General features: G+C 74.0%; 49 protein-coding genes. 19 read left to right on the top strand and 30 right to left on the bottom strand.

What is annotated here, in order from left to right; all coding sequences use genetic code 11:
• The coding region (locus IE330_RS17590; protein ID WP_190136979.1) for an AAA family ATPase at positions 1-1,188 on the bottom strand (1,188 nt) is incomplete at its 3' end.
• A 247-nt stretch (positions 1,189-1,435) separates the two neighbouring features.
• Here IE330_RS17590 and IE330_RS17585 point away from each other — a divergent pair.
• Both IE330_RS17585 and IE330_RS17580 read left to right on the top strand, forming a co-directional pair.
• Positions 1,436-2,344: an MBL fold metallo-hydrolase gene (locus IE330_RS17585; protein ID WP_190136978.1), complete on the top strand. Its 909-nt coding sequence runs from the start codon at positions 1,436-1,438 to the stop codon at positions 2,342-2,344.
• A 30-nt stretch (positions 2,345-2,374) separates the two neighbouring features.
• Complete coding sequence (locus IE330_RS17580) at positions 2,375-3,868, top strand: carboxylesterase/lipase family protein (protein WP_190136977.1); 1,494 nt, start codon at positions 2,375-2,377, stop codon at positions 3,866-3,868.
• A gap of 84 nt (positions 3,869-3,952) precedes the next feature.
• On the opposite strand, the gene IE330_RS17575 is transcribed toward IE330_RS17580, so the two are convergent.
• Positions 3,953-4,630, bottom strand: coding sequence for a 2OG-Fe(II) oxygenase (locus IE330_RS17575; RefSeq protein ID WP_190136984.1), 678 nt, complete (start codon positions 4,628-4,630; stop codon positions 3,953-3,955).
• A gap of 107 nt (positions 4,631-4,737) precedes the next feature.
• Entirely contained in the window at positions 4,738-5,235 is a 498-nt protein-coding gene (locus IE330_RS17570) for a methylated-DNA--[protein]-cysteine S-methyltransferase (RefSeq protein WP_190136976.1), read from the bottom strand.
• A gap of 354 nt (positions 5,236-5,589) precedes the next feature.
• Between IE330_RS17570 and IE330_RS17565 the strand changes: the two genes are divergently transcribed.
• The 3 genes from IE330_RS17565 to IE330_RS17555 all read left to right on the top strand — a co-directional run bounded on the left by IE330_RS17565 (position 5,590) and on the right by IE330_RS17555 (position 8,995).
• The gene (locus tag IE330_RS17565) at positions 5,590-6,123 is read left to right on the top strand and encodes a hypothetical protein (protein ID WP_229925718.1); all 534 of its coding nucleotides are present in this window, start codon (positions 5,590-5,592) and stop codon (positions 6,121-6,123) included.
• 210 nt (positions 6,124-6,333) lie between these two features.
• Positions 6,334-8,364 carry an NADPH-dependent 2,4-dienoyl-CoA reductase gene (locus IE330_RS17560; RefSeq protein WP_190136974.1) on the top strand — a complete coding sequence of 677 codons (2,031 nt, stop codon included), beginning with the start codon at positions 6,334-6,336 and terminating at the stop codon, positions 8,362-8,364.
• Positions 8,365-8,416: 52 nt separating this feature from the next.
• Positions 8,417-8,995 (top strand): PadR family transcriptional regulator, encoded by a 579-nt coding sequence (locus IE330_RS17555; protein WP_190136973.1) that lies wholly within the window; start codon positions 8,417-8,419, stop codon positions 8,993-8,995.
• 28 nt (positions 8,996-9,023) lie between these two features.
• On the opposite strand, the gene IE330_RS17550 is transcribed toward IE330_RS17555, so the two are convergent.
• The 4 genes from IE330_RS17550 to IE330_RS17535 all read right to left on the bottom strand — a co-directional run bounded on the left by IE330_RS17550 (position 9,024) and on the right by IE330_RS17535 (position 12,868).
• Positions 9,024-10,154 carry a Gfo/Idh/MocA family protein gene (locus tag IE330_RS17550; protein ID WP_190136972.1) on the bottom strand — a complete coding sequence of 377 codons (1,131 nt, stop codon included), beginning with the start codon at positions 10,152-10,154 and terminating at the stop codon, positions 9,024-9,026.
• Positions 10,151-10,894 carry a sugar phosphate isomerase/epimerase family protein gene (locus tag IE330_RS17545; RefSeq protein WP_190136971.1) on the bottom strand — a complete coding sequence of 248 codons (744 nt, stop codon included), beginning with the start codon at positions 10,892-10,894 and terminating at the stop codon, positions 10,151-10,153. The genes IE330_RS17550 and IE330_RS17545 overlap by 4 nt, the downstream gene beginning before the upstream one ends.
• Before the next feature lie 245 nt (positions 10,895-11,139).
• Positions 11,140-11,682 (bottom strand): hypothetical protein, encoded by a 543-nt coding sequence (locus tag IE330_RS17540; protein ID WP_190136970.1) that lies wholly within the window; start codon positions 11,680-11,682, stop codon positions 11,140-11,142.
• 196 nt (positions 11,683-11,878) lie between these two features.
• On the bottom strand, positions 11,879-12,868 hold the full coding sequence (locus tag IE330_RS17535; protein WP_190136969.1) for a LysR family transcriptional regulator: 990 nt from the start codon (positions 12,866-12,868) through the stop codon (positions 11,879-11,881).
• A gap of 166 nt (positions 12,869-13,034) precedes the next feature.
• Here IE330_RS17535 and IE330_RS38995 point away from each other — a divergent pair, with 166 nt between their 5' ends.
• A complete protein-coding gene (locus IE330_RS38995) occupies positions 13,035-13,865 on the top strand; it encodes a TetR/AcrR family transcriptional regulator (protein WP_229925717.1) in 831 nt (276 codons plus the stop codon).
• An 8-nt stretch (positions 13,866-13,873) separates the two neighbouring features.
• Positions 13,874-15,226 (top strand): aldehyde dehydrogenase family protein, encoded by a 1,353-nt coding sequence (locus tag IE330_RS17525; RefSeq protein WP_190136968.1) that lies wholly within the window; start codon positions 13,874-13,876, stop codon positions 15,224-15,226.
• 34 nt (positions 15,227-15,260) lie between these two features.
• Here IE330_RS17525 and IE330_RS17520 read toward each other — a convergent pair whose 3' ends face one another.
• The gene (locus IE330_RS17520) at positions 15,261-15,713 is read right to left on the bottom strand and encodes a nuclear transport factor 2 family protein (protein ID WP_190136967.1); all 453 of its coding nucleotides are present in this window, start codon (positions 15,711-15,713) and stop codon (positions 15,261-15,263) included.
• Positions 15,714-15,945: 232 nt separating this feature from the next.
• Between IE330_RS17520 and IE330_RS17515 the strand changes: the two genes are divergently transcribed.
• Complete coding sequence (locus IE330_RS17515) at positions 15,946-16,527, top strand: PadR family transcriptional regulator (protein WP_190136966.1); 582 nt, start codon at positions 15,946-15,948, stop codon at positions 16,525-16,527.
• Positions 16,528-16,572: 45 nt separating this feature from the next.
• Here the strand turns inward: IE330_RS17515 and IE330_RS17510 are convergent, their stop codons facing one another.
• The 5 genes from IE330_RS17510 to IE330_RS17490 all read right to left on the bottom strand — a co-directional run bounded on the left by IE330_RS17510 (position 16,573) and on the right by IE330_RS17490 (position 21,861).
• Complete coding sequence (locus IE330_RS17510) at positions 16,573-17,559, bottom strand: fibronectin type III domain-containing protein (protein WP_190136965.1); 987 nt, start codon at positions 17,557-17,559, stop codon at positions 16,573-16,575.
• 143 nt (positions 17,560-17,702) lie between these two features.
• The gene (locus tag IE330_RS17505) at positions 17,703-18,134 is read right to left on the bottom strand and encodes a PTS-dependent dihydroxyacetone kinase phosphotransferase subunit DhaM (RefSeq protein ID WP_190136964.1); all 432 of its coding nucleotides are present in this window, start codon (positions 18,132-18,134) and stop codon (positions 17,703-17,705) included.
• The gene (gene dhaL / locus IE330_RS17500; protein ID WP_190136963.1) at positions 18,131-18,748 is read right to left on the bottom strand and encodes a dihydroxyacetone kinase subunit DhaL; all 618 of its coding nucleotides are present in this window, start codon (positions 18,746-18,748) and stop codon (positions 18,131-18,133) included. Before dhaL ends, IE330_RS17505 begins: the two co-directional genes overlap by 4 nt.
• A gap of 90 nt (positions 18,749-18,838) precedes the next feature.
• Positions 18,839-19,831 (bottom strand): dihydroxyacetone kinase subunit DhaK, encoded by a 993-nt coding sequence (gene dhaK / locus IE330_RS17495; RefSeq protein ID WP_190136962.1) that lies wholly within the window; start codon positions 19,829-19,831, stop codon positions 18,839-18,841.
• A 1,172-nt stretch (positions 19,832-21,003) separates the two neighbouring features.
• Positions 21,004-21,861 (bottom strand): class I SAM-dependent methyltransferase, encoded by an 858-nt coding sequence (locus IE330_RS17490; protein WP_190136961.1) that lies wholly within the window; start codon positions 21,859-21,861, stop codon positions 21,004-21,006.
• 116 nt (positions 21,862-21,977) lie between these two features.
• On the opposite strand from IE330_RS17490, the gene IE330_RS17485 reads away from it, so the two are divergent.
• Positions 21,978-22,565, top strand: a complete 588-nt coding sequence (locus tag IE330_RS17485; protein ID WP_190136960.1) for a TetR family transcriptional regulator — start codon at positions 21,978-21,980, stop codon at positions 22,563-22,565.
• Positions 22,566-23,081: 516 nt separating this feature from the next.
• Here the strand turns inward: IE330_RS17485 and IE330_RS17480 are convergent.
• The 10 genes from IE330_RS17480 to IE330_RS17435 all read right to left on the bottom strand — a co-directional run bounded on the left by IE330_RS17480 (position 23,082) and on the right by IE330_RS17435 (position 31,963).
• A complete protein-coding gene (locus IE330_RS17480; protein WP_373314673.1) occupies positions 23,082-23,678 on the bottom strand; it encodes a terpene synthase family protein in 597 nt (198 codons plus the stop codon).
• 124 nt (positions 23,679-23,802) lie between these two features.
• The gene (locus tag IE330_RS17475; RefSeq protein ID WP_190136958.1) at positions 23,803-24,684 is read right to left on the bottom strand and encodes an alpha/beta fold hydrolase; all 882 of its coding nucleotides are present in this window, start codon (positions 24,682-24,684) and stop codon (positions 23,803-23,805) included.
• Between the two features lie 92 nt (positions 24,685-24,776).
• Positions 24,777-25,355, bottom strand: a complete 579-nt coding sequence (locus IE330_RS17470; protein ID WP_190136957.1) for a TetR/AcrR family transcriptional regulator — start codon at positions 25,353-25,355, stop codon at positions 24,777-24,779.
• Positions 25,356-25,528: 173 nt separating this feature from the next.
• Complete coding sequence (locus IE330_RS17465; RefSeq protein ID WP_190136956.1) at positions 25,529-25,687, bottom strand: hypothetical protein; 159 nt, start codon at positions 25,685-25,687, stop codon at positions 25,529-25,531.
• Positions 25,688-25,745: 58 nt separating this feature from the next.
• Entirely contained in the window at positions 25,746-26,384 is a 639-nt protein-coding gene (locus IE330_RS17460; protein ID WP_190136955.1) for a rhodanese-like domain-containing protein, read from the bottom strand.
• Positions 26,385-27,221: 837 nt separating this feature from the next.
• Positions 27,222-28,058 carry a hypothetical protein gene (locus tag IE330_RS17455; protein WP_229925716.1) on the bottom strand — a complete coding sequence of 279 codons (837 nt, stop codon included), beginning with the start codon at positions 28,056-28,058 and terminating at the stop codon, positions 27,222-27,224.
• 40 nt (positions 28,059-28,098) lie between these two features.
• Positions 28,099-28,662, bottom strand: coding sequence for a papain-like cysteine protease family protein (locus IE330_RS17450; RefSeq protein ID WP_190136953.1), 564 nt, complete (start codon positions 28,660-28,662; stop codon positions 28,099-28,101).
• Positions 28,663-29,259: 597 nt separating this feature from the next.
• The gene (locus IE330_RS17445) at positions 29,260-30,060 is read right to left on the bottom strand and encodes an aminoglycoside phosphotransferase family protein (RefSeq protein WP_373314670.1); all 801 of its coding nucleotides are present in this window, start codon (positions 30,058-30,060) and stop codon (positions 29,260-29,262) included.
• Between the two features lie 218 nt (positions 30,061-30,278).
• Positions 30,279-31,523: a TolB family protein gene (locus IE330_RS17440; protein ID WP_190136952.1), complete on the bottom strand. Its 1,245-nt coding sequence runs from the start codon at positions 31,521-31,523 to the stop codon at positions 30,279-30,281.
• 230 nt (positions 31,524-31,753) lie between these two features.
• Entirely contained in the window at positions 31,754-31,963 is a 210-nt protein-coding gene (locus IE330_RS17435; protein WP_190136951.1) for a hypothetical protein, read from the bottom strand.
• Positions 31,964-32,298: 335 nt separating this feature from the next.
• Here IE330_RS17435 and bdeA point away from each other — a divergent pair, with 335 nt between their 5' ends.
• Positions 32,299-33,186, top strand: a complete 888-nt coding sequence (gene bdeA, locus IE330_RS17430) for a bis(hydroxyethyl) terephthalate hydrolase (protein WP_190136982.1) — start codon at positions 32,299-32,301, stop codon at positions 33,184-33,186.
• Between the two features lie 357 nt (positions 33,187-33,543).
• The gene (locus IE330_RS17425; RefSeq protein WP_229925714.1) at positions 33,544-36,120 is read left to right on the top strand and encodes a helix-turn-helix domain-containing protein; all 2,577 of its coding nucleotides are present in this window, start codon (positions 33,544-33,546) and stop codon (positions 36,118-36,120) included.
• Between the two features lie 33 nt (positions 36,121-36,153).
• Here the strand turns inward: IE330_RS17425 and IE330_RS17420 are convergent, their stop codons facing one another.
• The 4 genes from IE330_RS17420 to IE330_RS17405 all read right to left on the bottom strand — a co-directional run bounded on the left by IE330_RS17420 (position 36,154) and on the right by IE330_RS17405 (position 39,498).
• Positions 36,154-37,029 (bottom strand): poly(ethylene terephthalate) hydrolase family protein, encoded by an 876-nt coding sequence (locus IE330_RS17420; protein ID WP_190136950.1) that lies wholly within the window; start codon positions 37,027-37,029, stop codon positions 36,154-36,156.
• A gap of 122 nt (positions 37,030-37,151) precedes the next feature.
• Positions 37,152-37,802 (bottom strand): CoA transferase subunit B, encoded by a 651-nt coding sequence (locus IE330_RS17415; protein ID WP_190136949.1) that lies wholly within the window; start codon positions 37,800-37,802, stop codon positions 37,152-37,154.
• The gene (locus tag IE330_RS17410) at positions 37,799-38,584 is read right to left on the bottom strand and encodes a CoA transferase subunit A (RefSeq protein ID WP_190136948.1); all 786 of its coding nucleotides are present in this window, start codon (positions 38,582-38,584) and stop codon (positions 37,799-37,801) included. The genes IE330_RS17415 and IE330_RS17410 overlap by 4 nt, the downstream gene beginning before the upstream one ends.
• 113 nt (positions 38,585-38,697) lie before the next feature.
• Complete coding sequence (locus tag IE330_RS17405; RefSeq protein WP_190136947.1) at positions 38,698-39,498, bottom strand: esterase/lipase family protein; 801 nt, start codon at positions 39,496-39,498, stop codon at positions 38,698-38,700.
• A gap of 831 nt (positions 39,499-40,329) precedes the next feature.
• Between IE330_RS17405 and IE330_RS17400 the strand changes: the two genes are divergently transcribed.
• From IE330_RS17400 to IE330_RS17385, 4 genes are all read left to right on the top strand, one after another.
• Positions 40,330-41,238 (top strand): 3-hydroxyacyl-CoA dehydrogenase family protein, encoded by a 909-nt coding sequence (locus IE330_RS17400; protein WP_190136946.1) that lies wholly within the window; start codon positions 40,330-40,332, stop codon positions 41,236-41,238.
• A gap of 275 nt (positions 41,239-41,513) precedes the next feature.
• Entirely contained in the window at positions 41,514-43,373 is a 1,860-nt protein-coding gene (locus IE330_RS17395; RefSeq protein WP_190136945.1) for a helix-turn-helix domain-containing protein, read from the top strand.
• Between the two features lie 126 nt (positions 43,374-43,499).
• The gene (locus tag IE330_RS17390) at positions 43,500-45,206 is read left to right on the top strand and encodes a tannase/feruloyl esterase family alpha/beta hydrolase (RefSeq protein WP_190136944.1); all 1,707 of its coding nucleotides are present in this window, start codon (positions 43,500-43,502) and stop codon (positions 45,204-45,206) included.
• Between the two features lie 227 nt (positions 45,207-45,433).
• Positions 45,434-46,816 carry an MFS transporter gene (locus tag IE330_RS17385; RefSeq protein ID WP_190136943.1) on the top strand — a complete coding sequence of 461 codons (1,383 nt, stop codon included), beginning with the start codon at positions 45,434-45,436 and terminating at the stop codon, positions 46,814-46,816.
• Between the two features lie 9 nt (positions 46,817-46,825).
• Here the strand turns inward: IE330_RS17385 and IE330_RS17380 are convergent, their stop codons facing one another.
• Complete coding sequence (locus tag IE330_RS17380) at positions 46,826-47,857, bottom strand: saccharopine dehydrogenase family protein (protein WP_190136942.1); 1,032 nt, start codon at positions 47,855-47,857, stop codon at positions 46,826-46,828.
• A gap of 148 nt (positions 47,858-48,005) precedes the next feature.
• Here IE330_RS17380 and IE330_RS17375 point away from each other — a divergent pair, with 148 nt between their 5' ends.
• Positions 48,006-48,971, top strand: coding sequence for a GlxA family transcriptional regulator (locus IE330_RS17375; protein ID WP_190136941.1), 966 nt, complete (start codon positions 48,006-48,008; stop codon positions 48,969-48,971).
• Between the two features lie 49 nt (positions 48,972-49,020).
• On the opposite strand, the gene IE330_RS17370 is transcribed toward IE330_RS17375, so the two are convergent.
• Positions 49,021-49,638: a TetR/AcrR family transcriptional regulator C-terminal domain-containing protein gene (locus tag IE330_RS17370; protein ID WP_190136940.1), complete on the bottom strand. Its 618-nt coding sequence runs from the start codon at positions 49,636-49,638 to the stop codon at positions 49,021-49,023.
• 67 nt (positions 49,639-49,705) lie between these two features.
• On the opposite strand from IE330_RS17370, the gene IE330_RS17365 reads away from it, so the two are divergent.
• Entirely contained in the window at positions 49,706-50,986 is a 1,281-nt protein-coding gene (locus IE330_RS17365) for a beta-ketoacyl-[acyl-carrier-protein] synthase family protein (RefSeq protein ID WP_190136939.1), read from the top strand.
• A 33-nt stretch (positions 50,987-51,019) separates the two neighbouring features.
• Here the strand turns inward: IE330_RS17365 and IE330_RS17360 are convergent, their stop codons facing one another.
• Positions 51,020-52,120 (bottom strand): GlxA family transcriptional regulator, encoded by a 1,101-nt coding sequence (locus IE330_RS17360; protein WP_229925713.1) that lies wholly within the window; start codon positions 52,118-52,120, stop codon positions 51,020-51,022.
• A gap of 139 nt (positions 52,121-52,259) precedes the next feature.
• On the opposite strand from IE330_RS17360, the gene IE330_RS17355 reads away from it, so the two are divergent.
• Both IE330_RS17355 and IE330_RS17350 read left to right on the top strand, forming a co-directional pair.
• Positions 52,260-53,126 (top strand): S1 family peptidase, encoded by an 867-nt coding sequence (locus tag IE330_RS17355; protein ID WP_190136938.1) that lies wholly within the window; start codon positions 52,260-52,262, stop codon positions 53,124-53,126.
• Positions 53,127-53,231: 105 nt separating this feature from the next.
• Positions 53,232-54,224 (top strand): GlxA family transcriptional regulator, encoded by a 993-nt coding sequence (locus tag IE330_RS17350; protein ID WP_229925712.1) that lies wholly within the window; start codon positions 53,232-53,234, stop codon positions 54,222-54,224.
• Positions 54,225-54,304: the final 80 nt, after the last annotated feature.

Here is a 54,304-nt window from a genome sequence, read left to right as displayed (position 1 = left end):
GGCGCGGCCCGCGGTCCGCTCCAGCTCGGCCGACACGGCCGCGTCCGGGCCCGTACAGGCGGCGGCCAGGTGCCAGGCGCGCCGGTCCGGCTCGTCCCGCAGCAGCTCGGCGAGCGCGAGGTGGGCCTCGCGCCGGGCGCCGGAGGGCGCGGCGTGGTACACGGCGGACCGCGCCAGCGGGTGCCGGAACCGGAGGTTCCGGCCGGTCCGCCGGACGAGCCCGGCCCGCTCGGCGGGCAGCCAGACGTCGTCCTCGGCGTCCGGCAGCCCGGACCGTACGCCGACCGCGGAGTCGGCGCCGTCCCTGGCGGCCAGGAGCAGCAGGGCGTGCGTCGTGGCGGCGGGCAGGCCGCCCAGCCGGTCCGCGAAGATCCGCTCCAGGTGGTCCGTGAGGGGCAGCGGGCCCGCGGGCGGCAGCGGGACGGCGTCGTGGGCGGTGACCGCCCTCGTCAGCTCGACCAGCGCCAAGGGGTTGCCGCCCGCCTGGTCGAGGATGCGCGTCCTGGCACGGCCCCTGGGGCTCCGCGGCTGCAGGTCGAGGAGCTTGTCGGCCGCGGCCTCGTCGAGCGGTCCCAGGGTGAGCGTCGGCGTACGACCGTCGAAACCCGGCAGGCGCTCGCCGTCCCGGACCGCGAACAGCATCGTGACCGGTTCGCCGTCCAGCCGCCGGGCGGCGAAGGCCAGTGCGTCCAGCGAAGCGCGGTCGCACCACTGCGCGTCGTCCACCACCACGAGGACGGGACCCCGGTCGCCCAGGCCCGACAGCAGGCCCAGCACGGCGACCCCGAGCAGCAAGGGGTCGGGCGGCGCCGCGTGCCGGGGTGCGGGCGGACCCGCGCCGAAGGCCTCCTGGAGCGCCGCACGCTGCCTGTGCGGCAACCGGTTTACCTCGGCCGACACCGGCCGCAGCACCTGGTGCAGCGCGGCGAACGCCAGCCTCGACTCCGAGGCACTGCCCTCGGCCCGCAGGACGCGGGCGCCACCGGCCTCCGCCCGGCGCGCCACACGGTCCAGCAGCGCGCTCTTCCCCGTGCCCGCGCCGCCGACCAGCGTCAGCACCCGGTCGGCCGACGCCGGGTCCACCGTACGCAAGAGCCGTCGCAGCTCGGCATCCCGGCCGACGAACGGCTCGCTCGCCTCCGGCCCGGGTTCCGTGGCCGTACCGAGGTCGCCTGCGTGCTCGTCCACGGGGTCTCCACGGGCTTCGGGAAGGGCGGCTCTTCGAACGGGAGCCACCTTGCCACGCGGCGCCCGGGCCGCGAGCGGCCGTACCCCCGCCCTTGCCGCGTGCGGCCGCCCCACGGCCCGGGCCGCGCGCGGCCGCGTCCCCGGCCCGGGCCGGGGGCGCGGGTGCAGTCACATGACGGATACCCGGCCCGCAGAGCCCGCTCGTACGGTTCAGGACATCCCCCAACTCCCCAGCACAGGACGCCTCATGGACCACATCACGCTCGGCGACGTCGACATCACCCGGGTATGGGAGTACTTCGGGCCCGTCGACATGACGCCCGGCGCCTTCTTCCCGGACAGCCCGAAGGAGGCGTGGGACGCCTCCTGGCTGAGCCCGCACTTCCTGGACCCCGGCACCGGCATCGTGCACTCCGCGATCCAGACCTGGCTGCTGCGCAGCGAGGGCAGGACCATCCTCGTCGACACCGGGGTCGGCAACCACAAGGAGCGCCCGTACGCGCCGGTCTGGAGCCACCGCGAAACGGACTTCCTGGCGAACCTCGCCCGGGCCGGAGTCCGGCCGGAGGACGTGGACCTCGTGATCAACACGCATCTCCACGTCGACCACGTCGGCTGGAACACCTACCTCGACGGACGGCAGTGGGTGCCCACGTTCCCCAACGCCACCTATCTGATGCCGAAGCACGACTTCGACTTCTGGAACCCCGAGAACGGCCACGAGCCGCTGCTCGGCCGCGGCAACCAGAACGTCTTCGAGGACAGCGTCGCCCCGGTGCACCGGGCCGGCCGGACGCTGCTGTGGGAGGACAGCCACCGGATCGACGCCGGCCTGCGCCTGGACGCGGCCCCCGGGCACACCCCCGGCTCCTCCGTCCTGACCCTCACCTCCGGGACGGACCGCGCGGTGTTCGTCGGCGACCTGCTGCACAGCCCGGTGCAGATCCTCGAACCCGACGTCAATAGCTGCTTCTGCGAGGACCCCGCGGGCGCCCGCGCCACCCGCCGCAAGGTGCTCGGCTGGGCGGCCGACCACAACGCCCTCGTGATCCCCGCGCACCTCGGCGGCCACGGTGCCGCCGAAGTGGCGCGCGCGGGCGGCGGGTTCGCCATCAAGGGCTGGGCCCCCTTCGCCCCGTACGCCGAGCGGTCCTGAACTCCACGAAAGGCACGGAAAGGCATCCCTGTGCAGCACCACCCCGAACCCGTCGTCATACGTACGGCGCAGGGCGCGGTCCGCGGCCTGCGCCGAGGCGGCACCGCCGCCTTCCTGAACATCCCCTACGCCGCCCCGCCACGGGGCGCCGGGCGGTTCGCACCGCCGCGGCCGCACGCGCCGTGGGACGGCGTACGCGACGCCACCGTGCCGGGGCCCAGCGCCCCGCAGTCCGCGCGCGGGCTCGGCAGCGTGGACCTGTCCCCCTACTTCGGACCCGGCTGGAGCCGCGGCGAGGACTACCTGACCGTCAACGTGTGGGCGCCCGCCGCCGGTGGCGGTGGCCTGCCCGTGATGGTGTTCGTCCACGGCGGCGGATTCGTCGCCGGGTCGGCACGGTCCGCGCTCCTCGACGGCTCCGCCTTCGCCCGCGACGGCGTCGTCCTCGTCACCGTCCAGTACCGGCTCGGCATCGCCGGTTTCCTCGACCTGCCCGGCGCCCCCGCCAACCGCGGCCTGCTCGACGTCGTCGCCGCGCTGCGCTGGGTGCGGGAGAACGTCCCCGCCTTCGGTGGCGACCCGGGCAACGTCACCCTCTTCGGCCAGTCGGCCGGGGCGACCGTCGTCGGCGGCGTCCTCGCCACCCCCGGGGCCGCGGGCCTCTTCCGCCGGGCCGTCGTGCAGAGCGGCAGCGGCCTTGGCGCGTTCACCCCCGAGCAGGCCGCCCGCGTCACCGCGGCCGCGGCCGCGGCCCTGGGCGTCAAGGCCCACGCCGACGCCTTCGCGGACATCCCCGACGACCGCCTGGTCGAGGCCGCCTCCGGGCTCGCCGGCATCGACCTGCGGACCCGGACCCGGCACGACCCGCTGCTCGGACTGACCCCCTTCAGCCTCGTCCTCGACACGCAACCCGCCGCGTCCGTCGCGCGGGGCGCGGGCGCCGACGTCGACCTGCTCCTCGGGACCAACGCCGAGGAGGGGAACCTCTACCTGGTCCCCGTGGGCACGTACACCACCTCGACGGCCGCGGACGTGGACGACGTGGCGGCCCGCTCCCACCCGGAGCCGAGGCGCCTCGTCGAGGCGTACCGGACGTCACGCCCCGAGGCGTCCTTCGCGGAGCTGCGTGCGGCCGTCATGGGCGACGCCCTGTTCGGCGCGGGCACCCGCGCCCTGGCCGACGCCCATGCCACCCACCCGCGGTCCGCCACCTACGCCTACGAGTTCGCCTGGCGCTCACCGGCCCTGGGCGGGGACCTCGGTGCCGCCCACGCGGTCGAGCTGCCCTTCGTCTTCGACCTCGCGCACCTGCCCGCGCTGCGCGGCCCCGCCGCCCTGCTCGGCCCCGAGGAGCCGCCCGCGGACCTCGCCGGCCGTATGCACGGGGCCTGGATCCGGTTCGCCGCGACCGGCGCCCCCGGCTGGGACCCGTACGACACCCGGCGCCGGGCCACCATGCGCATCGACACCACGTGGACCCAGGTCGACGACCCCCGGGGCCGGGAACGACGGGCGTGGGACTGACCCGGCGGGGCCGCGACCCCGTCGGGCGCGGCGGCGTGGCTGGTGGTGTCGTTCCAGCCGACGACCGGCCGGTGCGCGGACGCGCTACGCGTCGTGGAACACCAGCCCGAGCGCCCGGCGCAGGCCCGAGTGGACCGTGCTCACGCCGTGCCGGACCGGGGCCGCCGACCAGCCGCGGGCGGAGCGCACCGGGCGGTCGCGGGTGGTGAACACCAGGCCGTGGCCCTGCGGCAGCACGGTGACGGTGCCCCGGGACTGGGCCCGCGGCCGCTGCTCGACGAGCAGGAACTCGCCGCCGGTGTAGTCGGCGCCGTGGACGTCGAGGCCGATGACGACCTGGAGGGGGAAGACGAGGTCGCCGAAGACGTCGCGGTGCAGCGCGTTCCAGTCGCCGCTCTCGTAGCGCAGCAGGATCTGCGCGGACTTGGCCTGGCCCGCGGCGTGGCACTGCTCGATCCAGGTGCCGAGGTCGTCCGGCCAGGGCGCGGGGCGGCCGAGCCGGGCGGCCCACTCCCGGGCGACGGGCAGCAGCCGGGGGTAGAGCGCGGCCCGCAGCTCGGCGACCGGCGCCGGCAGGTCATGGCCGAAGTAGCGGTACCGGCCCGAGCCGAAGCGGTGCCGGGCCATGTCGACGGTGGTGCGGAAGAGGCCTTCGTCCTCGTACAGCGCGGCGATCCGCCCGCACTCCGCGGGTGTGAGCAGCGCGGACGTCAGGGCGCAGCCGTCGGCGTCGAGCCCGGCGGCGACACCGTGCCAGTCCACGGCGTCGACCCGGGCGGCGGGACCGGCCGCCGCACGCGCTCCGCCACCGGGCCCGGCCGCGGCCTCCGTACTCGCACGGGCCCCGGACCGGGCGGCCGCGGCGCGGGTCACGCCGCCTCCAGGTCCAGGAGGCGGCGCTTGCGGTCCAGGCCGCCCGCGTACCCGGTCAGGGAACCGTCCGCGCCGATCACCCGGTGGCACGGGCGCACCACGAGGACCGGGTTGCGGCCGATGGCGGTGCCGAGGGCCCGTACGGCGGCGCGGGACAGGCCGAGCCGGGCGGCAAGGGCCCCGTACGTGGTCGTGGTGCCGTACGGCACGGAGTCGAGGGCGCCCCAGACCCGGCGCTGGAAGTCCGTACCGGCGCCGGGGGCGTACTCGACGTCGAACCGCGTCAGGGTGCCCGCGAAGTACGCGCGCAACTGCCCGGCGATCTCGGCGAACGCGGCGTCGTCGCGGATCCAGCCGTCCTGGACGACCGCGCCGCCCTTCTGCCCGGGCACGGACAGGGACACGAGCGCCGTGCCGCCCTTGGCGGTGGCCGAGGCCTCGCCGACGAGCAGCAGCTCGCCCAGCGGGCTGTCGAGGGTGGTGTGGACGGTCATCCTTCGCCTCTTTCGCTTCCTCTGCTTCCTTCGTGATCAGTCTGCGCCGTGCGACGGCGCGCGGCTGGCGGTTTTCGGACAGGGCGCTGACGCCGTCCCGGCGCCCGGACAGGCCCCGTGTGCGGTGCGTGACCGGCCGGGCGCGCGCGGGCCGCGGTCCCGGCGGGCGCAGGGGCCGCTCCGGTTCACGCGGGACCCGTGCGTGCGCGCCACGGGCGCCGGGCCGGCGGCGAGAAGTCGTCGGACACGCGTGCGCCCGTGGATAACCGGCCCCTCCGGCCGGTAATGATCACGTGGGGAATGGTCAGAGGGGCAGCTCGTTTCTAGCCTTGTGCCGACCGAAGGGTGGGGATGATGGACGTACCGAACGTCGTCGGGGACTGGCAGGACTACCGGTCCGCGGAGTTGTCGGGGCTGCGCGTGCGCGTGCACGGCCTCAAGCGGGCCGTGCCCAGGCGGGGGCGGGACGAGGACGCCAAGGGCCTGACCTACGTCGCCTTCGACGTCACCTTCGAGAACCGCGGCCGCGCGTTCGTCACCATCGACCTGCACGACCATCCGTGGCACTACGACGTGCGCGTGGGCCGGGACGGGCACGGCGCGTTCGTCGACGAGTACGGATCGGTCGTCATCCGGGACTTCAACCTGTATCCGCAGCGGCGGGTCACGGCCACGCTGTACGCGGCGGCGCCGGTCGCCAAGCTCAAGCAGGTGGACGTCCAGATCAGCCCGCGGATCGACGGCGAGCCGTCGTTCGGCTACGTCTGGGTCGGCGGCCTCGGCGTGCACGAGGCGTCGACGCGGGTGGGGGCCCGGGCGTCGACGGCGAAGGCGGGGGTGGCCAGCGAGGTGGAGCGGTTCCTGCAGGACAACGCGCCGGGGGAGTGAGGCGACGGCCGGGGCCCCGCGAGGGCCCCGGGGGGATCTCCACCCTCCGCCCGGGTCCTCCGGGCGGGCATTCCGGCCGGGCCCCGCGGGCCGGGTGTGAGGTGCGTCCCGGTTCTTGTGCAACTAGTTGCACAAAGAGGAGGGCTGTCCTACAACTGACCTGACGCCGCGCGGTCGCGCGCCCGCGCACCCGCCTACGAAAGAGGCCGCATGGACTCCCCGAGCCGCTACCCGCACCTGCTGAGCCCGCTCGACCTGGGCTTCACCACGCTGCCCAACCGGGTCCTGATGGGCTCCATGCACGTGGGCCTCGAAGAGGCGCCCGGCGGGTTCGCGCGCATGGCCGAGTTCTACGCGACCCGGGCCCGCGGCGGCGTCGGCCTCATCGTCACCGGCGGCATCGCGCCGAACGAGGAGGGCCGCCCCTGGGAGGGCGGCGCGAAGCTCACCACGGAGGCGGAGGCCGAGCGGCACGCGCCCGTCACCGCCGCCGTGCACCGCGAGGGCGGGAGGATCGCGATGCAGATCCTGCACTTCGGGCGGTACGCCTACCACCCGGACCTGGTCGCGCCGAGCGCGATCCAGGCGCCGATCAGCCCGCACCTGCCGCGCGCCCTGGAGGACGACGAGGTCGAGCGGACCGTCGAGGACTTCGTCCGCGCCGCCGTCCTCGCCCGGTCCGCGGGCTACGACGGCGTCGAGATCATGGGCTCCGAGGGCTATCTGATCAACGAGTTCATCGCGGCCCCGACCAACCGCCGCACCGACCGCTGGGGCGGCTCCTACGAGAACCGCATCCGCTTCCCCGTCGAGATCGTGCGCCGCACCCGCGAGCGCCTCGGGGACGACTTCATCATCGTCTACCGCCTGTCCATGCTGGACCTCGTGCCCGGCGGCTCCACGCTCGACGAGGTCGTCCACCTGGCCCGGGAGATCGAGGCCGCGGGCGCCAGCATCATCAACACCGGCATCGGCTGGCACGAGGCCCGCGTGCCCACCATCGCCACACCCGTGCCGCGCGGCGCCTTCGCCTTCGTCACCAAGAAGCTCATGGGACAGGTCTCCGTACCGCTGGTGACCACCAACCGCATCAACACCCCCGAGCTCGCCGAGCAGTTGCTCGCCGAGGGCGCCGCCGACATGGTCTCCCTGGCCCGCCCGCTCCTCGCCGACCCGGACTTCGTCGCCAAGGCCGCCCAGGGGCAGCCGGACGCCATCAACACCTGCATCGGCTGCAACCAGGCCTGCCTCGACCACACCTTCAACCTCCAGATCACCTCCTGCCTGGTCAACCCGCGCGCCTGCCACGAGACCGAGCTGGTCCTCGGCCCCACCCGCCACGCCAAGCGCGTCGCCGTCGTCGGCGCGGGCCCCGCCGGACTCGCCTGCGCGGTCTCGGCCGCCGAGCGCGGCCACCACGTCACCCTGTACGACGCCGCGCCCGAGATCGGCGGCCAGCTCGACGTCGCCCGCAGGGTGCCCGGCAAGCAGGAGTTCGACGAGACGCTGCGCTACTACCGCACCCAGCTCGACCTGCGCGGCGTCGACGTACGGCTGAACACGTACGTGACCGCGGACGCGCTCGTCGCCGCCGGGTACGACGACATCGTCCTGGCCACCGGCGTCACGCCCCGCGTCCCCGACATCCCGGGCGTCGACCACCCGAGCGTCGTCGGCTACCTGGACGTCCTGCGCGACGGCGCGCCCGTCGGCGACCGGGTCGCGATCATCGGCGCGGGCGGCATCGGCGTCGACGTCGCGGAGTACCTCACCGACACCGGCGACAAGGCCAACCTCGACCCCGCGACGTACTTCCGGCACTGGGGCGTCGACCTCGACTACCGCGAGCGCGGCGGCCTCACCGAGCCCGAGCGGCCGCTGCCGCCGCGCACCGTCCACCTCGTCCAGCGCAAGCGGACCAAGGTCGGCGCGGGCCTCGGCAAGACCACGGGCTGGATCCACCGCGCCGAGCTGCGCCACCGCGGTGTCAGGACGGTCGCGGGCGCGCAGTACGACCGCATCGACGACGAGGGCCTGCACCTCACCGTCGACGGCACCCCGCGGACCCTGCCCGTCGACACGGTCGTGCTCTGCGCGGGCCAGGAACCCCGGCGCGAGCTGTACGAGGACCTGCTCGCCGCGGGCGTGACCGCGCACCTCATCGGGGGCGCCGACGTCGCGGCCGAACTCGACGCCAAGCGCGCCGTCAAGCAGGGAACGGAACTGGCCGCCGCGCTGTGACCCCACCGGCGGCGCCGGGCGCCACCGCGCCCGGCGTCCCTAGGATGCCCGCATGTCACTCCCGCACGCCATCCTCACCGCCCTGCTCGAGAAGCCGTCCTCGGGTCTGGAGCTGACCCGCCGCTTCGACCTGTCGATCGGCTACTTCTGGTCGGCCACGCACCAGCAGATCTACCGGGAGCTGGGAAAGCTGGAGCGTGCCGGGCTGATCCGGGCCCTGCCGTCCGAGCAGACGACCCGCGGCCAGAAGAAGCGGTACGAGGTACTGCCCGGGGGCCGCGCCGAGCTGTCCCGCTGGACCGCCGAGGGCCAGGACCCCAAGCCGATGCGCGACGCCCTGCTGCTGCGGCTGCGCGCGGCCGCCGTGGTCGGCACCGACGGCATCGGGGCGGACCTGCGCCGCCACCTGGAACTCCACCGCGACCGGCTCGCGGAGTACGAGGAGATCGAGCGCCGCGACTTCCCGCCCGGCCTCGACGCGGTCGAGGACCGGCTGCGGCACGCGGTCCTGCGGGCCGGGATCGACCTGGAGACGTTCTGGACGCGGTGGCTGGCACGGACGCTGGAGGACCTCTCCGGGGACCTCGCCGAGGACACCGCGGACCTCGCCGAGGGCCGCGCCGAATCCTGAGACCGGGTGCTGCCCGGACCCCGCGCGCTCACCCCAGGGTCGCCGCCGTCGGGTCCCAGTCCTCGGGGAGCGGCGCCGGAGGGACGACCTGCGCGGCGAGCGGGACGAACTGCGACCGGGCGGCGGACTCCGTGACGGCCGTCATGGTCTGCAGGACGTGGAAGGCCAGGGCCCCCGAGGCGCGGTGGGTGCTCCGGGTGCCGGGCACGATCCGGCCGTCGCCGGCGCGGATCGCGCGGGCCATGTCCAGGACGCCGAGGCCGCGCCCCTCCGTCCGCCCCCGGACGGCGAGTTCGCGCCAGTCGGCGGAGCCGTTCGGGCGCAGCCGCAGCGGGCCGCGGAAGGTGTTCGGGTCCGGCACCGCGAGCGTGCCCTCCGTGCCGACGACCTCGAAGCGGACGCGCGGCACGGCGCTGTCGAAGCTGAACGTCGAGACGGCGCTCGCCCCCGAGGCGAACTCCAGGAGCGCGGTCACGTGCGTCGGTACGTCCACGGGGAACGACTGTCCGGCCTTCGGACCCGACCCGACCGTGCGCCGCGCCCGCGCCCGGGCCCCCGTCGCCGCCACCCGCGACACGCTGCCGAAGAGCGCCACCAGGGCCGTCAGGTAGTACGGGCCGAGGTCGAAAAGCGGCCCCGCGCCCGCCTGGTAGAGGAAGGCCGGGTCCGGGTGCCAGGACTCGGGGCCGAGGCTCTGCACCGTCGTCGTCGCCGCGACCGGGGTGCCGATGTGCCCCGCCCGGATCGCCCGCAGCGCCGACTGCAGGCCCGCGCCCAGGAACGTGTCCGGTGCCCCGCCGAGCATCAGACCGCGCTCGGAGGCGTCGGCGATGAGCTTCTCCGCCTCGGCGGGCGTGGGCGTCAGCGGCTTCTCGCCGTACACGTGCTTGCCCGCGCGCAGGGCCGCGGCGGCGACCGGCGCGTGGGCCGCGGGCACGGTGAGGTTGACGACGAGCTCGACGTCCGGCTCGGCCAGGACGGTGGGCACGTCCCCGTGCAGCGGTATGCCGTGGGCGCGGGCCGCGGCGGCCGCCCGCCCGCCGTCGAGGTCGGCGACGGCCAGCAGCCGTACGTCGGGGAAGCCGCTCAGGGTCCGCAGGTACTCGGCGCTGATGACGCCGGCCCCGACGACGGCGACGCCGACCGGGCCGGTGCTCACACCGCCGCCAGCGCGTCGAGGTAGGCGCGGCTGGCCGCCAGCTCGCCGAACACATCGCCCGCGCACGCGTCGAACTCCACCACCCGCCAGGCGTCCGGGGCCGCCGCGAGCAGCTCGGGCACCGGCATCGTGCCGCCGCCCACCGCGACGTTCGGGTCGTCCTTCGTGCCCGGGCCGTCCTTGAGGTGCAAGGCCTGCACACGGTCGCCGAGGCGGCCGAGCAGGGCGGGCACGTCCGCGCCGCCGACCGCCGCCCAGTAGGTGTCGACCTCCAGGAACACCTCCGGGGCGAGGAACTCGGCGAGCACGTCGAGGGCGTGCCGTCCTGCGACGCGCGGCTCCAGCTCCCACCAGTGGTTGTGGTAGCCGAGCCGGAGGCCGTGCCGGGCGGCCGTACCGGCGAGGGAGTTGAGGCGCTCCGCGGTCCGGGCGAGCCCGTCGCGGGTGGTGAACTCCTCCCGCGGGAAGCCCGCGGGGATCACGGCGAGGGTGGTGCCGAGACCCGCGACCGCGTCGAGGGCGGCGTCCGGGTCCGCCCCGAGCGCCTGCCCGACGTGCGCGCCCGACACGACGAGGCCCAGGCCGTCGGCGAGCCGCCGGAGCCCCGCCGGGTCGTCGTCCACGTCGAACGCCTCCACCGCGCCGTACCCCATCGCCGCGAGGCGCTCCAGGGTCCCGGCGCGGTCGGCCGCGAGCGGGGCGCGCACGGAGTACAACTGGACGCTGAGCGGTCGTGACATGGCGGTCCTCCCGGTCGGCTGGGAGGACGGTATGGCGCGCGGGCGGGGCGGACAAGAGGGCCGTCACGGGTCCGGGCCCGCGAGGGTCCCGTACGCGCCGCCGCCGTCCCGCGGGCGGCGGGACGGCGGCAGCCGGAGGGCCCGGGGCGCGCCCCGGGCCGGTGCGACGGGGGCCGGTCCCCGAGAACCGGCCGGGTGGAGGGGAGGGGGAGCCGGACTGGCTGTCCGGTCCGGGGACGACGGGGTCAGAAGTGACTGCGGACGGTCCGGCGGCGCACGTACCACACGCCGCCGCCCACGGCCGCCGCCACCAGGACGCCGCCCGCGGCGAGCGTCACCGTGCCGTAGCTCTCGACCGCGCCGCCGAGGCCGCCGCGCACACCGCGCGCGGGGGCCGTGGTCGACGAGGTCGTCGGCGCGACCGTCGGTGTCGTCGGTGCCGTCGGCGTGGGTGGCGCGCCGCCGACCGTCACGGCCTGCGAGCCCGCCGTCGTACCGTCGTCGCAGAGGACCACGACCGTATGGGTGCCCGGCGCCACGTTCTGCCAGGAGGCGCTGCCCCCCGCCAGGGTCGCCTGCCGCCCCTGGGAGAAGTTGGCCACGCCGTCGCTGAGCAGCGAGGCCTTGCCCCCGGTGGAGCAGGCGGTCGTGGTGGCCCGGACGGTGCTGCCGTCCACGGACACGCTGATCCCCTGGGCGGCGAGCGCCGCGGGGGCGCCCAGGGCCAGCGGCAGCGCCATGGCGGCGACGGTCAGGCCGGAGCGAAGGGATATCTGGGTCGTACGCATGAATCCGCCCTCCGGTGGCACGGGGGGCGGTACGTCCCATGCGCCGCCGCGATCGGGAAACACCCGTGCTACCTGACGACGAGCCAACGCGCCGCTGGACCGCACCGCATGCGGACCGCCTCCGGGCAGGTGACGGCGTCCTTCGTCCGGCCGACAGCGACCCGACGCCGCGCCGGGCCGCCGCCCCGGCCCGGTGTCACCACGACGGGCCCGCCTGGAGCAGCCGGTCACGGACGAGCCGCACGTGCGGGTTGTCCGGCGTGCCCGGGCGCTGCGCCAGGTAGCCGGTGTTGATCGGCGGGTCCTCGGGCAGCAGCAGCGGCACCAGCGCCCCGGACGCCAGCTCGTCCAGGCACAGGTAGCGCGGCAGGACGGTGACGCCCGCCCCGGCCACCACCGCGGCGCGCACACCGCGCAGGTCCGGCACCGTCAGCGCGGGCCGCGCGGTGAGGCGCTCGCCGAAGACGTGCCACCAGTAGCGGCGGGCGATCGGCAGGTCCTCGGCGTACGCGACGAGCGGCACCCCACGCAGCGCGGCGGCACCCTCCGCCGCGACCCGGTCCGGCCCGATGCGCTGTGCCCACGCGGGCGAGGCGACCAGCACGAACTCCTCGTCGGCCAGCGGCACCGCGCTGAGGGTGCGGCCGCGCAGCCGCATCGTGGAGATCACCAGGTCGAAGCGGCCGCCGCGGAGCCCGTCGAGGAGCTCGTCGGTCAGGCCCAGGGTGACCCGCAGCCGCACCCCCCGCTCGGTCAGCGGGGCCAGCGCGGGCAGCACCCGCGTGCACAGCAGCTCCGCCGGGCCCGCCAGGTGCACCGGGTCGGGCGCCTTGGCCGGGGCGAGCGGACCCCGGTCGGCCACCGCGGCGAGCGCGTCCAGCGGGCCCGCGACCTGGGACGCCAGCTCGTCGGCGACCGACGTGGGCACGGCGCCGCGCGGCCGCCGCTCGAACAGCTCCCGGCCGAGCTGCTGCTCCAGGGAGCGGACCTGCGTCGTGACCGTCGGCTGCGACAGGCCGAGCAGCCGCGCCGCCGCCGTGAACGAGCCGGACCGGTGCACCGCCAGGAAGGTGCGCAGCAGGGACAGGTCGAGGGGCGGGCGGGGCGGCGGCTGCGTGACCGGTGCGGGCTCGGGGGAGCCGCCGGTGCGCCGCGACGATCTGCCATCGGAATCCCTATGGGGCATGCCGGAGATCCTATTGGCTCCCTATGGGGAACGCGGTCTACCGTCGAGCGCGTGACGTCCTGACACTTCGGACGCAGAACGTCAGCGCGCCTCGCGCCTTCGTGGCCCCGACGACGCCGGAGCCGCGGAGTGTCCGTGGAGCATCCGAGGAAAGGACCGGCCGGACATGGTGAAAGCGACTGGCGCCGACCGTCTCCCCGAGGTGCTCGACGCGACGTACGCCTGCCTGAGCAGGTACGGCGTCCGGCGCACCACGGTGGACGACATCGCGCGCGAGATGGGCGTGTCCCGGTCGGCGGTCTACCAGTACGTACGCGGCAAGGACGACGCGGTCCGCCGGCTCGCCCGGCGGCTGCACGACCGCGCCCTGGAGCGGGCCGAGGCGGCCGCCGTCCGCGCCGCGCCGCCCGCCGAGCGCGTGCACGGCATCCTGGCCGCGAAGCTGGACCTGGTCCTCGACCTCACCGGCCGCTCCCCGCACACCGTCGAACTCCTTGACCCGAACGCGCGCCTGTCCGGCGACATCTGCGACGCCTTCACGGCCCGGCTGCGGGTGCTCCTCACGGAGCAGTTCGCGGCGGCGGGCCTCGGCGGCCGCGACGCCGAGGCCTTGGCATCCGACGCTCCGGCGCGTGTGGCGGCCGCTGCCTCTGACGTTCCTGTGCACTCGGTGGCTTCCGCTTCCGGTGCTCCGGCGCGCGTTGCGGCCGCTGCCTCTGACGCCCCTGCGCGCACGGTGGCTACCGCCTCCGGCGCTCCGGCGCGCGTGGCGGCCGCTGCCTCTGACGTCCCCGTGCACACGGTGGCCACCGCCCCCGGCGCCCCGGCGCACACCGCCCCCGACACCCTGACCCCCACCCGAGCCGCCGACATCTGTCTCGCCCTTGTCGTCGGCCTCGAAACCGCGCCCGACGCGGCCCGCCTGCTGCGGCCCGCGATGGACGCCCTGCTCACGGGGCTGCTGCCCCGCCCCACCGCACCGTCCCGCACTCCGTAGAGGACCCCATGAACCACCCCGCCCCCGCCCCCGTGACCGGCCCCGCCGAGGCCGCCGCGCTCGTCGACCGCCTGCGCGCGACCTTCCGCACCGGCCGGACCCGGCCGCTCGACTGGCGCACGCGGCAGCTCAGCCAATTGCGCGCGCTGCTCACCGAGCACCGCGAGGACATCGCCGACGCGCTCCACGCGGACCTCGGCAAGCCCCGCGCCGAGGCCTACCGCTCCGAGATCGACTTCTCGGTCCGGGAGATCGACCACACCCTGGAGCACATGGAGGAGTGGCTGCGCCCGCAGGACGTCGACGTGAGCGCGACCTTCGGCCCGGCGGCCGGAGCCGGCACGCGGTACGACCCGCTCGGCGTCGTCCTCGTCATCGCGCCCTGGAACTACCCCGCCCAGCTCCTCCTCGTGCCCGTCGCGGGCGCGCTCGCCGCGGGCAACGCGGTCGTCGCCAAGCCGAGCGAGCTGGCCCCCGCCACCTCCGCCCTGGTCGCGGAGCTGCTGCCGCGCTACCTGGACACCGACGCCGTGGCCGTCGTCGAGGGCGGCGTGCCCGAGACCACGGCGCTGCTCGCCCAGCGCTTCGACCACATCTTCTACACCGGCAACGGCACCGTCGGCCGCGTCGTGATGCGCGCCGCCGCCGAGCACCTCACGCCGGTCACGCTCGAACTGGGCGGCAAGTCACCGGCGTTCGTGGACGTCGGCCTCGACGGCGCCGCCCTCACCGAGACCGCCCGGCGCCTGGCCCGCGCCAAGTTCGCCAACGCGGGCCAGACCTGCGTCGCCCCGGACTACGTCCTGACCGACCCGGCCACCGCCCGCGCCCTGGAGGACGCCCTGGCCCGGGCGGTCGAGGAGCTCTTCGGGCCGGACCCGGCGGCCTCCGAGGCGTACGGACGCATCGTCAACGAGCGGCACTTCGACCGCCTCTCGGCGCTGCTCGACTCCGGCCGCCTCGTCACCGGCGGGCACACGGACCGGGCCACGAAGTACATCGCGCCGACCGTCCTCGCCGGGGTGGCGCCCGACGAGCCCGTGATGCGCGAGGAGATCTTCGGCCCCGTCCTGCCGATCGTCGAGGTCGACGGCCTGGACGAGGCGATCGCGTTCATCAACGACCGGGACAAGCCGCTGGCCCTGTACGCCTTCACCGACTCGGCGGCCACCCGCGAGCGCATCGCCGCGGAGACGTCCTCGGGCGGGCTCGGCTTCGGCCTGCCGATGGCCCACCTCGGGGTGCCCGAGCTGCCGTTCGGCGGCGTCGGCGAGAGCGGCATGGGCGCCTACCACGGCCCGCACTCGATCGCTGTCTTCAGCCACCGCAAGGCCCGCCTGGACGTGCCGCTCGGAGGCTGAGCCCCCGGGCCCCGGCCCGGCCCCGGCCCCGCGGTCAGCGCCCCTCGGGCGGCGACGGCACGAGCCCGTCGGCGACCAGCCCGGCGTACACGGCCTGCCCGAGGGACTCCACGGCCGACCGCGGCCGCACCATCACCGTGAACTCCTTGACGAGGCCCTCTTCGTCGACGTGCAGCAGATCGATCCCGTGGATCTCCTTGCCGCCGACACCCGCCCGGAAGAGGAGCACCGCCGACGGGGCCTCGGCCCCGTCGGTGCTCGTCCCGGCCGTGCCCTCGAACGAACCGACGTACCGGAAGTCCTCGAAGGTGCGCAGCAGCACGCCGAACAGACCGAGAACCGCCTCCCTGCCCTCGAAGGGCCGGAACGTGACCGGGCTGTACAGGCGTACGTCCGGGGTGAACAGCTCCGCGACGGCGGACAGGTCGCGCTTCTCGACGGCGGCGCGGAAGCGGTCGGCGGCGACCGCGGCGGGATGTGCGGACATGGTGGACCTCCAGCGGGACGAAGAACCGGCGTCACCCACGGCCGCATACGGCTCGTGGGACGCATACAGCTCGTAGGACTCATACTCAAGAATCTGACTAGTCAGATCGATGACTATGATGGGGTGCGCGGACGTCCGAGGGAAGAGGGCCTCCGCGAGCAGGAGCGGTCCGCACGAAGAGGGAGCGGTCCCCGCGAAGGGGGCGGAAGAGGCGCAAGGGAGGCGGTGGCGCATGGCCTTGCGGCACGCGGTGCTCGCGGCGCTGCTGGACGGCGAGTTCAGCGGCTACCAGCTCGCCAAGGGGTTCGACATCGGCGTCGCCAACTTCTGGCACGCGCTGCCGCAGCAGCTCTACGCCGAACTGTCCCGCCTGGAGGGCGAGGGGCTCGTCGCCGGGCGCGAGGTGGTGCAGGAGGGGCGGCCGAACAAGCGGCTGTTCACGGTCACGGACGCGGGCCTCGCCGAGTTGGAGTCGTTCGCCGCGGCCGCCGCGAAGCCGTCGTTCATCCGTGACGACCTGCTGGTCAAGGTGCAGGCCGTGGACGGCGTCGACGCGGCGCCCGTGATCGCCCAACTGCGGGAGCGGGCGGCCGTCGCCGAGGCCAAGACGGAGGTCCTGGGCGCGCTGCTCCGGCGGTTGCGCGGGGACCTGGACGAGGACGAGTTCCTGCGCACGGGCAGGCGGATCGGGCCGTACCTCACCTGCCTGCGCGGACTCGCCTTCGAGCGGGAGACGCGCGAGTGGTGCCTGCGCACCGCGGACCTGCTCGCCCGACGGCGGGCGGAGGCCGCGCGGGGGCGCGCCGGAGGTTGACCGGACGGCGCGCGCCCGCGCAGGGGCCCCGGGCCTCGAGGTGACTCAGTGGGTGGTGACGGTCCGTTCGGGGGAGTAGGCGCCCCACGTGCCGTCCGGCAGCTTGGCGCGGAGCTTCACGCGGTGGCTGACACCCGCCTGCTTGCCCACGTAGAAACTGTGCTCGGCCTTGTCGCGCGGTGCCGTGCCGCCGAAGACCAGCGAGGTGGCGCTCTCGCCGTCGAGCGCGATCTGGTACTCGCTCACCGCGCCGCCGGTACGCGGCGGCCGCCAGGACAGGTCGACGTAGTAGGCGCCGTCCTCCTCGCGCGTGGTCGCGCGGAACGCCGCCGGGGCGGTGCCGCGCCCGCTGTTCTTGCCGCCCGTGGTGGTCACGCGCACGGCGGGGCTGGCGGGCGAGAAGTTGTCGGCGGCGTCGCGCGCCTTCACGGTGAAGGTGTACGCGGTGCCCGGCCGCAGCCCGGTGAGGAGCGTGGCCGTGGTGGAGCCGCCCACGCTGTGGATCTTCGTCGGCCCCTGGTAGATCTCGTACGAGGCCACCCCGCGGTCGTCCGACGACGCGGCCCACGACAGGGTCGCCGCGCGTCCGCCCTCGGCCTCGCCGCGCAGGGTGCGCGGGCGCGAGGGCGCCTTGCGGTCGGCCGCCACCGCGGCGGGCGTGGTCACCGTCAGCTTCTTGCTGTCCGCGCTGACCCGCCCGCCGGCGTCCCGGGCCCGCACGGTGAAGGAGTACGTCGACGAGGGCTTGAGCCCGGTGACGTCGACCATGTGCTGGTCGGCGGGGACGCGCTTGACCCGGGTGGTGCCGCGGTAGACGTCGTACCCGCTGATGTCGGCGCCGTCGGCGGTCTGGTTCCACATGACGTGCACGGACGTGGCGCTGCCCGCCTGCACGGTGACCCCCCGCGGTGCCTGCGGCGGGGGCGAGCTCTCGCCCCCGCCGCCACCCCAGGCACAGGAACTCAGCAGGCAGGCGGCGGTGACGGTGAGACAGGCGGACGTCCAGCGGAACGTGTGGGGGGTCCGTCGCACGGGGGGTGCCTTCCACTCGACGCAATTGGTCCGGACCAATGTGACAGTGCTGACGGGACCACATCAAGAGGTGCGGCGCCGTGATCCGCCGAGCGCCCCTTCATGATCCTCCGGCGCTACGGCCCTGTGGCGACCCTGCGGCCTCAGACCTTGCGGTAGCTGTACGCCTCCCGCGCCGCCGCCTCCACGGCGGCCAGGTCACCGCCCGCCGACGCGGTGACGACCGCCGCGACGGCGCCCTCGACGAAGGGCGCGTCCACCAGGCGGGTGCCGTCAGGCAGTTCGTCGCCCTCGGCGAGCAGCGCCTTGACGGTGAGGACGGCGCTGCCCAGGTCGGTGAGGACGGCGACGCCCGCGCCCCGGTCGACCTGGCGCGCGGCTGCGGTGATGAGGTCGGAGCTGGTGCCGAGGCCCCCGTCCTCGGTGCCGCCCGCCGGGGCGACGGGGGCGGTGCTCCCGCCCGCGAGGCCCTGGGCGAGGTCCGCCACGGAGCGGGCCACGGCGGCGCTGTGCGAGACGAGCACGATGCCCACGCGCCGGTCGCCGCCGCCCGCGGGAGAGGTGCCGCCGGTCATGCGGAGGCCTCCTTCGTGGCCGCGGCGGTGTCCGCCAAGGCCTCGAACAGCAGCGCCGACGAGGTCGCGCCCGGGTCCTGGTGGCCGACGCTGCGCTCGCCCAGGTAACTCGCCCTGCCCTTGCGGGCCTGGAGCGGAACCGTCGCCAAAGCGCCCTGACGGGCGGCCTCGCACGCCGCCGCGAACGACGTGGACAGCGCGTCGACGCCCGGGAGCAGCGCGTCCAGCATCGTCTTGTCCCCCGGCGCGGAGCCGCCGAGCGTGGCCACCGCGTCGACGCCGGCCCGCAGCGCCTGTGCGAACTCCGTCTCGGCCACCTGCGCCGCGTCGCCGAGCGCCTTGCCGGTGCGGCGCAGCAGCGTGCCGTACAGGGGGCCCGACGCGCCGCCCACGGTGGAGATGAGCTGCCGACCGGCCAGCATCAGTACGGCGCCGGGCGTGTCGGGGGCCTCCTTCTCCACCGCGGCGGTGACCGCGGCGAAGCCGCGCCGGAGGTTGCTGCCGTGGTCGGCGTCGCCGATGGGCGAGTCCAGCTCGGTGAGCCGGTCGGCCTCCCGGTCCACGGCCGCCGCGGCCGTCGTCAGCCAGCGGCGGAAGAAGTCGGCGTCGAGCACGGGGTCTCCTTGCTGTGAGGGCGGAACTGAGGTCGGAACTGAGGTCGGAACTGGGGGCGGAACACTGCTGAGATGAGAGGGGGGGAGGGGTCACATACCCCAGCGCAGGGCGGGGGTGCGTACCGGCGCGTCCCACAGCCGCAGCAGCTCCTCGTCGATCTGGCACAGCGTGACCGAGGCTCCCGCCATGTCGAGCGAGGTCACGTAGTTGCCGACCAGTGTGCGCGCCACGGCGACACCGCGCTCGCCGAGCACGCGCTGCACCTCCGCGTTGAAGCCGTACAGCTCCAACAGCGGCGTCGCGCCCATGCCGTTGACGAGGACGAGGACCGGGTTGCGGGGGTCGAGGTCCTCGAGGACGGCGTGCACGGCGAAGTCGGCGATCTCGCCGGACGTCATCATCGGGCGCCGCTCGCGGCCCGGCTCGCCGTGGATGCCGACGCCCAACTCCAGTTCCCCGGCGGGCAGGTCGAAGGTCGGCGAGCCCTTCGCGGGGGTGGAGCAGGGGCTGAGGGCGACGCCGAAGCTACGGGAGTTGTCGTTCACGCGCCGCGCGACGGCCTCGACGCGCTCCAGCGGCATGCCCGCCTCGGCCGCGGCGCCCGCGAGCTTCTCCACGAACAGGGTCGCGCCGGTGCCGCGCCGCCCGGCGGTGTAGAGGCTGTCGGTGACCGCGACGTCGTCGTTCACGAGAACCTTGGCGACCTGGATGCCCTCGTCCTCGGCCAGTTCGGCGGCCATGTCGAAGTTCAGTACGTCACCGGTGTAGTTCTTGACGACGAACAGCACCCCCGCACCGCTGTCCACCGCGGCGGCGGCCCGCACCATCTGGTCCGGAACCGGGGAGGTGAACACCTCACCGGGGCACGCGGCCGACAGCATCCCCGGACCCACGAACCCGCCGTGCAGCGGCTCGTGCCCGGAGCCGCCCCCCGACACCAGCGCGACCTTCCCGGCCACGGGCGCGTCCGCGCGGACGACGACACGGTTCTCGACGTCCACGGTCAGCTCGGGATGCGCGGCCGCCATACCCCTGAGCGCGTCCGCGACCACGGTCTCCGCCACGTTGATGAGCATCCTCACGGGTACCTCCTGAAGAGATTAGCGGGTGTGCCCTAGACCTGCATTTGCCATGAGCAGAGCACATATGACCAGTTGTTGATCTTGGTGATGGGTGACGGTTCGAGGCGGGTCCCGGCGGTAATGTTGCTGACCTGATGCCGACTTTGGTGACGGCTTGTCAGGTTCGGTAGGCAGTCGGCGGTGAGATGTAAGAACTCATGTTGACGGCAGTATCGGCCTTGCGGCGGCGAAGGTCACGTGTCGGCGGCCCGGGCAACCTCAGGGGGCGAGGCGGTGCGGCTTGCACCAGGAGTAGCAAGCACAGTCGAGGGCTGTGCTGGGAGCCAACAGTTTCTTCGTCTGCTGGTGGTGTACAGGCCGTACCTAGCGGACCAGCGTAAGTCGCAGAAGTTGAGGTGGGGTGCGGAGCCTTGGGCCGCGTATGGCCCGGATCTTGTACTGAGGTTGCGACTCGGTACGCGATCAAGGCCGGCTCGTGCTGGCCTGGCCTGGCCGGCGGGCTAGTAGGTGATCGGTACTTGGCCTGGAGGGCGAGCGTGAGTTCCATGCTCGCGCGGGACCAAGAGGCCCTGGGGTCGCCCACGGCCTCTCGAAAGCAGCCGGAGTGTCCGCGCTGGCTGGGATGGATGCCGGAGCGACTTCCTGCCCCGCAACGACTCGGGCAGCAGCGGCTGGACGAACTCCCACTCGGCATCCGACAGCTCATGTCGACGTATCACCTGACCATGATCCATTAGTCAAGATCATTTGAGGGGACCGCCTAGGCCGATCGCAGCTTCGTCCCTCCGTGTGCATAGGCTGCCGCGGTGACCGAGCCCTTGCCGTTCCCCGGCAACCCCTCCGAGCTGCACCTGCGCATTGGCTACGCTGGCATGCTGAGTGATGCTCCATGCGGATGCACTGGAAGAGTGGAGCGTGGACATCCTCCACCGTCGCCGGGTGCATGACGGCAGCCGGTGCCCGGCGGCGCCCGGTGCGTGCGAAGCAGACGACTGCCGGGCGTACACCGTCAGCGACGACGCGGCTGGTTCGATGACCTTCGTCTGTGTGCACCTTGAAACGGACGGGTTCGCGGATTTCGGGGTGCAGTACAGCATGAACCCGCACGCTCGGCGGCGGGTGTGGGCTGCCGTGAGTGCGGGTTCATCGGGTTGCGTGGCGGGTGGTGGGGCTCAGCCGTGTGCGGCCTTGTCTCGTTCGGCGGTGACCAGCCAGGAGCTGCTGCGCAGCCACACCCCGCCGTCCGCCTCGTGGTGCTGTAGGGCGGCCGTCAGCGCCTGGCGCGCGGCGTCCTGCGCGGACGGGGTCACCTGGTCGAGGAGGTGACGTCCGGGTCCGGAGTCCAGGAGGAATTCGGCGGCGTCCTTTGCGTCGGCGCCCCACTTGCCCGCCGCCTCGACACGCCGCACGTCCACCCCGACGAACCCGCCCGCGACGAGCAGGTCGCGGATGCGGCCGGGATCGGTGAGCGAGAACATGCCGGGGCCGCCGGCCTTCCCGAAGCCGCCGAGCGGCAGGATGTGCTTGAGGGAGGCCAGCGCGGCGAGCCACTCGTTGGCCTCGGCCTCAGCCGCGCAGATGAAGGCCAGCCGGCCGCCGGGGCGCAGCGCGCGGTGGAGGTTGGCGAACGCGGCGACCGGGTCGGTGAAGAAGGTCATGCCGTACCGGCTGATGACCGCATCGAACGCTTCGGCGTCCAGCGGGTGGACCTGCGCGTCGCCCTGCACGAAGGCCACGTTCGGAATCCCTTCGCGTGCGGCGCTCTCGCGCGCCCTGCTCAGCATCGGTCCCGACAGGTCCAGGCCGAGCGCGTGGCCGCGTGCGGCGCGCTTGGCGGCGAGGCGGGTGGTGCGGCCGGCTCCGCAGCCGACGTCCAGCACGGTGTGGGTTGTGGAGATGGCTGCGGCGTCCAGCAGGGGCTGGTTGAAGCCGTCGTTGACGGCGTCCCAGCGTTCCTGGCTGCGGGCCCACTGCGCGCCTTCGTAGCCGTTCCACGCCTCGGCCTGTGCGGTGTTGGCGAAGTGCCCCATGGGTGAACTCCCTCCCGCCGGGGCGCGACGGGGCGCCCCGGCCCTAGTATGGGCAAGCGCCCAAATAGTATGGGCGAACGCCCATACTTGCAATACGTCGAAGGGAAGGGGCTGTTGTGTCACCTCGTGGAGTGGCCATTCCAGACCTGCGGGAGCGGCTGTTCGCGGCCGCGGAACGGGTGGTGGCCCGGGACGGGGCCGCGGCCCTGACCAGCCGCGCGGTCACCGCGGAGGCCGACTGCGCCAAGGGGGTCCTGCACACCCACTTCGCCGGCCTGGACGAGTTCGTCGCCGAACTGGTCCTGGACCGCTTCGCGCGCAGCGCACGCCAGGCCGAGGCCCTCAGGGCCAAGGTGGGGCAGGCCACGGTCGCCGAGAACCTCCAGGAGGTCATCGAAGCCCTGCTGGACTCCCTGCCGCCTGCGGTGGTGGGCCTGGCGATGACCCGTCCCGCGGCCGCGTCGCACACCCGCGAGGGCTTTGAGTCCGGCGCACCCGCGTTCGACGCGATCCAGCACGCCGTCACCGCCTACCTCCAGGCGGAACAGGACGCCGGCCGGATCCCCGCTGGCAGCGACACCGCCGCCATCGCGCTCGCGCTCGTCGGCACGACCCATCACCTGCTGATGACCCGCAGCCCCGCACCCACCCCCGACACCGCGGTGACCACCCAGCGGCTGCTGGCCGTACTCCTCGGCGGCTGAGCTCCCTCGCCGCCTTCGTTTCCAAGACCGTTCACAGGGCTTTTGGGGGTGCGCTTCCGGGGGCGGCGTCGGGCGCCACCTTCCACGGGACCACGCCACCGCCGAGACCCTGCGCAACGCGGTCCAGACGGTCATGGACGACCCGCAGATCGCCACTGCGGTGACCAGGCTCCGCCGGGACATCAGTGGCGCCGGTGGAGCCGCAGCCGCGGCCGACACCGTGGAGAAGGCACTCACGGACACGCCCACGACCGGGCACTGATCCGGCCACCGCGTCCGCACCTCGACCCCGGCCGGCAGCCCAGGGCCACCACGCCCACATCTCCGGCCGACGGCACGTTCACAACCGTCTCGGTCCCTCTGCAGGACCTCCCCAGAGCAGGACACCACGGCGTACGCCGCGAGGGTGTTTTCCCACGCGTCAACGACGGTAGGACCCTGCGGAACAGCAGCCCCCTCCGCAGATGACGACCTGGGGCACCCCCGTCGACTTCATGGGCTGCTGCAGCAGCATGTTCAGGGGTACGCCTCGCAGCTCGCACCCTGCCCTCGCTGCGGCCCGGCGTGAGCGGGCGCGTCGCGTGGTGTGCGGGCGGAAGCGTGCTCATGGGGCAGGTAGAGGGTGTGGTGGGGGGTGAGGAGGACGGTGGCGTCGGTCAGACCGTTCCAGGTGTGGCCGCGGCCGTTGTAGCGGGGGGTGAGGTAGGACCATTCGAGGTTCCCGGCGATCATCGCTTCCAGTGCGTCCAGGTAGACGCCGAGGTCGCTGTCCAGCGCTGCCGGTCCGGCGCGTAGCTGGGCGGTGAGGTGGTCGAAGTCGGCTTCCACGCGGTGGACGGTGGCGGCGACGCGGTCGACGGCCGCCTGGAGGTCGCCGCCGTTTTCGGCGAGGGCGAGCTGGATCTCGTTCATGGTGTCGCCGCTGTAGAGCTCTTTGCGGTAGGAGAAGATGTCGTTGACGCCGATCCAGTGCCGGCCCACCAGTGCGTTGAGGCGTCGCAGTTCGGGCAGTTCGGCCAGGCGGTCGCTCAGATCGACGCCGAGGCCGAATTCGAGGAGGGGGAAGCAGCACTCCCCGATCGAGCTGCTGCGGTACTGCTCGTAGGTGGGCAGGTCGAGCGCCGCGGGGTCCTTGACGACGTCGCGTTCGGCATGGCAGGCGGTCCCGACTCTCGAAGTCCCTCAACCGCAGCAGGGCCCGTCCGCGTCGGACGGCCGGCATCGCAGTCGGGCCCGTCTACGAGTTCCCGGCCAGGAAGGGCAAAATCACGTCGGCCATCTCGTCGGGCACTTCCTCGGCGAGGTCGTGTCCGGCGTCGAAAACGTGCCCGGTGACGTCGTGGGCCATGAGCCGCATCTGTGACTCGTTGCGGTCGTCGATGAAGGCCGAACCACCGAGCGTCAGCACCGGGATGTCCAGCTTTTTCTGTGCGGCCTGCCGGTTCTGTTCGGCGTCGACGAGCATCGCCCGGTATATCGAGAGCATCGCGCGGATGCCGCCGGGCATGGAATAGCAGCGCACGTATTCGTCGACCGCGTCGGGGGTGGCGGTGTCGGGGTGGCTGCGCTCGGTCTTGATCATGTAGGTGATCAGTTCGCGCTCGTGCCCGGCGATCAGCATCTCGGGTACGTCCGGCTGGAAGTAGAAGCCCAGATGCCACAGGTGCATGCCGCTGCCGACGTTCTCGGGGGTGAGGGCGGTGTGGTCCTCGAAGCCGAGGCCGGGGAACAGGGCCTCGGCGAACACGAGGGCGGTGACGTGGTCGCGGTGGCGGGCGGCGAGCTGGTAACCGATCACGGCTCCCCAGTCCTCGCCGATCACGGCGTACCTCTCGTGTCCGAGGTGGGTCATCAGCTCGGCGATGTCGTCGCTCATCGTCGCGCAGTCGTAGCCGTCAGCAGGGCGGGCGGAGTCGCCGAGGCCGCGGAGGTCGGGTACGACGACGGTGTAATGGGGCGTCAGCTTCGGGACGAGGTGACGCCAGTGATAGCTGGTCTTGGGGACGCCGTGGAGCAGCACCGCGGCGGGGCCGGACCCGGCCGTCCGGTAGTGCAGACTCGTTCCGTTGACGGCGGCACGGCCGGTGCGCAGGGGCGTCGCGGTGTGGTCGTACATCATGACGTGGGTGCTTCCTGTCCGTGGGGCCATTTTCTTGATCGGGCGTTACGGATCCGAGGTAGGGGAAATGCCTGGCCGGGACCGCTGACCCCTCAGTCGAGAGCGGTCAGCGCGACGTCCACGAGGGGTTCGAGCGTGGAGGCGTCTGGCGTGATCTTCGAGGAGACCAGTAGCCCGTTGAGGAAGGTGACCAGGAACGCGGCGAGTGTGTGCGGGGCGTGCCGTGTCGTGATCTCGCCTCGCTCCATGGCGGCCTGCAGCACCTCGGTCAACGCCTCGCGGCTCGCGTCCTGCATGTCGCGCACGGTGCGGCGGGTCGCCGCGTCTTGAGGCAGCCGCTCGCAGACGGCGTTGACGGCCAGGCAGCCTTGGCCGCCGTGTCCGACGGCGATGCGGATGCGCTCCGTGAGCAGCGTACGGATCGCCGCGCGGGCGTCCGTCCCCTCCTCCAGGTCGCGCAGGGCGGCCGTGGCGAGGGTGGTGCGGTAGTGCTCCAGCGCGGCCCTGTACAGACCGTCCTTGTCGCCGAACGCCGCGTACAAGGAGCCCTGTCCGATCCCCAGGTGCTGGGTCAGATCGCGCACCGAGGTCGCCTCGTAGCCGCGCGTCCAGAACAGTTCCATCGCGCGGCTGACTGCCGCTTCGGTGTCGAACTCCCGGGTTCTCGCCATGGTTTCACCGTACCTCTATCTGGATCGTACGATCAAGAAAGGGTGAACGGTGGACTGGCGATACATGGAGACGCTGGCCGGCCCCGCCCAGAGCAGCGGTGGCCCTCAACGCACCGTGCCGCTAGCTGGTCCGCACCCGCGCGCCACCCGCGCCGGACATCCGGTGCGGGTGTCTACACGCGCGGGCGGCGCTCGTGGCCGTGCAGCGTGCAGGACTTGCGGCGCGCGCACCAGCGGGCGGCCGCGCGGAAGGTCCCTTCCTGCGCCCGGGCGGTGCCTGCGAGGAAGGCCGGTGCCTTGCGGCTGTGGTCCACGACGCTGTCCAGGACCATCGCGCGGCCGCTGGGGATGGCGCTCGGCGTACATGGACCAGGGCGGTCTCGAACTGCCCTATTGGCCGGGCAGGACGACCGGCAGCCCCGCCGCTTCCCACGCATCGAGGCCACCCGCCACGCTGTAGACGGAGGATCGGCCTGCTCGGATCGCCTGCACGCCGCCTTGGATGCTGCGGTCGCCTGTGCGGCAGACGAAGGCCAGTGGGCCGTCAGGGAGATGCGACAGCGACGCCGGCAATGTGCTGAGGGCGGCGTGGACGGCACCGGCCGGGTGACGAGCTGCCCATTCGTCGTCTTCGCGGACGTCGACCAAAGTGAGTTCTCCGTCCTCGGCGCGGCGATGCGCCTCGGCAGGAGGCAACTCGGCGGGCGTGCGGCCGTCGTCCGCACTCGAGCCCCGTGCGGGCAGGACCGTCCGGATCGCCTCGTAGTTCGAGGCATGGACGACGGCTATCTGCTGTCCCATCATCGGGCAAACCTTCATCGCATCTTCCCAATGACCGGTGGACTCCCATTCCGCCACGTTGACGAGAGGGAATCTGCTCCCCGGAACGATGGTGCGGAACATGTACGTCCGAAGGAAACCGGGCTGGGCCGCCATCACCTCCGCGGCATCCTGCCATGCGGCGAGATAAGAGGCCTCCTTCTCCTCGTCGATCTCGATCGGAATGATCACGACGTGGCGATTTTCCATCTGCTGCTCCTCACGGATTCGACTACCGACATGCCGCTCCGGGCCGGAGGTATTCCCGACGAACGCGGGAACGCGACCGAGGCCTCGGGGATACCGGCTTTCGGCGGTGGACCAGAACCGACTGAACGCAACGTGCACACACGGGCCCTCAGGCAGCGAATCTTCTTGCTGAACCGGCAAGATGGTCGGTGTGGTGCGATTGCCGTCGGGATCGATCGGGCCACGTCCGCGATGGTATGCCGGGTCATTCTTGCCAGGACAGCATGAACCTTTGCGACGTCCGTGCTGTCGTCGCACGCTGACGGCATGAGCGAGTTCTCGTTGCTACGCGATGGTGAACATGCCTGGGACGTCGTGGTGGTCGGGGGCGGGAGGACCGCCGACCTGCCCGGGGCGTTGAATCCAGCCAGGTGCGCCGCCGGTCGACCGTCGTCCTGGAGTGGCTGTGGACGCCGTACGACGATGTCCTTCAGGCAGAGCACCCGCCACGCGCAGAGGGTGCGGCAACGCCCGGAGACGGTCCCGGCCCTGGCCTTCCACCGGCGCGCCGCCCAATACCCGGGCACCCGGTACCGGATGCCCTGCCAGGCGCAGGCGCAGGGGTGTGGCGGCGGCCGCTCTGGTCCGGCGGGACGCACCGTGGCACGGCATCGTCCACGCCACCCCGCCAGGCCCGCTCCGATGGCGGGTGCGCCGCGGCAGTGTGCGGCTGCGCGGTACGGGAGCTGCCCGGAAGCGGCGCCGCCGTCTTGGCTGTGGGTGCCCCCGCCTGGAACGGGTTTCGCCCCGGGGCCCGGCGTAGGGCCGGGACCCGGGGCGAGGGGGGCGCCGGTGCGGTCAGTGTGATGTGGCGCGCCTGCGGCGGATGAGGAGGGTGCCGCCGGCGAGGGCGAGCGCGGCGCCCGATCCGCCGATGATCAGTGGAGTCGTGGACGTGGACCGCCCGGCCTGCTGCTCGGGCCCGGAGCCGCTGGAGAAGCCCTTGGTGTCGAACTCCGAGCCGGGCAGCCTGTCCGCGGTGCGGGCCTTGACCAGGTTCTGGTATTCGCTGAGCGACACCGACGGCCGCCCGTCGAGGCCCTGCCGGGCGGCGTCGTTGAGCGGTTCGACGGTGGTGAGTTTCAGCCGGTACCAGCCGCGGATCTGTGGCTCGGTGAACACCAGCGTCCCCACGGTGGCCTTGCTCGCCTGGGCGGCGTCCTCGTCGCCCTCGCGCACGGCGGCCAGGTGCCAGCCGCCGCCTTGGGTGGGCGCGAGCATCACGGTGGCGTTGCGCCCGTTGACGGGGGCGTTCAGCGCGGCCACCAGGAGGGTGAGCTTGACCGCCTTGGTGGCGATCGGCCGGGCCGTGCCCGCGGCGAAGCCCGGTGTGACCTCGTTCAGCGCCACGGGGTCCTTGACGGTGAAGGCCGGCAGGCCCTCGCAGGGGTCGGCCTTGTCGGGGATCGGCTGCGACGAGGGGGTGCCGCCGTTGTTGCCCGTGGGGACCGGGACGCTGAGGAACCGGCAGACGGCGTTGCGCACCGTGGTCGACTTCACCGCGTCGAGTGCGGCCTGGTAGTCCGGGATGTCCGCCGGGAGCGGGTCCTTGGCGGCGGCCGGGCCGGTGACGGTCAGGAGTGCGGACGCGCTCAGTGCGAGGGCGATGGAGAGGCGGCGTCCACGAGAAGCCAACCGCCGGCTGGACGTTCTTGTTGCGCGCATGTCGCCTGCCTCAGTTGGAGATGCCGATCCGGGCGTGGGTCCACTTGTGGGAGCTGTTGCTCACGTAGTCGCTGTAGTTCCACCACGTGTACGTCGTGGTGTCCGGCCACGGGTCGGCGACGCCGATGGTGGTGTTCGACGTGTCGAAGCCGTAGACGACGTTCATGTGGCCGCCGCCGGACGTCCAGCCGATGCGGGCCCCCAGCGGGCGCCCGGCCTTGACCTCGGAGGTGACCTGGCTGAACGTGGCGGCGCTGGCGAGGCCCGAGCCCGTGCGGGTCATGCCGAGGCTGCCCCAGGCCCTGGCCATGTCCTCCAGGGTGGCGGGCTGGTTGTTGCAGCCGTAGTAGGGCTGGGCGCGGTTGCAGAAGTCCGTCTGCGTGCTGCCGTGGCCGTGGAACTTGGCGATCGTCAGCCCGGAGGCGACCCAGCACCACTGGGTCTTCTCCTGCTTGTACATGCCGATGTTGTTGTAGCCCGCCTCGGCGTGAGCCGTGCCCGCGGCGGCCACGAGCACCCCCGTTGCCGCCAGTGCCATGGCGGATGCGGCGGTCGCGAACCTGAGTCTGCCCATATTCCTGCCTTCCCGTGCTGGGTGCGACGAGTACGGGGCGATTGGGGCTCCCGACGGGCACCGGACCGCCTTCTCCCGGCAGAGGCCCGGTGCCCGCGAGGCCAGTGGCATGACAGCACGGCTTGCCGGTGTCATACGAAACGCGGGCGAACCGTAGCCCAAGGGAGTGCTTATCCCTATAAGCATTCAGCGAAGGAGTTTTCGCGCGATGCAACGCGGTGACGCGTGTCCGCAAAGGACCGCGGTCCCATGGGCCCGGGACCCTTTGCGGCGTTTTGCCGCACCCTGTACGCCCTGACCGATGGCATGATCACATCATCGCTACGGGGAGTAGGGCGACGGGCTGACGGGGAGGGCAGTGGCCGCCCGGGTCGCGACAGGGAAGAGGAGGCCTGAAGGACGGACGTTCGCCGTTCGAACGACCGATGTCCCGCTGTCCTCCGAGGCCAGCCTCGGGCAGAGCCGAGGCGGCTCACGGACGTCAGAGCAACGGGAAGCTGGCGACCGGTACGCGTCCCGTGGGGAAGCCGTGCAGCCGTCACCCCACCAACGAGCGCCGTGCAAGCAGGACACGACCGGCGTCAGCCCCGCAGCCGGTCAGTTGCGCAGGGCAGCCGTGAACGTCCTGCGGTGGTCCACCAGCCAGGTCTGCACGCGGTCCCAGCGTTCCCATCCACCCCGCTCGGCCCACGCCTGGAGCTGGACGGGGTCTTCCTCGGCCACGCGGCGGGCGACGAAGGCCCGGCAGACCTCCGTGGCCTGCTCGATGACGCCGGGCAACTCGGCGCGGCCCTCCGCCGAGAGGCCGTAGCCGTCGGCCAGGATCCGCAGCCGCGCGGCCGCGTCCAGTCCCGGGGGGTGGAGAGCGGCCGCCGACTCGGGGTCAAGCATGGGCACCCAGTAACGGGCGGTCATGGCGATGTCCCAGAGAGCGCGGCCCGGAGCCGCCAAGTCGAAATCGATCAGGGCCACGGCGCGACCCTCGCGGAAGACGACGTTCTCCGGGCACACATCGTTGTGGCACACCATCCCTCCCCCCTCCGGGTCGGCGAGGTCGGAAGGCCACTCGGCGCGGGGGTCCACCGCGACGGCCGCGCTGGTGTCATGCAGACGCCGCAGCAGGCTCCCTACCGATGTGAGGGCGGAACTCCTCATCGCCCAGTCCGGGAACGGCGGCAGAGCCACGTCACCACGGATGAACGTCAACTGCTCACGGCCATCCCCGGTGAGACCGACAGGGGTCGGCGCCGCGTCGAAGCCGTGCTCCTTCAGCGCATGCAAATGGGCATGCAGGGCGCGCGCGTTGCGCGGTGCCGGTCGCTCCACCAACTCCCCCCGGCGGAAGACCGCCCCCGCGTTCGCCATCCCGCCGCCCAGCGCCTCGCCTTCAGCCGTCACGGGGATCACGCTATCGCCGGCTCGCCCTGCGTGCGGCCGCCGCCCACGCGGGACTGCGCGCCACCGGGCCGGGGGCCGCGTCGCCCGAGCTGGGCGGCTTCGACGTGAAGGGGATGCTCCGGCACTGCCGGACGTGACTGCGGCCTGCGGGCGGTGTCCGGTACGCACCGGGGCGGAACGTGCTGAGACGTACGCCCCGGCGCGGTCGCGGCGACGTCCTACCGCCGCAGCAGGAACACGTCCGATGCCTGGTTCGTGTCACCGGGCACCAGATCGCTCCTGGAGGAGGTGAACACGAGTCGGCGGGTGTCGGCGTCGGAAGTGAAGTTGTCGAGCACCGCCAGCCCCCTCAGCACCGTGTGCACCTTCCCCGTGCGCAGGTTCCGCACACTGACGTCCGAGCCGTCATGGAAGAGGAGGTGCCGGCCATCGGCGCTGAATCTGCCGCCGGTCGCGGCTTCGCCTAAGGCCGTTGCCTCCTGCCGCCAGGTCCGCTTCTGCCGCCAGTCGCGGACGAACACGTCCGTCTCGTCGTTCGTGTCGTCGGGGACGAGGTTGTCCGCCCACGTCTGGAAGACGACGCTGTTGCCGTCGGGGCTGATGTCGGTGACGTTCGAAGCGTTCGCCGAGTGTCCGTGGTGCGGGACGTCGACCTTCTCGGTCCGCCCGGTCGTGCGGTCGGTGACGTAGAGGTCGCGGAACGGCGGTCCGCTGTGGCCCCCGGAGTGCAGCTCATAGGCCACTACGCCGCCGTCCGCGCTGATGACTGGGCTATCGGCCTGCCGGTAGTCCGGCGGGTAGATGCTCACCCGCTGTGTGACCCCCTCCTTGAGGTCGCGTACGTAGACGCGCGTCGTACCGGCTCCGTACTCCGGCCACCACGGCCTGTGGTCGGCCAGGAACGCCACATGGCGGCCGTCGGCGCTGATGGACGGCTTCCGCCCGACGACCCGGTAGTCCTCGGGCACACCGACGTTCACCTTCTCGGTACGACCGCTGCGCAGGTCGCGGACGTAGACCTCGCCGACCTCTCCCTTGACGCCCTGGCCCCCGTCGACCTGACTGACGGCGGCGAAGGCCAGCCGGCTGCCGTCCGCGCTGAGTGACGACTCGCCCGTCCACGAGCCCTTCGGCGCCCCCGCGTCCCGGGCGTGCACCTGGGTCAGCTTCCCGTTCCGCAGGTCCTTGACGTACAACTCGGGCTTCTTCTCGTGGGAGAGAGGGCCGAAGTTCTTCGCCGTGGAGGAGAAGACGACCACGCTGCCGTCGGCGCTGAGGTCGGCCTGGGTGGAAGCACCCTGCCCCTGCTTCCCGTCGGCAGTGACGCTCACCCGCTCGATCCGCGGCTTCGGCCCGGGCTCGGCCGGCGCCGCGAAGGACGCGCCGGTGAGTGCCGCCACCGCCGTCACCGCCACCGCGGACACCGCCGTGCCCCGGGCCCCCGCTCGTCTTCGTAAGTGCATGTTCCCTCCAGACGACGCAAGCCCCAACCCCGTGCCAGGGCCTCACCGGGAGACAACCGCAGCGGCCGTGACGGGTGCAATCAGTCGTTCTCCGTACACCCGAGCCACCCGTGCGACGCGCCCAGGATGCGCTCACCGAGCACACGAGAAAGGGGATAGCCACGAGCCGTAGTCCAGGCGCGTCGTCCAGGCGCACGCCTGCCTCACCGTCCTGTTCAGTGCGGCCGTGTTCAGGGGCAGCGCCGGTGCTCGGCGACCTCCAGGGCGAGCGCGGCTTGGACAGCGCATACGCCCGCCAGCCCGTGCACCCGCCCCGCCGCCTCCTCCTCGGCGGTGACCCCGCCCAGGCCGCCTGATCCGAGGGCGAGCAGCGCCTCACCACCGTCTGCAAGCCCGCGGGCCGGATCGCGGCAGGCACGGGCGAGCCTCAGGTACGACACCGGCGAACCATAGTCCTGCTGACGAGGTCAGCTCCGCGCCGTCGCGAGACCGGTGATTTCGCCGATGCGTGGAGGCGGGCGCGCCCCGACAGTGAGGGACGTCGTTCATCACGGGCGGAGCCACCGACGCCTCTCCCCGGCACGTCGTTGTCGTGGCCGGGGTGACGGGGCCGGTTCCGCCCCACCGCCTCCCGGGAGGAGACTCCGTGCGCCCCCACGCGGACCGAGAAGATCGCCCCACCCGCACCGCCCACCCCACCCGCACCGCCCCGACTGCCGACGCCGTCCGGCACAACGGTCGTAGCCGTCCCCGGCCCTGGCGCCGCGCCCGTACGGTGACGGCGGCAGCGGCCGCCGTGCTCAGCGTCTGTGGCCTGCTCACCGCCGGAACCTCCGGCGCGGGCGCCGCGACACGGCCCGCGGCGGCGCACGCCGCCGACAACCCGTACGAGCGCGGCCCCGACCCCACCGAAGCGAGCATCGAGGCACCGCGGGGCCCCTACGCGGTCGCCGAGAAGTCGGTGTCGGCCCTGGAGGCGACGGGCTTCGGCGGCGGCACGATCCACTACCCGACGAGCACCGCGGAAGGCACCTTCGGCGCGGTCGCGATAGCCCCCGGCTACACCGCGCTCCAGTCGAGCGTCGCCTGGCTCGGACCGCGCCTGGCGTCGCAGGGCTTCGTGGTCATCACCATCGACACCCACACCACCGTCGACCAGCCCGCGAGCCGGGGCGACCAACTCCTCGCCGCCCTGGACCACCTGACCCGGCGCGACTCCGTGCGGAGCCGCGTCGACAGCGGCCGGCTGGGCGTCATGGGCCACTCCATGGGCGGTGGCGGCAGCCTCGAAGCCGCGAAGGACCGCCCGTCACTCCAGGCGGCGATCCCGCTCACCGGCTGGAACCTCGACAAGACGTGGTCCGAGGTGCGCGTGCCCACCATGCTCATCGGGGCCGACGGCGACACCATCGCGCCGGTGGCGACCCACTCGCAGCCCTTCTACGAGAGCCTGCCGTCCACGCTGGACAGGGCCTACCTGGAGCTGAACGACGCCGGCCACTTCACGCCCAACGCCCCCGACACCACCATCGCGAAGTACAGCGTCTCGTGGCTGAAGCGGTTCATCGACAACGACACCAGGTACGAGCAGTTCCTCTGCCCGCTGCCACGTCCGAGCCGGACCATCGACGAGTACCGTGGCAACTGCCCGCACACCTCGTAACCGTACGTCCACGACACCGGTGGCGGCCGCCCTCCGCGGCCGCCACGGGTTGCGGAACGAGGGGTTCCCACCCTGTTCACGCGGCAGTAGCGTGACAGCCGTGACCGAACCGGCCTCCGTGGGACTCCCGCCACGGCTGCACGGGCGGGAGACGGAACTCGCGGCCGTCGTCCGCCTGGTGGACCGGGTGCGGGCCGGGCGCGGCGGCGCGCTCGTGCTGGCGGGGCGGCCGGGCCTCGGGCGCACCGCGCTGCTGGATCGGGCGGCCCATGCCTTCCGCGCTCCCTCCGCCGCCCGTTCCGGCACCGGCAGCGGGGCGACGGTCCTGTCGCCCGCGCCGCCGCCCCGGAGGCGTCCTTGCCGTACAGCGGGCTGCACGCCCTGCTCTGCTGCGCCGCCGCGGAGCCGCCCACCGACGTGCTGCGCTCCGGCCTGCCGCCCGCCGCCCTCCTCGGCCTGCTGCGCACGCTGGCGCGGCGGGGGCCGCTGCTGGCATGCGTCGACGACGTACACCTGTGGGACCCGTGGTCGCGCGCCGCCCTCGGCTTCGCCGCCCGCCGCCTCGACGCCCCGTGCCCGGTGGGTCTCGTGCTCACGGTCGCCGCCCACCGCGCTGACGACCCCGCCCTCGGCGGCCTGCCGCTGCTGTGGACGGCACCCCTCACGGACCAGGCCGCCGCCGCGCTGCTCGACGACCTGGCCCCCACCGGCGTCGATGCCGTCGTACGCGCCGAACTGCTCGCCGAGGCCGAGGGCAGTCCCCGGCTCCTGCACGACCTCGTCGCCGCGCTCTGCCCCGACCAGTTGGAGGGCCGGGCGCCGCTGCCGTACCCGCTGGTCCCCGCGGAGGTCCTCCGCCGGGCACACGCGGCGTACGTACGGGCCCTGCCGGACGGCGTGCGCGCGCTGCTGCTGCTCGTCGCGGCGGCCGGGGAGACCGAGCCGCGCGGCGACGTACCGGTGGAGGTCCTGCTGCGCGCGGCCGCCGCCGGAGCGGACACGGACCCCGCCGACCTCCCGGCCGCCGAGGCCTCCGGGGTCCTCTCGGGCACCGGCGACCGCGTCCGCTTCGTCTCCGCGCTGCTGCGCCGCTGCGTGTACGCGGGCGCGCCACCGGCCCGCCGCCGGGCCGCTCACGCGGCCCTGGCCGACGTCCTCGACGGTGCGGCACACCGGCTCCTGCGCTCACTGCACCGCGCCCGCGCGACCGAAGGCACCGACCCCGCCCTCGCCGACGCGCTGGCCGCCGAGGCGGCACAGCCCGACCACGGCCACCGCCGGCGCAGCGCGGCCTTCGCCCGCTCCGCCGAACTCACCGCCGACCGCACCACACGGGCGGCACGCCTCACCGCCGCGGCCGACCAGGCGCGGCTGGCCGGGGACACCCGCGCGGCCCGCGCCCTGGTCGCCCGGGCCCGCCGACTGCCCGCGGCGGACGAAGTACGGGGCCGGGCCGAGCTGGTGCACGGCACACTGGCGCTGCGAGACGGGCCGGGCGCCGACGCCCGCCTGATCCTGCGCACCGCCGCGCGCCTGCTGGCTCCCCACGACCCGGCCGCGGCAGCCGAGGCACGCCTGGGCGCCGCCGAGGCGGCCTGGGCCACGGGCGACGCCGCCGCCTACCGCGACGCCCTCACCCCCGACCCCGACCCCGGTCCGCTCGGCGACTACCGCACCGGGATGCGCGCCTTCCTGGCGGGCCGCTGGAGCCGAGGACGGGCCGCGCTGCGCCGGTGCATCGGCCAGGCGGACGGCGTCACCGACCCCGCGCTGCTGCTGCGTACGGGAGCGGCCGCCCTGGTCGTCGGCGACGTCGCGGCCGCGAACACCGCCAACACCCGCGCCCTGGCCGCCGCCCACGCCCGCGGCACGACCCTGCTCGTGCCGCAGGCCCTGGAACACCTCGCCTACAGCGAACTGCGCGCGGGGCACCACGCCAGGGCCAGCGCCCACGCGTACCAGGGGCTGTCGGCCGCGCACCGGACCGGGCAGCGCAACACCGCGGCCCATCTGCACGCTGTCCTGGCCCTCGCCGCCTCCGTCTCGGGCGACACCGACGCGTGTGCCGAACACGCCGCCACGGCGCTCGCGCACGCGGCCGCGCACGGGCTCGCGCAGGCCGCGGCCCTGGCGTCCTGGGCCCTCGCCCGCACGGACCTCGCGCTCGGGCGGGTGCACGAGGCGGCGGCCCGGCTGGACCCGCTGGTGCACCCCGGCCCCCGGCAGGGCCACTTCGCGGTACGGATGCTGGCCGTGCCCTGCTACATCGAGGCCGTCGCGCGCACCGGCGAACCGGCCCGGGGGCGCGCGGCCCTGTCCCGGTTCACCGTCTGGACCGCCGCCACCGCCGACCCGCAGGCCCCCGCCCAGCTCGCCCGCTGCCGCGCCCTCCTCGCCCGCCCCGAAGAGGCCGGCGACCTCTACGCCCTGGCCCTGGCCCACCACGACCGTGCCGACGGCGACTTCGAACGGGCCCGCACCGACCTTCTGTACGGCACCTGGCTGCGTCGGCACCGCCATCCTCGCGAGGCCAGAACCCATCTGCGCAACGCGCTCGTCGGCTTCGAGAGCCGCGGCGCGCGTGCCTGGGCCGAGCAGGCGGGCGCGGAGCTGCGCGCCGCGGGCGACACCGCGGGAGCGGCAGCCCCTGGATCCGCTGCCGCCCTCGCCGGTCTGACGGCACAGCAGCAGCGCATCGCCCACCGCGTCGCCGCGGGCGCCACCAACCGCGAAGTGGCCGAGCAGTTGTCCGTGAGCCCGCGGACCGTCGACCACCACCTGCGCAACGTCTTCGCGGCCCTGGGCATACGCTCCCGCGTCGACCTGGCCCGGCTGGTGAACGGGGCCGGGGACTCGGAGAAACCCCGTCGTACGGTTCGTGACGACCCCGACCTCCCGGCCCGGCACGGGAACAGCCGGGGGCCGTGCCGCTGACCGTCGGGGCGGCGCTCACCCGGGCAGGGGCGGTCAGGTTCCCGGGACGGCCTGGGCGCGGGGGTTGCGCTCGAAGGCCGACCACGACGGGGACGAGCAGTAGGCGCAATGGGGCCCGAAGTACAGGCCGCGGGCCTGTTCGTCGCGCAGGAGGTGGAAGCGGAACCACGCGGTGACGGGGCCGTGCAGGCCGGGGATGCCGTAGTGGTCGGCGCCGCGTTGCTCGGCGTAGAGGGCGGGCACCTGCGTGGCCTGCTGGTAGGTCCTGCGGACCGTCGAGGGGGGCACGACGGTGTCGTTCTGCCCGGCGTAGAACACCGCCGGGCCCCGCACCCGGCTGCCGCTGCTGAACGCGAGGGGGTAGATCGGCGCGATGGTGTCCACCCGGGGGTCGGCCCCGGCGTCGACGGCCGCTCCGCCGCCGAAGGAATGGCCGGTGGCGCCCACGTTGGCCAAGTCCACCTTGCCCTGGTAGGGGCTGCCCGCCCGGCCGTTCTCGGTGGTCAGGTAGTCCAGGCCGCGCAGCATGGGCCCGCCGGTGCCCGCGTTGCCCTCCGCCGCGGCGACGACGAAGCCGTGCGACGCCAGGTGGTTCAGCAGCGGCGCGTACCGGTCGAGGCCGGAGCGGGCCCCGTTGTTCCACAGCACGACGGGGTGCGTGGCGCAGCCCAGCGTGCCCAGCTCGGTCGGCCGGAAGACGGTCGTGCCGCGGCCGTTGGACGCGGAGCTGACGGCGAACGGCCCCGGGGCGGCCCACTGGCCGTTGACCGACGGGCAGGCCGAGGCCGTCGCCCCGGCCGCGGTCGTGCCCGTGACACCGCTCGCCGCCAGCAGGGCCACGGCTGCGAGCACGGTGCCGACGGCGCGGCGCGGGCGACGGTGCCTCAGGGCGCGGGGTGGGAAGGTCATGTCTCTCCTCAGTTCGCGGGGGCGCTGCCCGTGCGGGGGTACGGCGCGTGTGGGGGCGGTGCTGACCGCGCCGGGCTACGGCGCAGGCGCGGGTGACCGGTGGGTCGACCGGCCGGGCTGCGTCAGCAGGCAGCCGACATGTGATCGAGAAGTACGGGTGCGGCCGTGCTGGTGAGGACGTCCTCAACGGTCGTGCCCGGGGCGGTCTCCACCAGGGCCAGGCCGTCGGGGGTCACGTCGAGGACGCCGAGGTCGGTGATGACGCGGTGGACGCACCGCTCGCCGGTGAGGGGCAGCGCGCACTCCTGAAGGATCTTGGGGCTGCCGTCCTTGGCGGTGTGGTCCATGAGGACGATGACGCGGCGGGCGCCGTGGACCAGGTCCATCGCGCCTCCCATGCCCTTGACCACCTTGCCGGGGATCACCCAGTTGGCGAGGTCGCCCCGCGCGGAGACCTGCATGGCACCGAGGACCGCGGTGTCGATGTGACCGCCGCGGATCATGCCGAAGGACAGGGCCGAGTCGAAGAAGGCCGCCCCGGGCACGACGGTGACGGTCTCCTTGCCTGCGTTGATCAGGTCGGGGTCGACCTGGTCCTCGTACGGGCGGGGGCCGGTGCCCAGGATGCCGTTCTCGGAGTGCAGGACGATGTGCACGCCGGGCGGGAGGTGGCCGGGGACGCGGGTGGGCAGGCCGATGCCGAGGTTGACGTAGGAGCCGTCGGTGAGTTCGGCGGCGGCCCGGGCGGCCATCTGTTCGCGGGTCCAGGTCATCGGGCACGCACCGTCCTCTTCTCGACCGGCTTGTCGGCCGCCTGGGCCGGGGTGAGCTCGACGACGCGTTGGACGAAGATCCCCGGTACGTGGATGTGGTCGGGGTCCAGCGCGCCGGGTTCGACCAGGTGCTCGACCTCGGCGATGGTGGTCCGGCCGGCCATGGCCGCGAGCGGGTTGAAGTTGGCGGCGGCCCGGCGGAAGACGAGGTTGCCGTGCCGGTCGCCGCGCCAGGCCCGCACCAGCGCGTAGTCGGTGGTGATGGCGTGCTCCAGGACGTACGCGCGTCCGGCGAAGACCCGGGTCTCCTTGGCCGGGGAGGCGAGGGCGACCGTGCCTCCCTCGGTCCCCGGCCGGGAGGTGCCCCCAGGGGCGTGGCGCCAGGGCAGTCCGCCGGCGGCGACCTGGGTGCCGACCCCGGCCGGGGTGTAGAAGGCGGGGACACCCGTGCCGCCGGCCCGCAGCCGTTCGGCGAGCGTGCCCTGGGGCACCAGTTCCACCTCCAACTCCCCGCTCAGGTACTGGCGGGCGAACTCCTTGTTCTCACCGACGTAGGAGCCGGTGACGCGGGATATGCGGCCCGAGTCCAGCAGGATCCCCAGGCCGCGCCCGTCCACGCCGCAGTTGTTGGACACGACTTCGAGGTCGGTGGCGCCCTGCTCGTGGAGCGCCCGGATGAGTGTCTCCGGTACGCCGCTGAGGCCGAACCCGCCGACGGCCAGCGTCGCTCCGGCGGGGATGTCGGCCACTGCTCGCGAGGCCGAAGGCATGGTCTTGTTCATGGAGGAGACGGGGCCTTTCGTTCGGGACGGGGCGCAGCCGGTGGTGCGCCGGGCGCCGCCGGGCGCGGCGCCCGGCACGGCCGGTGCGCGTTCCCCTGTACCGGGGCGGTGTGTCAGTCGTTCTCGTGCGCGGTGATGAAGGAGCGCATCTTGGCCAGCGCCGCGGCATTCGACACGATCATGAGGTGGTTGGGTGCCGCCGCCCCGCTCATCAGGTAGTTCTCGTCGGCTCCGGCGAGGGCCGCGGTGTCGGTCGGTGTGGCGTTGCGGTCCGCGGTCGACCGGATCGTGAGGTAGTCGACCCTGTCGTTGGAGGGGACCTCCGAGGGGCTGTTCAACGCCCTCAGGAACGGGGTGGTGGGGGAGGCGAACTGCTGGCACGACACGTACCACTGGCAGCCGTTGTTGGCGGTGCCGTGCTGGGGTCCGGCGATCCCGATGTACTGCGAGACCTTGTCGGCGCCGTCGAGGTTCTTGATGTAGTACCGGGCGGCCAGGGTGGAGGCGGACCACGTGGCGAGGACGACCTTGTCGGCCCCGGTCCGGTCGCGGACCTGGTCGACCTTGGCCGAGAGCTCCCGTGCGGCCTTGGCCAGGTCCTGCGTCATCGAGCTGCTGTCGGTCCAGGTGAAGAGGCGGTCCGCGGGCCAGCCGTTGGTCTGCAGGTCGGACTTCATGGCGTTCATGGTGGCCGGGGAGCCGGTCATGCCGGGGATCATGATCACGGGGTCGTGTCCGGCAGCGGCGGCGTCGGACCGGGGCGCCGCGCCGGACGCCTGGGCGGCCAGACCCAGCAGGCCCGTGGTCAGCAGGGTGGCGAGCGAGGCACGGAGCAGCCGCCGCGCACGGGCGGGCCGCCGGTCGCCGGAGTGGGGAGAGGCCGTCCCGCCGGACCTGGTGGACGCATACAGCATGGAGATGCTCCTTACCGTCGGACGCCCACCGAGCGCTGATGTGCGGCTCGCGCTCGGGGACGCCGACAGGGGTGGGGGGTGGTGTGACACGGAGCACGCTAGAACCGCTGATCGCGGTGGACAGATGGGTGCGGCACACGTCCTTCGCCTCCCGCGGTGTCCACTCCAGCCATTACGTCCCGGCCACGACCGGCCGGGATACGTCGTTCCGGCCACGACCGGCCGGGATACGTCGTTCCGGCCACGACCGGCCGGGATACGTCGTCCCGGCCCCACCGGACGGGTTGCGTCGCGGGAGCGTGAGCGGGCCCGCGGGCTCACGTGCCCGGCCGTGAGTTCACGTGCCTGGCCCGCGGGTTCAGGCACCGGGCCCGCGAAATCACGTATCCGATGCGCGTTTTCTGGTGCCGAACCCGTGAAATCGCGTGCCTGGCCCGCGTGTTCAGGTGCCCGGCCCGCGCATGCACGCGCCTGGCCGCAGGGTCACGCTCCTGCGACGCTTCGCGCCGGTCGTGTCGTGTGTCCGGCTCGCGGGCGCCGTATGGGCATCGTGCACACGTCCGGCGCGCCGCGTATGTGCGCTGCTCCTCTCGCAGCGCCCGGTGCGGGCGTCATACCGTCGTGGCGGCGCGGCGCGGCGGGGCCGCCTTCACCGCGCGGTCGTCGTGGCCGCCGCCTGCCCGCACGGGCGGTCGACCGGGCCGTCGACGCGTGCGCCGCCTCCCGCCGCTCCGGCCCGTCCCGGCCGCGTACGCCACCGTGCGCCCGCGGCGCTCAGGTGTCGCGAGCGCACATGTCACCACGCACCCGCCCAGACTCGGAGGACACGCAATGACCCGGTTCGGAATCATCGGCGGCGGGCTCATGGGGCACGGAATCGCCGTCGCCCTCGCGCGGGCGGGGCACCGTGTCGTCGTGTACGACGAGGACCCCGCCGCCCTCGCCTCACTCGACGAGCGGATCGCGCGGGCCCTCGAACGCTGCGGCGTGCCGCCGGGTGACGTCGGGGCCGTCACCGCACGCGTCACCGCGGCGCGGAGCCTGTCGGACATGTCGTCGTGCGTGGACGCCGTGGTGGAAGCCGTCTCCGAGCGACTCGACGTCAAGCACCAGGTCCTGGAGGCGTGGGAAGCGACGGTCCCGCCCGTGCTGCCGGTGTGGTCCACCACCTCGGTGCTGCCGCTCACCGACGTGGCCAAGGGCATGCGGCACCCGCAGCGGCTGGTGGGGGTGCACTGGTGGAATCCGGCTTACCTCGTTCCGCTGGTCGAGGTCGCCCCGGGCGCGGAAACGGACCACCGGTTCGTGCAGGAGGCGTGCGACGTGCTGAACGGGATGGGCAGGACGACGGTGCGCCTGCACCGTGACGTGCCGGGGTTCATCGGCAACAGGCTCCAGTTCGCGCTCGTAAGGGAAGCACTGCACCTGCTGGAGCAGGAGGTCTGCGACCCGGTCACGATCGACACAGTCGTACGGGCGAGCCTGGGCCTGCGCTGGTCGGCCGTGGGGCCCATGGAGAACGCGGACTTCATCGGACTGGACCTGACCAGGAACATCCTCAGCAGCTTGGCGCCCCACCTGTCGGCCGCGGTCGCCTTCCCCGCGCTCGACGAGCCGCTCGACGCCGGACAGCGGGGCCGTGCCTCCGGAGGCGGGCTGCTGACCTGGCCGCCCGGGCGGGGCGAGGAAGTGGCCCAGCGCCTGGAGGACGGCATCCGCCGCAACCTTGGGGCGCAGTGAGCGCGCGGGTGGCCGCGGGTCGGCCCGGGCCGACCGTGGGTCGGTCCGGGTCGGTCCGGGTCCGTCCGGGTCGGTCGCGGGTCGGTCGCGGGGACGGCGAGGGCGGCTCCGCGAAGGGGTTCGCGGCAACCCGCTGCCATGCACGCGGCGGAGCCCGTTCGCACCGGACCCCAGCCGCGCAGGACCGCTGCCGTGCCTCTTCGCCGACGCGGCGCCATACTTGCCGGTCCGCGGAGGCACAGCTCGACGGAGGGCCGATGGCACGGACGTACGGTATGTCTTTCCTCGAACTCCTGCTCAACGACGCCGACCTGGAGTCCTTCGACGAGGTGCTCGTGGCGGCGCACGCCACGGGGGAGCCGGCCGGCCGCCTCGACGCGCTGAAGGAGGAGCGGGCGATCGCGCTGCGGCTACGGGAGAGGCTCCTGCGGCACCGCCGCACCGAGGCGGAACTCCACCTGCTCAACGACACCGCGAACGACCTGGCCTCCCTGCGGGCCCTCGACCCCATCCTCCAGGCGATCGCCGACCGGGCGCGGCGGCTGCTGGACTGCGACCTGGCCTACATCAGCCTCAGCGACCGCGGCCGCGGCGACAGCTACATCAAGGCGGCCGCGGGCAACATCTCCGGCCTCTTGCGCGAGCTGCGGCTGCCGGTCGGCACCGGCGTCGGAGGCATCGTGGCGCGGACGGGCGAGCCGTACGCCGTCGCCTCGTACCTCACCGACGACTCCTTCGACCACACCGATGAGATCGACAGGACCGTCGCCGCGGAGCGGATCGAGTCCCTGCTGGGCGTGCCGGTCAAACGCGATCAGGACGTGATCGGGGTGCTGCTGGCCGCACACCGCAGCCGGCGCGCGTTCAGCAGCCGGGACATCACCGTCCTGATGATGCTCGGCTCGCACGCCGCCGTGGCCATCGAGAACAGCCGCCTGCTCAGTGCCGCCCAGGAGGCCGTGGCGGAGCTGCGGGTCGCCAACGACACCATCAGCTCCCACATGGCGGACCTGGAACGCACCGCCGAGTTCCACGAACGCCTCACGCGCCTGGTCATCCGGGGCAACGGCGTCGACGAAGTCGTCCGGGCCACCGCGGCCGCGGTCGCCGGCACGGTGGTCGTCCTCGACGAGGAGGGGACCGTGGTGGCCCGGTCCTGCGGTGAGGACGGCGTGCCGGCCGAAGAGCTCGGACGGCTCAGCGCGGCCGCCTGGCAGGCGGGGCGCACCGTGGTCCGCGCGACGCGGTGCGCCGTTCCCCTGATCACGGAGTCCGAGCCCCTGGGCACGATCGTCCTGAGCGCCGCCGCGCAGGTCGACGCCACCGACCGGCGCATCCTGGAGAGGGCCGCCCTGGTGGCCTCCCTCGTGCTGGTCACCCGCCGCCGCATGGCGGAGGCCGAGGCGCGGGTGCGCGGGGAGCTCCTGGGGGACCTGCTGACCGCGCGCAACGAGGACCACGACCTCCTGCGGCACCGGGCCGCCCTGCTCGACGTCGACCTCGCCGCCTGCCGCACCGCGGTGGTGGCCCGGGCCGACGTCGCACCGCGCGAGCGGATCCACGCCGCCGCCGTGGCCGTCGCCCGGCGCGCCCACGGCCTGGCGGCCTTCCAGCGCGACACCGTCATCCTGCTGCTGCCGGGGGACGGCCCCGAGGCCCCGGCGCGCCGGGCCGTGGACGAACTCGCGCGCGCCTGCGGGCACCCCGTCACCGCGGGGACGGCGCGGGCCGCGGACCTCGGCCGCGTCGCCGCCGCCTTCCGCGAGGCGGACAACTGCCTGCGCGCCCTGATCGCCCTCGGCAGGACCGGCGAGGTCGCCGACACGCGCGGACTCGGCTTCGTCGGAGCCCTCTTCGGCGGCGCGCCGGTCGCCGCCTCCTTCGTCGAATCCGCCCTCGGCCCCGTCCTCGCGTACGACCGCACCCACCACTCCGACCTGGTGCGCACACTCGACACCTACTGCCGCACCGGCCGGCACGCCCGCAACACCGCACGCGAACTCCACCTGCACGTCAACACCGTCACCCAGCGCCTGGGCCGGGTGAGCCAGCTCCTCGGCGCCACCTGGCGCGACCCGGAACGCCTCCTGGAGATCCAGGTCGCGCTGCGGCTGCTGAAGGTCAGCAAGCCGTAGCGGGCGCGCCCGCGGACCGGCACACCTCGCGGGCAGCACCTGTGTGTGCCCGGCCCATGCCGCCCCTGACGCCACGCTCCGTAACCTTGACGCCCCCGCGACACGAGGCCGAGCGACGGAGACGCCATGAAGAAGACCATCGCCGCGACAGGACTCGTCTGCGCCCTGGCCGGCGGCACCCTCCCGCCCCCGGCGCACGCCACCCGAGTGTCCCCGGCGCACGCCATCCCGGTGTCCCCGGCGCACGCCACCCGGACGCCGGCCGACTGCGACAGCCTGCGCGGTCTGCGGCTGCCCGCCTCGGTGATCGGGCTGCCCACCACGGGAGGCGAGGTGACCGCGGCGCGCACCGTCGCCCCGAGCGGCAGCGGGACGTCCGCCACGGGCGCGTACTGCCGCGCCGACGCCGTCATCCACCCCGTGGACCCGCGCGCCCCCGACATCACCCTGCGCGTCGCCCTGCCCCAGCGGTGGAACGAGAAGTCGATGATGTTCGGCGGCGGAGGCTACGACGGCACCATCCCCGATGTCACGGGCAACGTCCCCTTCGGCCCCACCGACCGGCCGCGCCCGCTCAGCCGCGGCTACGCCACCTACGCCGGCGACTCCGGCCACCAGGCGGCCCCGGACTTCACCCCCACCCCGTCCCTGGACGGCTCCTTCGGCGTCAACGACGAGGCCGTACGCAACTTCGCGGGCGACGCGCTGAAGAAGACCCACGACGCCGCCCGCCACATCATCCGCACGCACTACCGCGCCGCTCCCGTACACCGCTACATCGCGGGCGGCTCCAGCGGTGGCCGCGAGGCGCTCGCCGTCGCCCAGCGCTGGCCCACCGACTTCGACGGCGTCATCTCCGCCTACCCCGCCTGGAACGCCGCCGCCCTCAACCTCTTCTTCGGCTACGAGGCCCAGCTCCTCTCCCGCCCGGGAGCCTTCCTCAACCGCACGGAACAGGACCTCCTGTACCGCGGCGCCCTCACGTCCTGCGACGGCGACGACGCCCTGCGCGACGGCGTCATCTCCGACGAGGCGGGCTGCCGCTTCGACCCCCGTACCCTGCGCTGCCCGGACGGCGGGGACACCGCGGACACCTGCCTGTCGGACCGGCAGATCCACGCCGTCGAGGCGCTCTCCTCGCCCCTGCGCTGGACGTACCGCCTTGCCAGTGGGGAGACCGGCTACCCCGGATTCCCCTTCCTCTCCGGCGCCGACATGACGACGCCCTTGCTGGGCATGGGCGCCCGCGCCCCCGCGAACCCCATGCCGAAGGACAGCGGCTACGGCGTCCAGTTCTGGGACCAGTGGGTGCGGTACTTCGTCACCCGCGACCCGGCACACGACCCGCTGGCCGTCGACCCCCGCCGCCCCGGCGCCTGGCGCCACCGCATCAGCCGCCTCTCCGCCCTGCAGGACGTCAACGACGCCGACCTGCGCCGCTTCGCCGCGGCGGGCGGGAAGCTCCTCCTGCTGCACGGCACCGCCGACGAACTCGTCAGCCACCGCTCCACCGTCGAGTACTTCCGGCGCGTCCAACGACGCGTGGGCCCGCACGCCACCGCAGCGTTCGCCCGGCTCTACCTCGTCCCGGGCGCCAACCACGTCAACGTCGACGCGGCCTTCGCGGCGAGCTACGACTCGCTCACCGCCCTGGAGAGCTGGACCGAGGAGGGCAGGGCGCCCGCACGGCCCGTCGTCACCGACGCGGGCCCCGCCGGAGGCGCCCGCACCCGGCCGCTGTGCGCCTTCCCCGCCTGGCCGAAGTACCGCGGCCACGGCGATCCCGCCGCCGCGCGCAGCTTCACCTGCCACAACGCGCCACCACGCCCCTGACCCCGCTCGCGCGCCCCCGGGGGGGGGCAACCGCTCGCGCGCCCCCTGGGGCAACCGCTCGGGCACGCCACGGGCAGAGGCCACGCACGCGGCCCGCTATGGCCGCGGCGAGGACAACCCCCCGGGATCAGTGTGCGTCCCGCACATGACGCACCGCGGGACGGCGAACCCACCCTGGTGCACGACCGGACACAACGTCAGCCACCGTCCCGAAAGTGGTGCTCCGCATGGCGTCCCCACCCTCAGCACGACCCCAGGCCCCGCGCGACCTCAAGAAGATCGTGGCGGCCGGCCTCATCGGCACCACCATCGAGTGGTACGACTTCTTCCTCTACGGCGCGGCCGCCGCGCTCGTGTTCAACAAGCTCTTCTTCCCCGACTCCGACCCCCTGGTCGGCACGCTCCTGTCCTTCCTGACCTACGCCGTCGGCTTCGCCGCCCGCCCCGTCGGCGCCCTCGTCTTCGGCCACTTCGGCGACCGGCTGGGCCGCAAGAAGCTCCTGGTGTACAGCCTGTTGATGATGGGCGGCGCGACCTTCCTGATCGGGCTGCTCCCCACCCACGCCACCGTCGGCTCGGCCGCCCCCCTGCTGCTCACCCTGTTGCGCCTGGTGCAGGGGTTTGCCCTGGGCGGCGAATGGGGCGGCGCGGTGCTGCTGGTGGCGGAGCACGGTGACGCCCGGCGGCGCGGCTTCTGGGCCTCGTGGCCGCAGACCGGGGCGCCCGCCGGGCAGTTGCTGGCCACGGGCGTCCTCGCCACGCTGACGTCGACCCTGTCGGACGCGGCGTTCACCTCCTGGGGGTGGCGGGTGCCGTTCCTGCTCTCCGGCGCGCTGGTGCTCGTCGGCCTGTGGATCCGGCTCTCCGTCGACGAGTCACCGGTCTTCAAGGCCGCCCTCGCCGCGGCCGAACGCCGCAAGGCCGCACGGGCCCCGCGCGAGAAGCCGCCCCTGGTCGCCGTCCTGCGCGACCACTGGCGCGACGTCCTCATCGCCATGGGCACCCGCATGGCGGAGAACATCTCCTACTACGTCGTCACCGCGTTCATCCTCGTGTACGCGACCGAGCACGCCGACACGAGCAAGCAGACCGCGCTCAACGCCGTCCTGATCGCCTCCGCCGTCCACTTCGTAACCATCCCCCTGTGGGGCGCCCTCTCCGACAGGATCGGGCGCCGTCCCGTCTACCTCGTCGGCGCCCTCGGCACGGGCATCTGGATCCACCCCTTCTTCACCCTGGTCGACCGGCAGTCCTTCGCGGCGCTCGTCACCGCCGTCACCGTGGCCCTCCTCTTCCACGGCGCGATGTACGCCCCGCAGGCGGCGTTCTTCTCCGAGCTGTTCGCCACCCGCATGCGCTACTCCGGGGCGTCGATCGGCGCCCAGTTCTCGTCCGTGGCCGCCGGCGCCCCGGCCCCGCTCATCGCCACCGCCCTGCTCGCCGAGTACGACAGCGCCGCGCCCATCGCCCTCTACGTCATGGCCGCCGTCCTGCTCACCGTCGTCGCCCTCGCCTGCGCCACCGAGACCCGCCACCGGGACCTCGCGGACGCGGAACCCCCCGCGCCCGAGCAGGCATCGGCCGGTGACCGACCCGTACGTACGGTGTGACACGCCGCCCTATCGCCCGATCCCCGCCACCCTCACATGCGGCGCCAGAGCCTCCAGGAAGTCACGGGCGTCGAAGAGGGCGCCCGCCGCGGCCACGCCGGTCGTGCGGGTGCGGCCTGTGAGGACGCGGTCGAGGGCCTCCACGACGAGGGGGGCCGTGACGGCGTAGATGTCCCGGCCGTGGGCCACCGCGCGGCGTTCGGCACCGTCCGCGCGGACGACCGCGTCGATGAGGAAGGTCTGGTCGGACCGGCCGCTCGCGTCGGTCGCGGACGGGGCCGGCGTGTCCGGGGACGCGATGTCGCGGACGGCGTCGGCCGTCATGTACGTGGTCACGTCCGGGATGGACAGATGGCTGGGGACGGTCACCACGTCGGCCATGGTGAACTCCCCGATCACCGTCCGGGGGCCCAGCGGCTCGGGGAAGCGCCACTCCAGGGTGGGCGGGGCGTCGGTGCGGTACTCCCACCGCCCGTTCGTGAAGCGCATGCGCCGCTCGCCGCGCCGCTCGCGGGAGACCGCGCCCGAGAGCCGGGTCCCGGCGGTGGGGTGCCAACTGCTCAGGCCGTACGCGACGTGCGCCTCGTCGGCCCGCGTCCAGTCACCCATGGCCGCGGTGACCAGCAGGTCGCCGAGGCCGCCGAAGAAGGCCATCGCCGGGACGACCACCGCGCCCGCCGCGCGCGCCCGGTCGGCGAAGTGCGCGAAGGTGTCGATGTTCGCCTCGAGTTCGGCCGCCACGTCCAGGTAGGGGATGCCGGCCCGCAGGGCCGCCTCGATCACGGGGGCGGTCGTGGAGGCGAACGGCCCCGCGCAGTTGAGCACGGCCGCGGTGCCGGCCAGCGCACGGTCGAGCGACTCCGGCGCGTCGACCGTCGCCACCCGCGCCTCGAACCCGCTCTCGTGGGCCAGTACCTTCAACTTGTGGCCGTCGCGGCCGGACAGCACCGGGACGAACCCGCGCGCCGCCAGCTCCGCCACCACGAACCGCCCGGTGTGCCCGTAGGCGCCGAACACCGCCACCGTCTGTCCCGTTCCCATGAGCCCTGCTTCCTCGTACGCGTCCGGATGTGGACGACCCGCGGCGGGCCGGTCCCCGGAGTACGGCCCGCCGTGTCGTACGGATCCTGTCGCGCCGCGGCAGCCGCACACGAGTGTCCGCACCGACACGACCCATACACTTCCGGACATGCCCACCGTCGCGATGGCCGTCACCGACGGCATGCTGCACCTCGAACTGGCCCTCGCCACCGAGGTGTTCGGCGCCGACCTGACCCACATCGCGGACCCCTGGTACCACTTCCGGCTCTGCGGGCCGGACGCCGTACAGGTCGGCCGCTTCCGGCTCGCACCCGACCACGGCCTCGACCACCTCGCACACGCCGACACCGTGATCGTCCCGGCCCTGGCCGACACCGACCGGGACCCGCCCGCCGACCTCGTCGACGCGGTACGCGCGGCCCACGAGGCAGGGGCCCGCGTGGCCTCCCTGTGCACGGGCGCCTTCGTCCTGGCCGCCGCCGGCCTCCTCGACGGCAGGCGGGCCACCACGCACTGGGCGCACACCCGGGAACTGGCCCGCCGCCACCCGGAGGTCACGGTGGACCCGGACGTCCTCTACGTCGACAACGGCCGCGTGCTCACCTCCGCGGGCAAGGCCGCCGCCATGGACCTGTGCCTGCACCTGGTCCGCCTCGACCACGGCGCGTCGATCGCCAACACCATCGCCCGGCGCCTGGTCGTGCCGCCCCACCGGGAGGGCGGCCAGGCCCAGTTCGTCGCGACCCCCGTCCCCGCCCCGGGCAGCCATCCGCTCACCGACCTCATCCCCTGGGTACTGGAGCGGCTGGACGAGCCGCTCACCGTGGAGGACCTGGCCCGCCAGGCACGGATGAGCTCACGCCACCTGGGCCGCCACTTCAGGCAGGTGACCGGCACCACCCCGCTGCGGTGGCTGCACGGCCAGCGCATCCGCCGCGCCCAGGAACTCCTCGAGACCACCGACCGGACCGTGGACTCCATCGCCACGGCCACCGGCATGGGCACCGCCACCACCCTGCGCCGCCACTTCGCCCGCACCGTGGGCGTCGCCCCGGACGCCTACCGCCGCACCTTCCGCTCCCCACCGCACCCCGGCGCCCGGGGAGAGCGCTGACGCGGGCCTCGTACGCACGGCGGGCCCGGCCCCCGCGACCCCGGCCCGGCTAGCCGCGCTCGGCTTCGTCGTGGATGGTCAGTGCCCCGGCGAGGTCCAGGTCGGCGACCGTGCCGTGCGCCCCCGCGCGGACGAGCAGCACGGCGCCGAGCGCGGTGCTCCAGAAGGTGCGGGCCTCCACGGCGAGCGGTCGGCGGGCCTTCCAGCCGCGGCCGTCGAGGAGCCGGCGCGCGAAGCGCTCGGACTGCCGGAACAGCAACTGGAGGTGCCGGTCGACCACGGGGGCGAGTTCGGGCCTGGACACCGCGGCGGCCAGCGCCCGCGCGGCCGAGGGGAGCGAGGGCATGGCCAGTGCGGCGCGGGCGACGTTGCGCCGGAACGCCGCCGCGTCGGGGGCCTGGTGGCCGAGGCGCTCCAGGCGTCGCGCGTCGTGCAGCAGGCCGAGGAAGGCGGCGTGCACGAGCAGCGCGTCCTTGGAGCCGAAGTAGTAGGTGACCTGGTTGGGGAAGGCGCCCGCCGCGTGCGCGATCTCGGCGACGCTCACCTCGCCGCCGGACCGTTCCGTGCAGAGCTGTGCGGTCGCCTCGATCAGCCGGCGCCGCGTCGCGCGACCGCGGTCACGCGACCGGGCCGACGGCGCCCGGGCTTCGGTTCGCTTCTTGTCCACCCAGGAATTGTATGTGATACAACAGACGTCGTTCTGCTTGTATCGCGTACAAGAAAGGTCCCGGCACGTGCAACGGACTGAAGTCGTCGTCACCGGACTCGGCGCGCTCACCCCCCTCGGCGCGGACGTGGAGTCCACCTGGAAAGGCCTGCTCGCGGGCGAGTCCGGCATCCGCGGCGGCGTCCTGCGAGGCCACGAGGGCAGCGGCCTTCCCGACACCGTCGCGGGGACGATGGCGGTCGACCCCGCCGCGTCGCTGCCGCCGGTGCGGGCCAGGCGGCTCGACCGCTCGCAGCAGGCGGCCCTCGTCGCGGCGGCCGAGGCCTGGGCCGACGCCGGTGCCCCGCGGGTGGACCCCGACCGGCTCGCGTCGGCGGTCGGCACGGGCATCGGAGGCGTGGGGACGCTCCTGAGGGAGGACGACGCCCTGGAGGCCGCCGGGGCGCGGCGCGTCTCGCCCCGCACGGTCCCGATGCTCATGCCCAACGCGGCAGCCGCCCTGGTCAGCATCGAGTACGGCGCACGGGCCGGGGTCCACACGCCCGTCTCGGCGTGCTCCTCCGGGGCCGAGGCCATCGCCCTGGGGGCGAGGCTCATCCGCGCGGGCGAGGCGGACGTGGTCATCGCGGGCGGCACCGAGGCCGCGATCACCCCGATCACCGTGGCCGGCTTCGCCCAGGCGCAAGCACTGTCGCGGCACACCGCCGAACCCGCGTCGGCGTCACGGCCGTTCGCCGCGGACCGCACCGGATTCGTCCTCAGCGAGGGCGCGGCCGTCGTCGTGCTGGAAAGCGCCGAGCACGCCGCCGCCCGGGGCGCGCGCGTCCACGCGGTCCTCGCGGGCGCCGGCATCGCCGCCGACGCCCACCACATCACGGCGCCCGCCGCCGACGGCAGCGGCCAGGTGTCGGCGATGCGGAAGGCCCTCGCGCAAGCCGGCCTGGCCCCCGAGCGGATAGGCCACGTCAACGCCCACGCCACCGGAACCCCGCTCGGCGACGTCGCCGAGGCGCACGCGATCAGGAAGGTCTTCGGCCGCGCCACCGTGACGGCCCCCAAGGCGGCGCTCGGTCACCTCTTCGGCGCGGCCGGTGCCATCGAGGCGCTCGTCGCCGTCCTCAGCGTGGAGCACGGCGTCATCCCGCCGACCCGCAACCTCACCGAGGCCGGCGTCGGACCCGACATCGACCTCGATGTCGTCACCGCGCCACGAGAGGCCCCGCAGGAGGCCGTGCTCAGCAACTCCTTCGGCTTCGGCGGACAGAACGTCTCCCTCGTGTTCACCGGCGCACGACACCTGCGCCCGTGGCCTCACCCCGCTCGCGCCGCCCGCACGGCGGAGCGGTGAACCCCGGCCGCCGACGGCGGTGTCCTGACGTGTCTACGGCTCCCCGGACCGCTCCGGCCACGTCATGTCGGAGACCAGCGCGCGGAACGCCGTGCGGTAGACGGTGGGGCTGGTGCCGGTGGCGCGCTGGAAGTGGTGGCGCAGGTTGGCGGGGGTGCCGAGGCCGCTGCGGGCCGCGATGCGCTCCACCGGGTCGTCGGTGCGCTCCAGGAGCCGCTGGGCGTGCTGGATCCGCGTACGGAGCAGGTACTGGAGCGGGGTGAGCCCCGTCTCGGCGCGGAAGCGGCGGGTCAGGCTCCGGACGCCGAGCCCCGCCCGGCCCGCGATGTCGTCGAGGGTGAGCGGGTGGTGGAGGTTGGCCTCCATCCACCGCGTCACCGGTTCCAGGCTGCTGCCGGGCGGCGTGACGGCGTTGTACGCGGCCTCGGCGGCGGCCCCCTGGACGGCTCGCGGGCCGGGCTGCGCGAGGTCGCCCTCGGCGTGGCCCGACCCGGCCCGCGCGCGGCCGGCCCGCGGCCCCGCCCCGGCAGCCGTCCCGTCGGCGTCGTCCGGCTCCGCGTGCAGATGCAGGAAGAGCTGCCGCTCCGTCTCGATGGCCACCGACTCGCCGTGTTCCAGGGTGATCAGGTGCAGACACAGGTCGACACCTCCGAGCACCCCGGCCGCGCTGTGGAAGGGGCCGTCGGCCACCGCGGACCCCTCGGGGTCCACGTCGACACGGGGGTGCAGCCGCGCCAGCTCCCGCGTGTGCCGCCGGCTGGTGGCGGCCCGGCGTCCGTCCAGGAGGCCGGTGGCCGCGAGCGTGAACGTGCCGGTGCCGACGGCGCCGACGCGCGCCCCGCGCGCCACCACGGCGTGCAGCGCGTCCGCGACCCCGGGCGGCGGCGCGGCGCGGAAGCCCTCGTGCCCCGGCAGCAGCACCGTGTCGGCGTCGTCGAGCCCCTCCATGCCCCAGGGCGTCTCGACGCCGAAGGGCGCGGGGCCGCCCGTGCTCCGGAACCCCGGCCCCGCGCAGACCCGCACCTCGTACGCGACCGGGTGGTGGTGCCTCGCCGCCGTGGCGAAGGCCAGGCCGGGGGCGGTGAGCTGGTGCCCCGGGGCTCCGTCGAGGGCGAGGACGGCGATCACTGACATGTCCAGAATTTAGCCCAGGGTGACATCGCAGCCGCTGTTCGCGGGGTGCGCCCGCGAAGGATGATCGCAGAGCAGCGGGACGGAGGCGGACGGACGCCTCGCCCGCGCAAGCTCCAGCACTCTTGCGAAAGGCCCGTTCATGCACGCCACGGACACCGCTCCCGCCATCGAAACCCCGTCCTCCGACCTCGCCGACCGCTCCCGGCGGGGCCCGCGCCGGCTGCTCGCCCGCGGTGCCGCGGCGCTCGGCGCGACCGCGCTCCTCGGCGTCACGGTGATGACCGGCAGCGCGCACGCCATCGTCAACGGCGACGACGCCACGCAGCACTACTCCTTCATGGCGACGGTGCCGATCGAGCAGTACGGCGCCCAGTGCGGCGCGACGCTGATCGACAAGCAGTGGGTCCTCACGGCCGCGCACTGCGTCAACCCCGAGCTGGCCACGCTGACCGGCAAGATCCGCGTCGGCAGCGACCACCGTACGACCGGCGGCTCCGTCCGGAACATCGACAAGATCGTCACCCACCCCGGCTACGTGCAGGACATGACGGGCACCACGCACAACAAGAACGACCTCGCGCTGATACGCCTGGACCGCCCCGTGGCCCAGAAGCCCATCCGCATCGCCGAGAAGGCGGGCCCGGTCGGCACGCCCACCCGCATCCTCGGCTACGGCACGGTCGTCGAGGCGCCGTCGCTGGAGGACGCGAAGTTCCCGAACCGCCTGCAGGAACTGGACACGCGCCGGGGCGCGGTGAGCGAGTGCGCCCCCGGCTGGGCGGGCAAGACGCGGCTGTGCACGGTCAGCCCCAAGCCGAAGGCCATGGCGTGCAACGGCGACTCCGGCGGCCCGCAGATCCAGCGCGGCAAGAACGGCCGCTGGGAACTCATCGGCACCACGTCCGGGCCGGGCAGCCAGCGCGTGGGCTGCGGGACGGGGCCGGGGCTCTACTCCAACGTGCCCGCCTTCACGAGCTGGATCCACAAGACGATCCACAAGGGCTGACCGGCGGCCCACGCGGCAGGCGGACGACCCGGTGAGCGCGGCCGGCCGGCGCACCGCGCGGGCGGTGGACGCCGGCCGGTCCGCGCGGATGGTTGGATTCGTGACATGCCAGTGATCGCCGTCCTCGCCCTCGACGGGGCTCCGGGCCACCACCTCACCACGCCCGGCCTCGTCTTCGGCACCGCCTGCCGCGCACACCCCGGCGTGTCCTACGAGGTCAGGCTCTGCGCGGCACCCGGGTTCCGGGCGACCGGCGGCCCGGGGCCGGCGCTCGCCGTGCGCCCGCCGCACGGCCTCGAAGGCCTGGCGGACGCCGACGTCGTCCTCGTTCCCGGGCACGACGGCGCCCGTGCCGGGCGGCCCCCCGAGGGCGTCGCCGCCGCGCTGCGGGCGGCGGCGCACCGGGGCGGCCGCGTCGCCGCCGTGGGCACCGGCACGTTCACGCTCGCGGCCACCGGCCTCCTGGACGGCCGCCGTGCCACGACCGGGTGGCGGCACGTGGAGGAACTGGCCGCGCTGTACCCCCGTATCGACGTCGACCCGGTCGGCACGGTCGTCGAGGACGGGCCGTTCTGGTCGGCGGCCGGGGTCTTCGGGGGCATGGACGTCTGTCTGCGGCTGCTGGCCCGCGACCACGGCCGCCGCGTCGCCGGGGAGACGTCACGGGAACTGATCACGCCACTGCACGTGGACGCGGACAGCGTCCAGGAGACCATCGACCGGGAGGTCGCCGAGAGCACGGGCCTCGAACCCACCCTGCGGTGGATCGAGGAGCACCTCCACCTCCCGCTCACGCTCCCCGAGATCGCCGCCCACGCACGCACGAGCCCCAGCGGCGTGACGCGCCGCTTCCGCGCCCACACCGGGCTCAGCCCGCTCCAGTACGTCCTGCGGGCCCGCCTGCGGGAGGCGATGCGGCTGCTGCGGGAGACGGACATGCCCGTCGAGGGCGTCGCCGGCGCCACGGGCTTCACCTCGCCCGCCACCCTGCGCCGCCACTTCCGCGCCCTCACCGGCACCACCCCGCGCGCCTACCGCCGCGCCCACGCCGCCGCGGACGGCCCGCCCGCGCCACCGCCGACGCCTTCGGGACCGTAACCGGACCCGGCCGCGCGAGCACCTCCCACCGGGTACGTGGCGCGGGGCGCGTCCGCGTGCCGCCCGGACCGGGCCGCCCC

Origin of the sequence: Streptomyces longispororuber, from assembly GCF_014656095.1 — a bacterium.
GTDB lineage: Bacteria > Actinomycetota > Actinomycetes > Streptomycetales > Streptomycetaceae > Streptomyces > Streptomyces longispororuber.
This window is presented reverse-complemented; position numbering and strand designations above follow the sequence as displayed.

Excerpts from the sequence above, each read along its gene's own strand:
- IE330_RS17415 (WP_190136949.1), bottom strand. The coding sequence starts at position 37,802 with ATGACCTGGACCCGCGAACAGATGGCCGCCCGGGCCGCCGCCGAACTC.
- IE330_RS17505 (WP_190136964.1), bottom strand. The coding sequence starts at position 18,134 with ATGACCGGCGGCACCTCTCCCGCGGGCGGCGGCGACCGGCGCGTGGGC.
- IE330_RS17555 (WP_190136973.1), top strand. The coding sequence starts at position 8,417 with ATGTCACTCCCGCACGCCATCCTCACCGCCCTGCTCGAGAAGCCGTCC.
- IE330_RS17375 (WP_190136941.1), top strand. The coding sequence starts at position 48,006 with ATGCCCACCGTCGCGATGGCCGTCACCGACGGCATGCTGCACCTCGAA.
- IE330_RS17380 (WP_190136942.1), bottom strand. The coding sequence starts at position 47,857 with ATGGGAACGGGACAGACGGTGGCGGTGTTCGGCGCCTACGGGCACACC.
- IE330_RS17385 (WP_190136943.1), top strand. The coding sequence starts at position 45,434 with ATGGCGTCCCCACCCTCAGCACGACCCCAGGCCCCGCGCGACCTCAAG.
- IE330_RS17565 (WP_229925718.1), top strand. The coding sequence starts at position 5,590 with ATGGACGTACCGAACGTCGTCGGGGACTGGCAGGACTACCGGTCCGCG.
- IE330_RS17535 (WP_190136969.1), bottom strand. The coding sequence starts at position 12,868 with ATGCCCCATAGGGATTCCGATGGCAGATCGTCGCGGCGCACCGGCGGC.
- IE330_RS17420 (WP_190136950.1), bottom strand. The coding sequence starts at position 37,029 with ATGACCTTCCCACCCCGCGCCCTGAGGCACCGTCGCCCGCGCCGCGCC.
- IE330_RS17400 (WP_190136946.1), top strand. The coding sequence starts at position 40,330 with ATGACCCGGTTCGGAATCATCGGCGGCGGGCTCATGGGGCACGGAATC.
- IE330_RS38995 (WP_229925717.1), top strand. The coding sequence starts at position 13,035 with ATGGTGAAAGCGACTGGCGCCGACCGTCTCCCCGAGGTGCTCGACGCG.
- IE330_RS17475 (WP_190136958.1), bottom strand. The coding sequence starts at position 24,684 with ATGATGTACGACCACACCGCGACGCCCCTGCGCACCGGCCGTGCCGCC.
- IE330_RS17395 (WP_190136945.1), top strand. The coding sequence starts at position 41,514 with ATGTCTTTCCTCGAACTCCTGCTCAACGACGCCGACCTGGAGTCCTTC.
- IE330_RS17350 (WP_229925712.1), top strand. The coding sequence starts at position 53,232 with ATGCCAGTGATCGCCGTCCTCGCCCTCGACGGGGCTCCGGGCCACCAC.
- IE330_RS17390 (WP_190136944.1), top strand. The coding sequence starts at position 43,500 with ATGAAGAAGACCATCGCCGCGACAGGACTCGTCTGCGCCCTGGCCGGC.
- IE330_RS17515 (WP_190136966.1), top strand. The coding sequence starts at position 15,946 with ATGGCCTTGCGGCACGCGGTGCTCGCGGCGCTGCTGGACGGCGAGTTC.
- IE330_RS17465 (WP_190136956.1), bottom strand. The coding sequence starts at position 25,687 with ATGGTCCTGGACAGCGTCGTGGACCACAGCCGCAAGGCACCGGCCTTC.
- IE330_RS17470 (WP_190136957.1), bottom strand. The coding sequence starts at position 25,355 with ATGGCGAGAACCCGGGAGTTCGACACCGAAGCGGCAGTCAGCCGCGCG.
- IE330_RS17355 (WP_190136938.1), top strand. The coding sequence starts at position 52,260 with ATGCACGCCACGGACACCGCTCCCGCCATCGAAACCCCGTCCTCCGAC.
- IE330_RS17410 (WP_190136948.1), bottom strand. The coding sequence starts at position 38,584 with ATGAACAAGACCATGCCTTCGGCCTCGCGAGCAGTGGCCGACATCCCC.
- IE330_RS17520 (WP_190136967.1), bottom strand. The coding sequence starts at position 15,713 with ATGTCCGCACATCCCGCCGCGGTCGCCGCCGACCGCTTCCGCGCCGCC.
- IE330_RS17450 (WP_190136953.1), bottom strand. The coding sequence starts at position 28,662 with ATGGGCAGACTCAGGTTCGCGACCGCCGCATCCGCCATGGCACTGGCG.
- IE330_RS17560 (WP_190136974.1), top strand. The coding sequence starts at position 6,334 with ATGGACTCCCCGAGCCGCTACCCGCACCTGCTGAGCCCGCTCGACCTG.
- IE330_RS17585 (WP_190136978.1), top strand. The coding sequence starts at position 1,436 with ATGGACCACATCACGCTCGGCGACGTCGACATCACCCGGGTATGGGAG.
- IE330_RS17360 (WP_229925713.1), bottom strand. The coding sequence starts at position 52,120 with ATGTCAGTGATCGCCGTCCTCGCCCTCGACGGAGCCCCGGGGCACCAG.
- IE330_RS17405 (WP_190136947.1), bottom strand. The coding sequence starts at position 39,498 with ATGCTGTATGCGTCCACCAGGTCCGGCGGGACGGCCTCTCCCCACTCC.
- IE330_RS17545 (WP_190136971.1), bottom strand. The coding sequence starts at position 10,894 with ATGTCACGACCGCTCAGCGTCCAGTTGTACTCCGTGCGCGCCCCGCTC.
- IE330_RS17540 (WP_190136970.1), bottom strand. The coding sequence starts at position 11,682 with ATGCGTACGACCCAGATATCCCTTCGCTCCGGCCTGACCGTCGCCGCC.
- IE330_RS17570 (WP_190136976.1), bottom strand. The coding sequence starts at position 5,235 with ATGACCGTCCACACCACCCTCGACAGCCCGCTGGGCGAGCTGCTGCTC.
- IE330_RS17490 (WP_190136961.1), bottom strand. The coding sequence starts at position 21,861 with ATGGGGCACTTCGCCAACACCGCACAGGCCGAGGCGTGGAACGGCTAC.
- IE330_RS17525 (WP_190136968.1), top strand. The coding sequence starts at position 13,874 with ATGAACCACCCCGCCCCCGCCCCCGTGACCGGCCCCGCCGAGGCCGCC.
- IE330_RS17440 (WP_190136952.1), bottom strand. The coding sequence starts at position 31,523 with ATGCACTTACGAAGACGAGCGGGGGCCCGGGGCACGGCGGTGTCCGCG.
- IE330_RS17460 (WP_190136955.1), bottom strand. The coding sequence starts at position 26,384 with ATGGAAAATCGCCACGTCGTGATCATTCCGATCGAGATCGACGAGGAG.